Below are 57,671 nucleotides of genomic sequence, written 5' to 3'. Positions count from 1 at the left end.
TCCCTCCGGCTTCCCGAGCTCGCCTACCGCGGCGGCCACGGGCACAACGTCGTGAACGTCATGCTCGTCGACATCCGCGGTTGGGACACGATGGGGGAGCTCTCCGTGATCCTCGCCGCGGCGACCGGCGTCGCGTCACTCGTGTTCCTCAACACCCGCGCGGACCTGCGGCCCAAGCTCAGCCGCCGCGCTGCGCGCACGCAGGCGCGCGACCACCTCCTGCGCGTGGTCGACCCGAACGATCCGACGCGTCGCGTCACCTGGCTGCTCGCCGGCCGTCACCTGAACCCGTCGCGCCGGTCGATCCTGCTCGAGGTGGTCGTGCGCCTCATCTTCCACGCGCTCATCATCCTCTCCGTCTACCTGCTGCTCACGGGCCACAACACCCCGGGCGGAGGCTTCGCGGGCGGTCTTGTCGCGGGCCTCGCCCTTGTCGCCCGCTACCTGGCGGGCGGGCGGTACGAACTCGGCGCCACCGTTCCGCTCGATGCCGGACGCATCCTCGGCACGGGTCTGGCACTCGCGGTGCTGATGGCGCTCGTCCCGATGCTGTTCGGACAGTCGGCGCTCGCCTCGGCCTGGGTCGATGTCGACCTCGGGCCGTTCGGATCCCTTCCCCTCGTGACCTCGACGCTCTTCGACATCGGCGTCTACCTCGTCGTGTTCGGTCTCATTCTCGACGTGCTCCGCAGTCTCGGAGTGGAGATCGACGAGCACGAGGAGGCCGAGGTCGCGGCGTTCGAAGAGGAGGAGGTGCGCGCCCGATGACGACCATGCCCCTCATCCTCGTCGCCGTGATGGTGGTGCTCTACGCCTGCGGCGTGTACCTCATGCTCGACCGCACGCTGACCCGCGTGCTGCTCGGGTTCCTGCTCGTCGGCAACGCGACGAACCTGTTGATCTTCCTGATGTCGGGCGGCTTCGGAGCCGCGCCGATCTCGGGGGAGACCTCCGCCGAGCAGATGAGCGACCCGCTGCCGCAGGCGTTCATCCTGACGGCGATCGTGATCACCTTCGGCGTCAGCGCGTTCCTGCTCGCGCTCATCTACCGCTCCTGGAGGCTCGCCCACGACCGCGACGACACCGTGCGCGACGACGAGGCCGACGTCGAGCTCGCGACCACCGAGGCGCTCACCACGGTCGAGGTCACGGACGAGGACATCGAGGAGACGCCCGAGACCTCCTCCGACGACTCGGATGATCCAGACGACTCCGACGACCGGGATGACCCCGACGACTCCGACAGCTCCGAGCGGGCCGAAAACACCCGCGGCTCGGCCGCCCCCGACGCCGAGGAGACGACCCGATGACCGCGCTCGTCCCCCTCATCGTGCTGCTGCCGCTGGTCGGCGCGGCGCTGGCTCTCGCCGTGCCCGGGCATCGCTACGTGCAGCAGGGCATCACGCTCGTCGCGCTCAGCGGCGCCGTCGTGCTGAGCGGCGCACTCATGTGGCTCGTCGATGCGCACGGCACCCTCGTCATGGAGGTCGGCGGCTGGGCGGCGCCCTTCGGCATCGCGCTGGTCGTCGACAGGGTCTCGGCGCTCATGCTCACGGTCTCCTCGGTGGTGCTGCTCGGCGTCTTCCTGTTCTCGATCGGCCAGCGTCTCGCGGACGGAGACGAGGACACCCCGGTCTCGATCTACTACCCGACCTATCTCGTGCTGGGCGCGGGCGTCTTCAACGCGTTCATCGCCGGCGATCTGTTCAACCTCTACGTCGGCTTCGAGATCCTGCTCGTGGCGAGCTACGTGCTCATCACCCTCGGCGGCACCTCGCAGCGCATCCGCGCGGGCGTCACCTACGTCATCGTCTCGCTCGTGTCCTCGGTGCTCTTCCTCGCGGCCATCGCGCTCATCTACGGTGCGACGGGCACCGTGAACATGGCGCAGCTGACGGTCCGCATCGCCGAGCTGCCCTCCGAGGTGCAGCTGCTGCTGAACCTGGCGCTGCTCATCGCGTTCGGCATCAAGGCCGCGATCTTCCCGCTCTCGTTCTGGCTGCCCGACTCCTACCCGACAGCGCCCGCGCCCGTGACCGCGGTCTTCGCGGGTCTCCTCACGAAGGTCGGCGTCTACGCGATCATCCGCAGTCAGACCCAGCTCTTCCCGCACTCGAGCGTCGATTCGCTGCTGCTGGTCATCGCGGGGCTCACACTCGTCGTCGGCATCCTCGGCGCCGTGTCGCAGCTCGACATCAAGCGTCTGCTGTCGTTCACGCTCATCAGCCACATCGGCTACATGATCTTCGGCATCGGCATGGCCAACGCCGCGGGCTTCGCCGCGACCATCTACTACATCGCCCACCACATCATCGTGCAGACCACGCTGTTCCTCGCGGTCGGCCTGATCGAGCGCCAGGGCGGCACGACCTCCCTCTCCGATCTCGGCGGCATGCTGCGCACGGCCCCAGTGATCGCGGTGCTGTTCTTCATCCCGATGCTCAATCTGGGAGGGATCCCTCCGTTCTCGGGCTTCATCGGAAAGGTCGGCCTCTTCACGGTCGCGGCCGATCTCGCCACGCCGGGGGCCTACTGGCTCATCGGCATCGGCGCGCTCGTGTCGCTGCTCACCCTCTACGCGCTCGCACGGGCGTGGGTGCTCGCCTTCTGGCGCCCCCGCAAGCGCTCGGGGGAGGCGGCGAAGGGCGCGGCTCCGAGCGCCGAGGCCGTCATGCTGCGCGAGCGGGAGGAGGCGCTGTTCGAACATCTTCACGACGCGCCCGATGCGCCCCCGCAGCAGGAGCAGAAGTCGATCCCTCGCTTGATGGTGAGCGCGACGGCCGGCATGGTCGCGGTGAGCATCGCCCTCACCGTGTTCGCAGGTCCGCTCTTCGCGTACTCGACGCGCGCGGGCGAGGATCTCGCCGACCCCGGCCGCATCGTGGACGCCGTGCTGGGGGAGACGCCGGGCGATCTCGGCGGCGGCAGCGGCGACACGTCGACTGAACCGACGGGGGAGCGCTATGAGTGAGACCTCGCGCCAGGCACCGCGGACCGCGCGCCGCCTCGAGTGGGGCGTGCGGCTGCACGAGCTGCCGCTGCTCTTCGGTCTCGTGCTGCTGTGGACCATGCTGTGGCGGGAGATCTCGCCTCTCTCGGTGGTGAGCGGCTTCGTCGTCGCGATCGTCGCGATGCGCGTCTTCTACCTGCCGCCAGTCGAGCTCGCCGGGCGGTTCAACCCCTGGTACGCGCTGCGGTATCTCGGCTACTTCCTATGGAACCTCATGCTCGCCTCGTGGCAGGTGGCGTGGCTCGCCGTGCGTCCGGGGGAACCGCCGAAGACGTCGATCATCGCCGTACGCCTGCGCACGCGATCCGACTTCATCCTCACGATGGTGGGGCTGACGATCTCGCTGATCCCCGGATCCCTCGTCGCCGAGGTCGATCGCTTCGCTTCGACCCTGTACCTGCATGTGATCAATACGCCGACGCAACGGGAGATCCGCGCGATGCGCCGCAACGTGCGCCAGATCGAGCGGCTGCTCGTCCTGACGCTCGGCTCGAAGCAGGAAGTGAGGGGGTACGCATGAGCATGCTGATGACCTCGCTCGTCATCGCAGCCGGAGTCGGCCTCACGGCGACGGCTCTCGCGGCGATCGTGCGGGTGGTGCGCGGTCCGACGATCCTCGACCGCATGATCGCCTCCGACGTGCTGCTGACCACGCTGATGCTCGCGGTCGGCGCGGACATGGTGGTGCGGGGCCACACCGACAGCATCCCGCTCATGACCGTGATCGCGGCGACGGCGACGTTCGCGACGATCGTGGTGGCGCGCTTCGTCAAGCGTCGCGCCGGGCAGCCGGCGATCCCGGAGTCGGAGGAGGGAGCCGGGCATGTTTGAGCAGATCCTCGACCTCGCGGCTGTCGTCTGCGTGTTCCTCGCGGCCGTGCTGTCGGTCGCGGCCGGTGTCGGCCTGCTGCGCTTCCGCGATGCGCTCAGCCGCCTGCATGCGGCGACCAAGCCGCAGATCTTCGGTCTGCTGCTGATCATCGCGGCCATCGCCCTCGACCAGCGGTCCGTCTCGACACTGCTCGCGCTCGTGCCGGTCTTCGTCTTCCAGTCGCTCACGGCGCCGGTGGCGGCTCACATGGTCGGGCGGGCCGCGTACCGCACCGGGCAGCTCGACACCTCGACCCTCGTGGTCGACGAGCTGCGCCCCGCGATCGAGCGCAGCGACACCGGAATGCGCTGAGCGGATCCGCGAGGGATCCGCTCAGCGCGTCGAGATCCGATCCCGCGCCCGTCAGATCTCCGCGAGGAAGCGGCGATACGCGGGAACGGTGAGGAAATCGGGGAAGGCGTCGCCCGTCGCGACCTCGGAGAAGATCTCGGCCGCCTCGTCGAAGCGGTCGCCCTGCGTGCGCTCGACGCTCGCGAGCGTCTCCTCGACGAGCTCCGCCACGCGCTCCCGGGTGATCGGCTCGCCGTCCTCGGTCGTGCGGTCCTGGTGGATCCACTGCCAGATCTGCGAGCGGCTGATCTCCGCCGTCGCGGCGTCCTCCATCAGGCCGTCGATCGCCACGGCCCCGAGCCCCCGCAGCCAGGCCTCGATGTAGCGGATCGCGACCGAGACGTTGTCGCGCAGCCCTGCCGAGGTGATGCGTCCGTCGAAGCGCAGCTCGAGCAGTTCGGCGGCGATGACGTGCACGTCCTCGCGCAGGCGGTCGAGCTGGTGCGGCCGCTCGCCGAGCACGGCGTCGAACTCGGCGCGCGCCGTCGGGATGAGGTCGGGGTGGGCGACCCAGGTGCCGTCGAAGCCGTCGCCGGCCTCGCGGTGCTTGTCGGAGCGCACGCGCTCGACGGCGCGCTCGGTGGCCTCGGGATCGCGCCGGTTCGGGATGAAGGCGCTCATGCCGCCGATCGCGTAGGCGCCCCGCTTGTGGCAGGTGCGCACGAGCAGTTCGGTGTAGGCGCGCATGAAGGGCACCGTCATGCTCACCTGACCGCGGTCGGGGAGCACGTAGTCGGCGCCGCGGCTGCGGAGCGTCTTGATGATCGAGAAGATGTAGTCCCATCGCCCGGCGTTGAGGCCGGCGACGTGATCCCTCATCGCGTAGAGGATCTCCTCCATCTCGAAGGCGGCGGGCAGCGTCTCGATGAGCACCGTCGCGCGGATGGTGCCGCGGTCGAGGCCGAGTGCATCCTCGGTGAACGCGAACACGTCGTCCCAGAGCTTCGCCTCCTCGCTCGACTCGAGCTTCGCGATGTAGAAGTAGGGGCCGCGGCCGCGCTCGACGAGCTCGCGCGCGTTGTGGAAGGCGTAGAGCCCGAAGTCGACGAGGCTGCCCGATGCGGCCGTCTCGCGCCCCCGAGCGTCGACGAAGCGCAGGTGCAGCTCGGGGAGGTGCCAGCCGCGCGGTCGCATCACGATCGTGGGCGTGCGCTCCGCGGTGACCCGGTAGTGCTTACCCTCGGGGCTCGTGTACTCGAGACGCTCGCGGATGGCGTCGTAGAGCGACAGCTGACCGCCGATCACGTTCTCCCAGGTGGGACTCGTCGCGTCCTCCTGGTCGGCGAGCCAGACGCGCGCGCCCGAGTTCAGCGCATTGATCGTCATCTTCGGATCGGTGGGACCCGTGATCTCGACCCGGCGATCCTCGAGCCCGGGGCCCGCGCCCGCGACGCGCCAGTCGGGATCCTCGCGGATCGCGCGGGTATCGTCGCGGAAGCCGAGATCCCTCCCGTTCCCGATCTCGTACTGCCTGCGGTGACGCGCCGCGAGGCGCTCGTGGCGCTCTCCCGCGAAGCGGCGGTGCAGTTCGGCGAGGAAGGCGAGGGCCTCGGGCGTGAGGATCTCGTCGCCGCGCTCGAGCGGGCGGCCGAGCACCTCGATGCGAGCCTCTGCAGTGGGGGTGTCGGTCATGGTGCTCATCAGTGGAACTGCCCCTCCTCGGTCGAGCCCACGAGGGCGAGGGTGGAGGCGTCGGGGTTGAGCGCCGTCGAGATGGCGTCGAAGTAGCCGGTGCCGACCTCACGCTGGTGCTTGGTGGCCGTGTAGCCGCGGGCTTCGTCGGCGAACTCGCGCTCCTGCAGTTCGACGTAGGCCGACATGCCGTTGCGGGCATAGCCGTGGGCGAGGTCGAACATCGACGAGTTGAGGGCGTGGAAGCCGGCGAGGGTGATGAACTGGAAGGTGAAGCCCATGGCGCCGAGCTCGCGCTGGAACTTCGCGATCGTGTCGTCGTCGAGATGCTTCTTCCAGTTGAACGACGGCGAGCAGTTGTAGGCCAGCATCTGGTCGGGGAACTCGGCCTTCACGCCCTCGGCGAAGCGCTTCGCGAGCTCGAGATCGGGGGTGCCCGTCTCCATCCAGATGAGATCGGAGTAGGGGGCGTAGGCCTTCGCCCTGGCGATGCACGGGGCGAGACCGTTGGTGACCTTGTAGAAGCCCTCTGCGGTGCGCTCGCCGGTGACGAAGGGGCGGTCGCGCTCATCGACGTCGCTCGTGATGAGGGTCGCGGCCTCCGCGTCGGTGCGCGCCACGATGACGCTCGGCACGCCGGCCACGTCGGCCGCGAGGCGAGCCGCGTTCAGCGTGCGGACGTGCTGCTGCGTGGGGATGAGCACCTTGCCGCCGAGGTGGCCGCACTTCTTCTCGCTGGCGAGCTGATCCTCCCAGTGCACGCCGGCGGCGCCGGCGCCGATCATCGACTTCATGAGCTCGTAGGCGTTGAGGGGCCCGCCGAAGCCGGCCTCCGCGTCGGCGACGATCGGCACGAGCCAGTCCTCGACGGTCTGAATGCCCTCGGCGTGCTCGATCTGGTCGGCGCGCAGGAGCGCGTTGTTGATGCGCCGGACTACCTGGGGCACCGAGTTCGCGGGGTAGAGCGACTGGTCGGGATAGGTCTGGCCCGCGAGGTTCGCGTCGGCCGCGACCTGCCAGCCGGAGAGGTAGATGGCCCGGAGTCCGGCCTTGACCTGTTGCACGGCCTGGTTGCCTGTGAGGGCGCCGAGTGCGTTGGTGTAGCCGCCCTCGGGAGCCTCGGCGGTGAGTTGCGCCCAGAGCTTCTCGGCTCCCCGCCTGGCGAGCGTGTGCTCCTCCTGCACCCGCCCCCTGAGCCTGACGACGTCTTCGGCCGAGTAATCCCGGGTGATGCCCTCCCAGCGGGGGTCGTTCTCCCAGTCCCAGGAGAGCTGCTCTGCTGCGTCCGTTGCGTTCATCGTGACTCCAATGTCCTGCGCCGTTCGGCGTGTATGAGTGGGGTAGTTCCATCATGGGTGGCCTCGAGTGCCGCTCATCGTGGGTTTCGGGGGTGAAGTTCACGGAAATTTCTGCTTGTCGGAAGAACACCGTTCTGGCACGATATGGTCCATGACTTCGCAGCAGATCTCACCTGGGCGCGTCGATACGGCGGGGGAGGAGTCCGAGGTCGCGGGCGACGCCCTCACCCTCGGACGCCGCATCCGCGCGCGCCGCACCCGCCTCGGCATGACTCTCGAACAGCTCGCCGCGGCCGTCGACCGGGCGCCCTCGCAGCTCTCCGCGATCGAGAACGGGCGCCGCGAGCCGCGCCTGCCGCTGCTGCGATCCCTCGCGCAGGCGCTGGGGTCGACGGTGGACGAGCTGCTCCTCGACGAGGCCCCGGACGAGCGCGCCGCGCTCGAGATCGCGGTCGAGCGCGCGCAGCGAGGAGCCGTCTTCCGCACGCTCGGCATCCCTCCGATCCGGGTGTCGAAGGCGACGAGCGATGACACGCTGCGCACGGTGCTCGGGCTGCACCGCGAGGTGGAGCGGCTGCACGGCGAGCGCGCGGCGACGCCCGAGGAGGCCAGGCGCGCCAACACCGAGCTGCGCGCCCAGATGCGCGTTGCGGGCAACTACTTCGCCGATCTCGAGCGCGAGGCCGTCGCGCTGCTCGAGAGCGTGGGCTACGCCGGCGGGCCGGTCTCCCAGCAAGTGATCTCGAGCATCGCCGAACGGCTGGGGTTCAGCCTGCACTACGTCTCCGACCTGCCCCACTCCACGCGCTCGGTGATCGACCGCCGCAACGGCCGCGTCTACCTCGGCAGCGGGCTGCCGTCGCGCGACGCGCGGGCCCCGATCCTGCGGGCGCTCGCGAGCCTGGTCTGCGGCCACGAGGAGCCGCGCAGCTACGGCGACTTCCTGCGCCAGCGGGTCGAGGCGAACTACCTGGCCGGTGCTGTGCTGCTGCCCGAGGCCTCGGCGGTCGATCTGCTCTCGGAGGCGAAGCGGCAGCGGCAGATCTCGATGGAGGATCTGCGCGATGCCTTCGCGGTCTCGTACGAGATGGCGGCCCACCGCTTCACGAACCTCGCGACCGAGCGCCTCGGTCTGCAGGTGCACTTCATGAAGGCCCACGAGTCGGGCACTCTCATCAAGGCATACGAGAACGACGGCGTGCGCTTCCCGTCCGACGCGCTCGGCAATCTCGAGGGATCGACCGTCTGCCGCAACTGGACCGCGCGCACCGTGTTCGGGCAGCCCGATCGCTTCAACCCCTGGTACCAGTACACCGATATGGCATCGGGGGGCACCTACTGGTGCACCTCGCGCGTCGAGAAGGCGAAGGAGGGGCTCTACTCGGTGAGTGTGGGCGTGCGCTTCGAGGACGTGCGGTGGTTCCGCGGTCGCGAGACGCACCACCGCACGCGCTCCAACTGCCCGGACGAACGGTGCTGCAGGCGCGCATCGGACGACCTCGCGGGCAAGTGGCAGGGGGCCGCCTGGCCGGAGGCAGCGACGCCGACGAGTCTGCTCGCAGCGCTCCCGACGGGCACCTTTCCCGGCGTCGATGCGCACGAGGTGTACGAATTCCTGGAGGCGCACGAGCTGGGGCGCTGAGCGAGACCTGGATTTCGCCCGGCGGAGGTGCGAACGCCCGCTCGGCTGCGCTACCGTAGTGGGACCGGGGCTATGGTCCCCGCATACCCGAGAGCAGGGATGGGAGAGGAAGTGAACGCCGAGAACCGGGCCCGCCGCGCCGATAACACCGAGGTGCGCGCCACCCAGCAGTTCCGCGACGATCTGAACTCGATGATCCGCGCGAAGGCGACCGATCTGTCGGTCGACGAGCGCGAGGCCGTCGAGGCGCTGCCGTCGGGTGCCGCCCTCCTCGTCGTGCGCCGCGGTCCCGACCTGGGCGCGCGCTTCCTGCTCGATCAGGATGTCACGGTCGCGGGTCGTCACCCGGCCGTAGACATCTTCCTCGACGACGTGACCGTGTCGCGCCGTCACGCCGAGTTCCACCGCAGGGGCACGTCGTTCTCGGTGGTCGACCTCGGCTCGCTGAACGGCACGTACTGCGATGGAGAGCGCATCGACGGAGAGCTCGCGCTCGAAGACGGCATGGAGGTGCAGGTGGGCAAGTTCCGCTTCACCTTCTTCGGCTCGCGCTTCGACCTTCCCGCAGAGGGCTGACGTGGCGGCGGTCAACGCGCGCCAGTCTCCCTCGGGCCTGCTCAGCATCGGGCAGGTGCTCGCCAGGCTGCAGGACGACTTCGCCGATCTCACGCCGTCGAAGCTCCGCTTCCTCGAGGAGCAGGGACTCGTGACGCCGGAGCGGACGAAGTCGGGGTATCGCAAGTTCTCGCAGGAGCACATCGAGCGGTTGCGCCTGATCCTCACGCTGCAGCGGGACCACTATCTCCCGCTCAAGGTCATCGCCGAGGTCCTCGAGGAGCTCGATGCCGGTCGCGACCCCATCATCCCCGGCGCCGCCCCGCGCAGCGCCTCGAGCGTGCTGTCGCCCAAGCACGTGCTGAGCGGCGACGAGTTGCGCCGCGCGACCGGTGCGAGCCCCCGCTTCCTCGGCGAAGCGATCGCGGCCGGGCTCCTTCCGGCGGCCGAGGTGTTCCCGCACGACGCGGTCGCACAACTGACGGCGCTGCTGAAGCTGGCGGAGCGGGGCATCACCCCACGCCACCTGCGCGCGCTCCGCGTCGCGGCCGAGCGCGACGCGGATCTCGTCTCGCACGCGGTGTCGACGCGCGGTGTGAAGAGCAGCACCCCCGCGGGGGTCGAGGACTCGCTGGAGATCGCCGGATACCTCGAAACCGTGCGCTCCGGCGTGTTGCGGAGGCGCTTCAGCGCCCAGTGACGAGGCCGGAATCGGCGTGTTTTCAACCTTAAAGTTCAAGTTGAGGTCGACACGCGGAAAATGACCTTCCGCGGTCGTTGCACGGGTGCGACCGGCTCGGTACGGTTGTTGAAGTCCGGCGCGCTCCGCGCCGGCTGAGAAAGGACGCGCATGGAGACCCCCGAGCAGACCCCCGGCGGCGAGAAGATCTCCATCGACCCCGAGCTGCTGTTCGACGACGGTCTGCCGAAGCCGAACCAGAACGGCGGTTTCAAGGGCGCGACCGCGGCCCGCGCGGCCGGCATCAGCTACCGCCAGCTCGACTACTGGGCGCGTACCGGCCTCGTCGAGCCGACAGTGCGCGGCGCGGCCGGCTCGGGCTCGCAGCGCCTCTACGGCTTCCGCGACATCCTCGTACTGAAGCTCGTGAAGCGCCTCCTCGATACAGGCATCTCGCTGCAGCAGATCCGCACCGCCGTCGCGCAGCTCCACGAGGCGGGCGTGCACGATCTCTCCCAGACGACCCTCATGAGCGACGGCGCGAGCGTCTATCTCTGCACCACGGGCGACGAGGTCATCGACCTCGTGAGCCGGGGGCAGGGCGTCTTCGGCATCGCCGTCGGCAAGGTGCTGCGCGAGGTCGAGACCTCGCTCGTCGACATGGACGACCACCGGCAGGATGCATCGGGCGACGACGAGCTGGCCGCACGTCGCTCCGCGCGGAAGAAGATCTCCTGACCGGGCCATCCCGGACGGAACGGCCCCCGATCCCAAGCCTGCTGGCGAGGGATCGGGGGCCGTTCTCGTCGCATCGAGTGCGGAAGCGCGTTCAGTCCTCTGAGACCGCGGCGGTGCGTCCCGGCGCGGAAGCGGCGGGAGGCGCGTCGATCCCCGCCGAGCGCAGGATGCGATCGAGCACCAGGTCGAAGTTGGCCGCCATCTCCTGCGAGGCCTCTCCCGGCCACATGTGCACCGGCTTCGCCGCACCCTGCGCCTGCTGCAGCGACGGGCGCTCGGGCAGCTGCGGGTTGAGCACGAGCGGGCCGAACATCTCGCGCAGCTCGCGAATGCGGAACTGATGCTCCATCGAGTTCGGCTGGGTGCGGTTGATGAGCACGCCGAGCGGCTGCAGACGGGGGCTCACGCCACGGCGGATCTCCTCGATCGCGCGCAGCGCGCGATCGGTCGCCGCGACCGCGAAGAGGCTCGGCTCCGAGACCACGAGCACGCGGTCGCTCGCGGCCCAGGCCGTGCGGGTGAGCGCGTTGAGCGAGGGGGCGCAGTCGATGAGCACCAGATCGTACTCGGCCTCGACGACGGCCAGCGCCTCCTCGAGCTTCCAGATGTCGCGCGTCGACGGGTGCGGGCCATCGAAGTTGATCGCCGAGGGGCTGCCCACGAGCAGGTCGATGCGCCCGCCCTCGTGGTAGCGGTTCCAGCCGCTGTGGGCGATCGCCGCGCGCACGGTCTTCTCCTTGGGGCTCTCCAGCACCTCGGCGACGTTCGCGTGACCCTCCGGGTTCACGTCCAGGCCGGTCGACACGTCCGACTGCGGGTCGAAATCGACCACCAGCGTTCGCAGACCGCGGGAGAACGCCGCGGAGGCGAGGCCAAGCGTCACGGTCGTCTTGCCGACGCCGCCCTTCAGGGAGCTCACACTCAATACATGCACACCCCGAGTTTAGACGATGCGGGCTGGGGATCCGCGAGGGATCCCGAGAGAGATGCGGTTCGAACCCGCTCGGGCCTCGCTAGCATGTATCTTGATATCGAAAGATCTTCGGTCTGGGCAGCCGGCGATGTGGTTCAGATTACAGAGGGGTATTCCTGCATGTTCAAGAAGGTTCTCGTTGCCAATCGTGGTGAGATCGCGATTCGTGCGTTCCGCGCTGCTCATGAGCTGGGCGCGTCGACCGTCGCGGTGTTCCCGTATGAGGACCGGAATTCGCTGCATCGGCTGAAGGCCGACGAGGCGTATCTCATCGGCGAGGAGGGGCACCCGGTGCGCGCCTATCTCGACGTCGCGGAGATCGTGCGCGTGGCGAAGGAGTCCGGCGCGGACGCGATCTACCCGGGCTACGGCTTCCTCTCGGAGAACCCCGAGCTCGCGGCCGCGGCCGAGGCCGCCGGGATCCGTTTCATCGGTCCGGGCCGTCAGGCGCTGGAGATGGCGGGCAACAAGGTGGCCGCGAAGGAGCACGCGATCGCGGCCGGCGTTCCGGTGCTGCAGTCGACGCCTCCGTCGACCGATATCGAGGCCCTCATCGAGGGCGCCCGTGAGATCGGCTTCCCCGTGTTCGCGAAGGCGGTCGCGGGTGGCGGCGGCCGCGGCATGCGGCGCGTCGAGCGCGAGGAGGATCTGCGCGACGCCCTCGAATCGGCGATGCGCGAGGCGGAGTCGGCTTTCGGCGATCCGACCATGTTCATCGAGCAGGCCGTGCTGCGCCCCCGACACATCGAGGTGCAGGTGCTCGCGGACAAGACGGGCGCGACGGTGCACCTCTACGAGCGCGACTGCTCGGTGCAGCGCCGTCACCAGAAGGTCGTCGAGATCGCGCCCGCCCCGAACCTCGATCCCGCGATCCGCGACAGGCTGACGCGCGATGCGATCGCGTTCGCGAAGTCGATCGGCTACGAGAACGCCGGCACGGTGGAGTTCCTGCTCGACACCGAGGGCGAGCGCGCGGGCAAGCACGTGTTCATCGAGATGAACCCCCGCATCCAGGTCGAGCACACCGTCACCGAGGAGGTCACCGATGTCGACCTCGTGCGCGCGCAGATGCGCATCGCGTCCGGGGAGACGCTCGAGGAGCTCGAACTGCGCCAGGAGGACATCCAGCTGCGTGGAGCGGCGCTGCAGTGCCGCATCACGACCGAGGACCCCGCGAACGGGTTCCGCCCCGACCTGGGCCGTATCACGGCGTACCGCTCGCCGGGCGGCGGCGGGGTGCGCCTCGACGGCGGCACGATCAACGCGGGCGCGCAGATCAGTCCGCACTTCGACTCGATGCTCGCGAAGCTCACCTGCCGCGGCCGCACCTTCCAGGACGCCGTGATCCGCGCGCAGCGCGCTCTCGCCGAGTTCCGCATCCGCGGGGTCGCGACGAACATCCCGTTCCTGCAGGCCGTGCTGGCCGACGACGCGTTCCGCGCGGGCGACGTGTCGACGAAGTTCATCGAGGAGCGCCCCGAGCTGCTCGACATGAACAAGCCCAAGGACCGCGCCACGCGCCTGCTGCAGCATGTCGCCAACGTGACCGTGAACCAGCCCAACGGGGTGCGCGGCTCGCACGCCGAGCCTGCGTCGAAGCTGCCGGTCGTCGACCTGTCGCAGACCGCGCCGGTGGGCCACCGCGAGAAGCTCGTCGAGCTCGGTCCCGAGGGCTTCGCGAAGGCGCTGCGCGAGCAGAAGGCCCTCGCGGTCACCGAGACCACCTTCCGCGACGCGCACCAGTCGCTGCTCGCGACGCGCGTGCGCACGAGGGATCTCGTCAGGGTCGCACCGTACGTGGCGCGCCTCACGCCCCAGCTGCTCTCGGTCGAGGCATGGGGCGGCGCGACCTACGACGTCGCGCTCCGCTTCCTCGGCGAGGATCCCTGGGAACGACTCGCCGCGCTGCGCGAGGCGCTGCCGAACGTGCCGATCCAGATGCTGCTCCGCGGTCAGAACACCGTCGGCTACACGCCCTACCCCGCGAAGGTCGCCCGCGCCTTCGTGAAGGAGGCGGCCGAGACCGGCATCGACATCTTCCGCATCTTCGACGCGCTCAACGACGTGAACCAGATGCGTGTCGCGATCGAGGCCGTGCGAGAGACGGGTACGGCGGTCGCCGAGGTGGCGATGGCCTACACCGGCAACCTGCTCTCACCGTCCGAGGACAAGTACACCCTCGACTACTACCTGCAGCTCGCCGACCAGATCGTGGAGGCGGGTGCGCACGTGCTCGCGATCAAGGACATGGCGGGCCTCCTGCGCCCCGCCGCGGCGGCGAAGCTCGTCACGGCGCTGCGCGAGCGCTTCGATCTGCCGGTGCACCTGCACACCCACGACACCCCGGGCGGCCAGCTCGCGACTCTGCTCGCGGCCTCGCAGGCCGGCGTCGACGCCGTCGACGTCGCCTCGGCGCCGATGTCGGGCACCACGAGCCAGCCCTCGCTCTCGGCGCTCGTGGCGGCGCTCGCCGACACCGACCGCGACACCGGGCTCTCGCAGGAGGCCGTCTACGCGCTCGAGCCCTACTGGGACGCGGTGCGCACGCTGTACAAGCCGTTCGAGTCGGGGCTGCCGTCGCCGACCGGACGCGTGTACACGCACGAGATCCCCGGCGGCCAGCTCTCCAACCTGCGGCAGCAGGCGATCGCGCTGGGCCTCGCCGACAACTTCGAGAAGATCGAGGACATGTACGCGGCATCGGATCGCATCCTCGGTCGCATCCCGAAGGTGACGCCCTCATCGAAGGTCGTGGGTGATCTCGCCCTGCACCTCGCTGCGGTCGACGCCGATCCCGCCGACTTCGAGGCGAACCCCGGGAAGTACGACATCCCCGACTCGGTGGTGGGCTTCCTCGCGGGCGAGCTGGGCGAGATCCCCGGCGGCTGGCCCGAGCCCTTCCGTTCGAAGGTGCTCGACGGACGCAGCGTGAACATCGAGGTCGCTCCCATCAGTGACGAGGATGCCGCGCTGCTCGACGGGACGAGCCTGGAACGCCGCGCCACGCTGAACCGTCTGCTCTTCCCGCAGCCCACGCGCCAGTTCGAGGCCGCGCGCGAGCAGTTCGGCGACGTCTCGGTGCTCGAGACGGCCGACTACCTCTACGGTCTCGAGCCGGGCCAGGAGCACGTGCTCGATCTCGCGAAGGGCGTGCGCCTGTACATCGGGCTCGAAGCGATCGGCGAGGCCGACGACAAGGGCGTGCGCACCGTCATGCTGAAGGTGAACGGCCAGCTGCGGCAGGTGTTCGTGAAGGACGAGCGGGTGGCCGTCTCCGCGCCGGTGGCCGAGAAGGCCGATCGCACCCTCCCCGGCCACGTCGCCGCGCCCTTCTCGGGCACGGTCACCGTGAAGGTCCAGGTCGGAGACGCGGTCGAGGCAGGCCAGCCCGTCGCCACGATCGAGGCGATGAAGATGGAGGCCGCGATCACCGCTCCGGTCTCGGGCACGGTGCAGCGCGTCGTGTTCGACGGGGCCAGGTCGGTCGACGCCGGCGACCTGATCGTCGTCGTCGAGTAGGCGAGCGTCTCTCGGGCAGGAGGGCCGCATCCCGGACAGGGGTGCGGCCCTCCTCGTGCGCACGACGCCGGTGCCGGGCAGGATACACTCGGTTGTCATGGCGATTCGTGAAATCCGGCTGTTCGGCGATCCCGTCCTCCGCACGGTGTGCGAGCCGATCCTCAAGATCGACGACGGCGTGCGCGCGCTCGTCGCCGACCTGTGCGACACCGTCGCCTTCGACGGCAGGGCAGGGCTCGCGTCCACGCAGATCGGCTACACGCAGCGAGCGTTCAGCCTGCACATCGATGGCGAGGTCAGCTACGTGCTGAACCCCGAGATCGTCGCGCTCGAGGGCGACCCTGTACCGACGGGCGAGGGCTGCCTCTCAGTGCCGGAGCTGTGGTTCGAGGTCATGCGCCACCCGCGCGCGACCGTCCGCGGCATCGATCTCGACGGCGCCGAGGTCGTGATCTCGGGGGAGGGGCTGCTTGCGCAGGCTCTGCAGCACGAGTGCGACCACCTCGACGGCAAGCTCTACCTCAGCAGGCTCGACCGGGAGACGCGGGGCGAAGCGATGCGCCGCATCCGCACGGCCTCCTGGTTCTGAACCGGCCCATCGCCCTCCCCGGCTACTGCTGCACGGAGACGGCGATGGTTTGAGGGTTGTCGCCGTAGATCTTCGCGATCTCGCCCGAGAAGTCGCGCAGGATGTTGTCGCGCTTGATGCTCATCTTCGGAGTCAGGTGCCCGTTCGCCTCGATGAACTCGGTGGGCAGGATCACGAACTTGCGGATCGACTCCGCCCGCGAGACGTAGCTGTTGCCGTGGTCGATCGCTCGCTGCACCTCTTCGAGCACCTTGGGGTGGCGCGAGGCCTCCTCGAGCGTCATCTTCGGATCCTCACCGTGATTCGAGAGCCACGCGGGCAGCATCTCGGGGTCCAGGGTGACGAGCGCGGCGATGAAAGGCTTCTGGTCGCCCACCACCACGACCTGACCGATGATCGTGTTCGACCGGATCGGATCCTCGAGCACTGCGGGCGCCACGTTCTTGCCGCCCGCAGTGACGATGATCTCCTTCTTGCGGCCGGTGATCGAGAGGTATCCGTCGGAGTCGAGGGATCCGAGGTCGCCGGTGCGGAAGAAGCCGTCGTCGGTGAAGACGGACCGCGTCGCCTCGGGGTTCTTCCAGTACTCCCGGAAGACGTCGAGGCCCTTGACCTCGATCTCGCCGTCCTCCGCGATGCGCACGGTGTGACCGGGGAGGGCCGGGCCGACGGTGCCGATCTTGAACTTGTCGGGGAGGTTCACGGTGACCGGGGCCGTGGTCTCGGTGAGGCCGTAGCCCTCCAGGATCTTCACGCCGAGGCTGCGGTAGAAGTGCCCCAGGTAGTGGCTGAGCGGTGCCGAGCCCGAGACGGCGTAGCGCACGCGTCCGCCGAGCCTCTCGCGCAGCTTCCCGTAGACGAGCTTGTCGAACAGCTTGAACTTCAGGCCGAGCATGAACGGCACGCGGCCCGCGTCGAGCGCTTCGGAGTGCTCGACGGCGACCTTCGCGGCCGCACGGAAGATGTTGCCCTTGCCCTCCGCCTCGGTCTTCTGCTCGGCGGAGTTGTAGACCTTCTCGAAGACGCGCGGCACGGCGAGCAGGAAGGTCGGCTTGAACGAGCCGAGGGCCGGCAGCAGCTGGCTCGTATCGGCCTGGTGGCCCACCCGCACGCCCGCGTGCACGGCGAGCACCGAGATGAAGCGGGCGAAGACGTGCGCCAGCGTCACGAAGAGCAGCGTCGAGGAGCCGGGCTGCTCCACGACGTCGGTGAGGGCGGCGGCCGAGTTGCGGGAGAGGTCCACGAAGTTGGAGTGCGTGAGCACGCAGCCCTTCGGGCGGCCCGTCGAGCCGGAGGTGTAGATGAGCGTCGCGATGTCTCCGCCGACGGCGAGGTTGCGACGGCGTTCGATCTCCTCGTCGGTGACGCTCGCGCCGCGCTCCTGCAGCTGGGCGAGCGCGCCCTCGTCGAGACGCCAGGAGAGCTCGACCGCCGGGAGTTCGGTCGAGATCTCGTGGAAGCGCTCGGCGTGCTCGGCGGTCTCGGTGATGATGCCGCGCGCCTCGGAGTCCTCGAGGATCCAGTGGATCTGCAGCGATGACGAGGTCTCGTAGATCGGCACCATGACGGCGCCCGCGTAGTGCAGGGCGAAGTCGACGAGCGTCCACTCGTAGCTCGTCTTGCACATGAAGCCGATATGGTCTCCCGGGGCCACGCCGGCCGCGACGAACCCCCTGGCCGTCGCGACGACCTGCCTGCGGAACTCCGTCGCATCGATGTCGCGCCAGCCGCTGCCCTGCGGCACCGCGAAGAGCACGCGATCCGGGGTGGCCGCGACGCGCTGCTCGAGCAGGTCGGTGATGTTGTCCTCGGGAACCGGGGCGATGCGGATCGGGGTCTCTGACTGTTGCACGGGGCAGCTCCTTTGATACCTCTGTACCGGTCGTCGTCGGAGCGGGTCGCGGGGCGATCCGCTCTCTCGTTCTGCAATCAGCCTATACGCATTACCCTGCGGGGTCGGCGGCTCGGCTATTCTGTTCGGAGTCGAGAGGAAACCGCCGAGCGTGCTGTACTGGATCTTCAAACACCTGATCATCGGGCCGTTTCTGAAAACGGTGTATCGGCCGTGGGTGGAGGGTGCCGAGAATATTCCGGCCTCCGGCCCCGTGATCATTGTGGGGAATCACCTGTCGGTCATCGACTCGTTCTTCATGCCGCTCATGATCGACCGACGCGTCTACTTCCTCGCGAAGAGCGACTACTTCACCGGGCGGGGGATCAAGGGGCGGCTCGTGAAGTCGTTCATGCTCGCCGTCGGCCAGCTGCCCATCGACCGCTCGGGCGGCAAGGCCTCGGAGGCCTCGCTGAACACGGGTCTCGGCGTGCTCGATCGCGGTGACGTGCTCGGCATCTACCCCGAGGGCACCCGCAGCCCTGACGCGCAGCTCTACCGGGGACGCACCGGTGTCGCCCGGCTCGTGCTCGAGTCGGGCGCCCTCGTGGTGCCCGCCGTGATGATCGATACCGAGAAGGCGATGCCGATCGGCGCGAAGTTCCCGAAGGTGCGCCGCATCGGCACGGTCATCGGCAAGCCGCTCGACTTCTCGCGTTTCGCGGGCATGAGCGCCGACCGCTTCGTGCTCAGGAGCGTGACCGACGAGATCATGCTCGAGATCCAGCGTCTGAGCGGGCAGCAGTACGACGATGTCTACGCCTCGAGCGTACGATCCCGCGCCTGAGCGCTCGCGGGGGCTCCGGGTAGTAGGCTTGAGGGGTTGCGGTTCAGGCCGCGACGGTGCCGTTGTGCGCCATCCCATCCGCTTCGCACACATCTTTGAAGGATCCCGATGACGAGTCAGACTCACGACACCGCCTCCGCCAGCGCGTTCGCCGAGCTCGACGCCTATCGGGCGCTCGAGGCGAAGCAGCAGCCGAGCTGGCCCGATCCCGCGGCGGTCGCCGCGGCGTCCGCCGAGCTCGCCACCCAGCCGCCGCTCGTCTTCGCGGGCGAGGCCGATCAGCTGCGCGAGCGTCTCGCGGCCGCGGCCCGCGGCGAGGCCTTCCTGCTGCAGGGCGGCGACTGCGCCGAGACCTTCGAGGCGGCGACGGCCGACAAGATCCGCGACCGCGTGAAGACGCTGCTGCAGATGGCCGTCGTGCTCACCTACGGCGCTTCGATGCCGGTCATCAAGGTGGGGCGCATGGCCGGGCAGTTCGCGAAGCCGCGTTCGAGCGACACGGAGACCCGCGAGGGCGTGACCCTCCCCGCGTTCCGCGGCGATATCGTGAACGGCTACGACTTCACCCCGGAGTCGCGCACCGCGGATCCCTCGCGTCTGGTGCGGGGCTACCACGTCTCGGCCTCCACGCTCAACCTGATCCGCGCCTTCACGCAGGGCGGTTTCGCCGATCTGCGCCAGGTGCACGCCTGGAACCAGGGCTTCGTCTCGAACCCCGCGAACCAGCGCTACGAGTCGCTGGCCGCCGAGATCGACCGCGCGCTGAAGTTCATGGACGCCTGCGGCGTCGAGAGCGCCGCGCTCTCCCAGACCGAGTTCTACGTCAGCCACGAGGCCCTGCTGCTCGACTACGAGCGGCCGCTCGTGCGCGTCGACTCGCGCACCGGTGATCTCTACGACACCTCGGCCCACATGCTGTGGATCGGCGAGCGCACCCGTCAGCTCGACGGCGCGCACGTCGAGTTCCTGTCACACGTGCGCAATCCGATCGCGGTCAAGCTCGGTCCGACGAGCACCGTCGACGACGCCCTGCGCCTCATCGACAAGCTCGACCCCGAGCGCGAGCCCGGCCGCCTCACCTTCGTGACGCGCATGGGCGCGGGCAAGATCCGCGACGTGCTTCCCGGCCTCCTCGAGGGCGTGCGCGACGCGGGCGCGACCCCGCTCTGGGTCACCGACCCGATGCACGGCAACGGCCTCACCACCGCGACCGGCTACAAGACGCGCCGCTTCGACGATGTCATGGACGAGCTCCTGGGCTTCTTCGAGGCGCACCGCGAGGCGGGTACGATCCCCGGCGGCATCCACGTCGAGCTGACGGGCGACGATGTCACCGAGTGCCTCGGCGGATCCGAGAACATCGACGAGGAGGCGCTGGCCACTCGCTACGAGTCGCTCTGCGACCCGCGTCTCAACCACCGGCAGTCGCTGGAGCTCGCGTTCCTCGTCGCCGAGGAGCTCAAGCGCCTCGGGCGCTGATCCTCCCCTCCGGGCGAAGCTCCGGGTGAAGCGGGGCCGCGGGTTCATCCTGCGGCCCCGCTTCCGTCGTATCAGCGTGCGTGCGCGGCCGATCCCTCGCGGATGTTCCGACGGGGATCCCTCGCCGCGACGCGAAGGGGATCCCTCGCCGCGTCCGTCCCGATCGCCGAGCCGACAGCGGCACGGAGCCCGGGCGCATCAGAGCCGGCTCAGAGCCTGACGGTGCTCTTGACGCGGATCTCTGCGCCTGCCCGCACCTCGGTTCCCGCGGCCGGGTCGGTGCCGGTGGCCTCGGCGAAGCCGCGGAAGCTGTCGGGTACGAGCGTCGTGGGGGAGAAGCCCGCCTGGGAGAGGGTGTTCATCGCGTCCTGCAACGGCATGCCGGCGACGTCGGGGATCGCGAACAACTCGGGACCGAGCGAGACCCGCAGGCCTACGGCGTCGCCCGGCTTCACCGTGTCGGAGGCGAGCGCCACCCCGATGACCTGGCCCTCGGGTACGTCTTCGCTGTGCTCCTCCTGCGCGAGCGCCGCGTCGACGTGCAGATCGCTGGCCGCGAGCACCGAGGTCGCCCGCTCCTGCGTGAGGCCCGCGACATCGGGGATCGGGCCCGCTGACACGATGAGGTCGATGCTGCCCTGCTCGGCGTAGCTCTCGCCGAGACCGGTGCCCGACGCGTCGAGCGCAGCGAGCACGGTACCCTCGGGCTCCTCGCCGAAGCGCTCCTCGAGCACCTTGCCGAAGGTGAATCCCGCATCCTCGATGGCCCGCTCGGCCTCATCGACCTGGAGACCGACCAGGGTGGGCACCGGCAGCATCTCGGGCCCGGTCGACTGGCAGAGCCGCACCGTGCTGCCGCGATCCAGGCGGCTGCCGGCCTCCGGCTCCGTGCGCACGGCCTGGCCGGCCGGCACCTCGAGGCTCGAGCATTCGAACACCTCGGCGAGCAGATCGTTCTCGGCGAGCATGGCGTTGGCGGCCTCCATATCGGAGCCGGCGACATCGGGCACGGTCGCCTGCGCGCCCGGTCCCTGCCCGAACCACCAGCCTGCCCCGCCCGCGAGCGCGATCAGCACGGTGACGACGGTCGCGATGATGCGGCCCCTGGCCGCGCGCGTGCGCCCGGCGTCCGCAGCGCGGTCCGCCGGGGTGGCCGGGGCGACGCGCCCGGTCTCGTGATCGTCGGCGCCGCCCCCCGCGGCTGCGAGGCGTTCCTGCTGCGCCGGTTCGAGCACCGAGGTCGAGGGAGTCGCGAGCACGGAGGTCTCGTCGGCGGAGGGCAGCACCCTGGTGTGCGCGGGAACCGCGGCCCCCTGCCGCAGCGCCGAGAGGAACTCGAGCGCCTCCCCGGCGTCGATCGGACGCAACTCGGGCTCGCGCTGCGTGGTCCACCGCACCAGCTCGTCGAGCTCCGGGGTGGCCTCGTCGCTCTTCAGAGACGGCGCGGGAACCTCGGAATGCGCGTGCTGGTAGGCGATCTGCATGGGCTGCTCGCCTGTGAAGGGCTGCTCGCCCGTGAGCATCTCGTAGAGCATGATGCCGAATGCGTACAGGTCGCTGCGGGCGTCGGCGACGCCGCGCGTCACCAGCTCGGGGGAGAGGTAGGCGATCGTGCCGAGCAGCGCCTGCCCTGTGGTCGTGTTCGCGCTGACCGCGCGGGCGAGGCCGAAGTCGCCGAGCTTGATACGGCCGTCGTCTGCGAGCAGCACGTTCTCCGGCTTCAGGTCGCGGTGCACGATCCCCGCGCTGTGCGCCGCGGCGAGCCCCGAGAGCACGGCCTCGCCGATCTCCATCGCCTGATCGGCGGTGAGGCGCTTCTGCTGCTTGAGCAGATCGCGCAGCGTGATGCTCGGCAGGTACTCCATGACCAGATAGGTGCGGCCGGCGTCGTGGCCCTGATCGAACACGCCGACGAGATTCGGGTGCGAGAGCCCCGCTGCGCTGCGCGCCTCCTGCTCGAAGCGGCGCGTGAAGTTCTCGTCCTCTGCGAGGTGCGGATGCATGACCTTGACCGCGACGCGCCGCTCGAGGCGCAGATCGTTCGCGAGGTACACCATCGCCATCCCGCCCCGCGCGATGCGCGAACGGATCGCGTATCGCCCGTCGAGCGTCTGCCCGATGACGGGGTCGGTCGGCACGGAGTTCACGCCCAGATTCTACGGGCAGATCGTGGGAGGGCGCTCGCCGCGCGCCGGGTGCGCGCGAATCGGGCCGGCGCGTTGCGCGGCTCCGATTCCGCTGGCAGAGTTGAAGCGTGTCCGAGAATTCCACGACCGAGTATCTGACGATCCCCGAACTGGTCGAGCGCTTCGACCTGAGCCCAGGCAAGGTGCACCGGCTCATCGAGGACCACCACCTCGCGGCCGTGCGAGTCGACGGCGTGCTCAAGGTTCCCGCCGAGTTCGTGCAGGGCGATCAGCCCCTGCCCTCGCTGCGCGGCACGCTGCTGGTGCTGCTCGACGCGGGCTTCGCCGAGGATGAGGCGGTCGCATGGCTGCTCGAGGAGAATGAGGAGCTCGGGGAGCGCCCCGTGGCCGCCCTGAACGCCGGGCGGAAGAGCGCGGTGCGCCGAGCCACGCAGTCGCTCGCCTTCTGACGTCGGTCGGCGCTCGGCCCCGACATCGGAGGTCGTCGCCCCGCTGCGCCTCCGGGCGCCTCTCAGGCGCTTCGCCTCGCCGCGCGCTCCGCGAGCTGCACGAGCAGCCCGGCGGCATCGCCGCGGACCGGCGCGCCGCCGAGTGCCGAGGTCGCGCGATGCACGTTGCGCGAGATCATCTCCTCGACCTGTTCGACAGCTCCGCTCTCGCGGATGGTCCGCTGCAGGATGAAGATCTGCTCGGGGTCGAGGCCGCTGCCCAGCAGGTCGTCGAAGATGCGGCGCTGCGTGTTCGGCAGGTTCTCGCGGGCCAGGGTCACGAGAACGGTGCGCTTGCCCTCGACGAGATCGTCGCCGCTCGGCTTGCCGGTGAGCTCCTCGTCGCCGAACACCCCGAGCAGATCGTCGCGCAGCTGGAAGGCGACGCCGACGGGCAGCCCGAAATCGGCGAGCGCCGCCTCCTGCGCCTCATCGGCGCCCGCGAGAGCCGCACCGATGAGCAGCGGGGCCTCGACGCTGTACTTCGCCGACTTGTAGACGAGCACGCGAGTCGATCGGCTCAGCTGCTCCTCGTGGGGTGCGAAGAAGGGGCGCTGCTCCTCGAGCACGTCGAGGTACTGCCCGACGGCGACCTCGCTGCGCATGCGGTTGAAGTGCGCGCGGGCGCGCCGGGCCGCGCTCCGATCCTCGATCGCGTCGCACGCCGCCTGCATGAGCTCGTCGGCCCACGACTGCAGCAGGTCGCCGAGCAGGATCGCGCCGGCGAGACCGAAGTGATCCGAGTCGCCGCGCAGCGAGTGCTCACGATGCATGGCCGCGAAGATGCGGTGCACGGCGGGGCGGCCGCGACGGGTGTCGGAGCGGTCGATGACATCGTCGTGGATCAGCGCAGCGGCGTGGAAGAACTCGAGCGCGCACGCCGCGTCGAGCACGGCCTCCAGCTCTGCGTCGATATCGCCCGCGAGATCGAGGGGGCGTACCGCGCGGTAGCCGAGCGCCGCGAACTGGGCGCGGAAGCGCTTTCCGCCAGTCAGGAATCCGAGCGCCTCGTCGAGCAGCGGCCCGGCGTCGTCTCCGAGCGGCTCGAGCGCCTGCCGGTGAGCGGCGATCGTATCTCCGATGCGCTCCTGTACGAGCCCTGCGAGTCGGGTTGTTTCATGCACGCGACTAGCCTAGCCGCGGTTGCGAAGCGGTAGACTCGTAAGGAAACAACCACCCACTCGCCCGAGGAGGCGCCATGGCTCTTTCCGAGCACGAGCAGCGGCTGCTTGAAGAGATGGAGCGAGGCTTCTATCAGAGCGAGGCCGACGTGATGGAGGCGGGCGTCAGCGGCCGCCGTCGCATCAACTACCGATCGCTGGTCCTGGGCATCATCGTGGTGCTCGTCGGCATCGGCGTGCTCGTGGGCGGCGTGGCGGCGCAGCAGCTCTGGTTGGGGCTGATCGGCTTCGCGGTGATGGTGGGCGGCGTGCTCCTCATGACCGCGCGTGGTTCCGAGCCCGACGATGCGGAGGCGCGCCCCGACCGCCCGAGCGGCGAGTCGCCGAAGCGCGAGAGCCGCGAGACGTTCAGCGAGCGCATGGAGCGCCGCTGGGACGAGCGCATGGAGGGCGACCGCTAGTCGCATACGGGAATTGAGGGATCGCGGGTGACCGCGGTCCCTTTTTCTGTGCCCTGTGCCCTGCTGTACCGAATCGCTCAACGGCGCCCGCACAGACGATGCACCCCTTTCGCGTCGGGATCCCTGGTCTGCGCCGAGAACGACTGTTCCGGCGAGACCGACGGTTCCAGCGCCCCTGAAACAGTCGGTCCCGCTGAAACCGTCGGTCTCGATGAGAGATGAGCGCCGCCCGGGCGGCGCGGAGACCGACACCGTGACTCCACTTTCCTCCACCCGGGCCCCGAGCGACGCTCTCACGGGTCTTCGCACGCGCTTTTCTTGCGGTCATGGCCTCTCTCGGTGCTGCCCACGGGCGTTCGGTCCGGGCGCGGGTCGACCTGATCCCTCGCCCGCCGGGCCTTGTTCTGCCTGTGTTCTCAAGGATGTGCCGAGGCTCGACGCGCCCTGGGGGAGTGGCGGGGGGAGGAAAAATGCGTGAAGTGGAGGAAAGTGGAGTAGTCTGGGGCCTCAACGATCGTCGCGGGAGGGAGGCAGCCGGATGTTCCTCGGTACCTTCACGCCCAGACTGGACGACAAGGGCCGCGTCATCCTCCCCGCCAAGTTCCGCGACGAACTCGCGGACGGCCTCGTCATGACCCGCGGGCAGGAGCGCTGCCTCTACCTCTTCAGCGAGCGCGAGTTCGCCGAGATGCACGACCGCATCAGGCAGGCGCCCGTCACCTCGAAGCAGGCTCGCGACTACCTGCGCGTGTTCCTCTCGGGCGCGCACCCCGAGACCCCCGACAAGCAGCACCGCGTGACGATCCCCGTCTCCCTCCGCGAGTACGCGGGCCTCGACCGCGAGCTCGCCGTGATCGGCGCGGGCTCGCGCGCAGAGATCTGGGACGCGGATGCCTGGCAGAAGTACCTGAGCGAGCAGGAAGCGGCGTTCTCCGACATCGAGGAGGAGGTGATCCCGGGCATGTTCTAGCCCGGATCCATGATGCACACCACCCCACGCGACCCCAGCGCGCTGCACACCCCTGTGCTCCTCGCGCGCTGCCTCGAACTGCTCGCGCCCGCAGCCGCCTGCGAGGGCGCAGTCGTCGTCGACGCCACGCTCGGGATGGGCGGGCACAGCGAGCCGCTCCTCGAAGCGCACCCGGGGCTCACCCTCATCGGTCTCGACAGGGATCCCGAAGCCCTCGAACTCGCCGGGCGCAGGCTCGAGCGCTTCGGCGACCGCGCGATCCGCGTGCACGCCGTCTACGATGAGATCGTCGATGCGGTGCGCGGGGCCGGCTTCGACCGCATCGACGGCGCGCTCTTCGATCTCGGCGTCTCATCGCTGCAGCTCGACGAGGCCGAGCGAGGCTTCGCCTACGCGCAGGACGCTCCCCTGGACATGCGGATGGATCAGAGCCGCGGCGAGACCGCGGCCGAGGTGCTCGCGACCGCGCCCGAGGGGCGCCTGCGCGCCATCTTCGAACGCTACGGCGAGGAGCCCCTGGCCGGGCGCTACGCCAGGGCGATCGTCGCCGCGCGCGCGGAGGCGCCCATCGAGCGCAGCGGGCAGCTCGTCGACGTGCTGCAGCGGGCCACGCCCGCCGCTGTGCGCGATCAGCGGCACCCGGCCAAGCGAGTCTTCCAGGCGCTGCGCGTCGAGGTGAACGGCGAGCTCGCAGTGCTCGAACGCGCGATCCCTGCCGCAGTCGATCTGCTGAACCTCGGAGGCCGCATCGTCGTGATGTCGTACCAGTCGCTCGAGGACCGCCTCGTGAAGCGCGAGCTGACGGGCCGCTCCAAGTCGACGGCTCCGCCCGGGCTGCCGATGGAGCTGCCCGAGCACAGGCCCGAGCTGCGACTGCTCACCCGGGGTGCGGAACTCGCGCCCGACGATGAGCGGGAGCGCAATCCCCGCGCCATCCCGGTGCGCCTGCGCGCAGCCGAGCGCGTGCGGGAGGCCGTCCGATGAGCGGCATCGCCCCGGCGCGCATCGACCTGCGCCGTCTGATCGCGGACGGCCGGCAGCCTGCCCCCGAGCGCGGCGGCGAGCCCGAGCGGCACCTCCGCCCGGCTCCGCTGCCGGCCAAGCGCCGTGCGCGCAGCCCGCTCGCCGCGGCGCTCGTCGCGGTCGGCATCGTGCTCGCGATCCTCGCGGCGCAGCTGGGGCTCAGCATCACGGTCTCCCAGGGCGCCTACGAGATGCGCGCGCTCGAGATCGAGCAGCGCGACCTCGGACGCGTGCAGCGCGTGCTCTCGCAGAACGTCGACAAGCTCTCCTCGCCGCAGAACCTCGCCGATAACGCGGCGAAGCTCGGCATGGTGCAGAACGCCAGCCCGGCGGCGCTGCGCCTGAGCGACGGCGCGATCATGGGCTCCTTCGAGACGAAGGCCTCGGAGGTCGAGCCGAACCTCGTGCCCAACTCGACCCTCGCGTCGATGCCTGTGGTGGACACGGAGGGCCTGCTCGTGCCGCGCGCGGCCACAGCCACCGTCGACCAGACCCCGGTACGTTGGAAGGGCGCGCTTCCGGCCCCGGATACGCACTGAGCCGGGGCCGGCGTGCAGCACGGAACGACGCGCATCCCGCGACCGGGGCGCAGTGAGGAGCGGAGCAGGTGAACGAACGGCGCGCAGCGCGGGCGAGGCGCGTCCTGGCGCTCGGTCTGATCGTCATCGCTTCGCTCGCCTTCCTCGTGCGGCTCGTGGACGTGCAGATCGTCTCGGCGTCGGCACTCAACGCCGACGCCAAGGACAAGCGCGCCGTGCCCGTGACGATCCCGAGCGTGCGCGGCGACATCGTCGACCGGAACGGCGAGGTGCTCGCCACGACCGACGAGCGCTACGATGTGCAGCTGTCGCCCAAGAACACCCAGCTGAACGGCGGCAGGTTCTACCGCGCCGATCCGAACGGCATCGGCACGGTGGAGGTCGAGGCGAAGGACGCCTTCGCGGAGATCGGGGCGATCACGGGCCAGACGGCCGACGAGATCGAGAAGATCGTCGACGACGCGCTCGCCGAGAACCCGAAGTCCGACTTCGCCTACGTCAAGCGCTCGGTCGATCTCACGCAGCTGACGGCGCTCAAGGAGCTGCAGATCCCCTGGCTCACCTTCGAGGGCCAGCACAAGCGCACCTACCCGAACGGCGCGATCGCGGGCAACATCCTCGGCTTCTCGGGCGCCGACGGCGAGCCCCAGGCCGGCGTGGAGGTCTCGCAGGACGCCTGCCTCACGGGAACCGACGGCACGGAGGAGTACGAGCGGAGCGCGGACGGCGTGCCGCTGCCCGGCAGCGTCGTCGTCACGAAGAAGGCCGTGAACGGCGGCACCGTCGAGTTGGTCATCGACCGCGACCTGCAGTGGGAGGCCCAGCAGGCCATCAACAAGCAGGTGCAGAAGGTGGACGCCGAGTGGGGCCTGCTCGTGGTCATGAACGCGAAGACCGGCGAGCTCGTCGCCGTCGCCGAGGACGGCTCGGTCGACCCGAACGACGTCGACGCCTCCGACGGCAACAAGCGCGAAGCACGATCCTTCACCTCGCCGTACGAACCGGGATCGACCTTCAAGACGATCACCGCAGCCGCCCTCATCGACCAGGGGGTCGCGACGCCGACCACGCCGAACCTCACGCCCGATCACCTCCAACCCGAACCGGGCGTGCGCTTCGGAGACTCCTTCTCGCACCCGCCGATGCAATGGACGCTCACCGGCATCCTCACGCAGTCATCCAACGTCGGCACCTCGATGCTGGGCGCCCAGCTGAGCCCCGAGGTGCGCTACGACTACCTGAAGCGCTTCGGCATCGGCACCTCGACCGAGGCGGGAATGCCGCTCGAGGATTCGGGCATGCTCGCGCCGGTCGAGGACTGGGACCGGCAGACCGCCTACAACACGATGTTCGGGCAGGGCCTCTCCTCGACCATCGTGCAGACCGCGGGCGTCTATCAGGCGATCGCGAACGGAGGGGAGCGGGTGCCGCCGAGCATCGTGCGCAGCTGCACCGATGTCGATGGCAAGAGGAGCGTGCTCGATCACGGCGATCCCGTGCAGGCGGTGACGCCCGAGACCTCGAAGCAGGTGATGAACATGCTCGAGGTGGTCGCGAACGAGGCCTGGTTCAAGGACATCGTCGCGATTCCCGGCTACCGCGTCGCGGGGAAGACGGGCACGGCCGAGCAGGTCGACCCGGCGACGGGGGCCTACCGCACCGACTACGTCAACTCCTTCGCGGGCGTCTTCCCCGCCGACGACCCCCAGTACGTCGCGGTAGCATCGGTGGCGTTCGCGCACGGGGGCGACGGGGCCACCGCGGCCATCACCGCGTTCCATGACGCGGCCGAGGCCACGATCCGCACCTTCCACATCCCGCCGTCGAACGGCGCCTACGAACCCATCCCGACCGAGTACTGACCCGTCAGCAGGAGGCAACTTGACCACCGGAGATGCGCTGAGCATTCGCCCCAGGAACCCGCGCCAGGCGCCGCTCGCGCCGCTCGCGGAGCGCTTCGGCCTGCGCGCGGAGGCCGCGCTCGACGGGCTCGACGCGACCGGGGTGACGATCGACTCGCGCGATGTGCGGCCGGGCGATCTGTACATCGGCGTGCCGGGTGCGCGCCGCCACGGCGCCGAGTTCGCGGCTCAGGCCGCCGAGCGCGGCGCCGTCGCCGTGCTCACGGACGCCGAGGGCGCGGAGCTGGCCGGGGCGGCCGGGGCGGGCATCCCGGTGCTCGTCACCGATGAGCATCCGCGAGGGATCGCGGGCGCCGTGGCCGCCGCCGTCTACGGCAGCGAGCACCTGTCGGCCAAGACTTTCGGGATCACCGGCACCAACGGCAAGACGAGCGTCGTCTACCTGCTCGCCGAGCTGCTGCGGGCCGCCGGGTTCACCCCGGGCCTCAGCTCCACGGCGGAGCGACGCATCGGTGACGAGGTCATCGTCTCCGACCTCACGAGCCCCGAGGCGCCCGTGCTGCACGGTCTGCTCGCGCGCATGGCGGAGAAGCGGGTCGACGGCATCGCGCTCGAGGTCTCCGCGCACGCGGTCGAGCGCCACCGCATCGACGGCGTGCGCTTCGACGTCGTGGCCTTCAACAACTTCTCCCAGGATCACCTCGACGACTTCGGCGACATGGAGAGCTACTTCGCCGCGAAGCTGGCGCTGTTCTCGCCCGAGCACGCCGAGCGGGGCGTCGTCGTGGTCGACGGCCCCTACGGGCAGCGGATCGCCCGCGAATCGCGGATCCCGGTCACGCGCCTCGCCACCGAGTACGGGCAGGACGCCGACTGGCACCTCGCGGTCACGCGGCAGAGCATCGACGGCGTGTCATTCGTGCTGCAGGGACCGGAAGGCGCCCACTTCCGCGGCAGCGTGCCGCTGTTCGGGCGCTTCATGGCGGAGAACGCCGCCCTCGCGCTGATCATGCTGCACGAGGCGGGGATCCAACTGGATCGCGTCGCGGCAGGTCTCGAGAACGGCCGCATCCCCGTGTACATCCCGGGGCGCCTCGAGCTCGTCTCCGAGCCGGGAGTCGGGCCGCGCTTCTACGTCGACTACGGGCACACGCCCGGCGCGTTCGAGGCCATGCTCGACGCGCTCGGCGAGGTCGCGCCCGGGCGCATCATCTTCCTCTTCGGTGCCGACGGCGACCGCGACACCACGAAGCGCGAGGAGATGGGACGCGTCGCGGCCGCGGGCTCCGACGTGCTGATCGTGTGCGATTACCACCCGCGCTCGGAACCGCCGGAGAAGATCCGCGCGCAGCTCATCGCAGGCGCGCGCACCGCCGGGCGCGCCGAAATCATCGAGGAGGGGGATCCGCGCGCCGCCGTGCGGCTCGCTGTTTCGCTCGCCGGCCCCGATGACGTTATCCTGTATGCCGGTCCCGGACACGAGGACTACCAGGAAGTCGCCGGGCAGCACATCCCCTATTCGGCGCGAGACGAAGTACGCGGCGCGCTCCGCGAGGCAGGACTGCTCAAGTGATCGAACTCACACTCGCGGAGATCGCCGAGGCCGTCGGAGGCCGTCTGGTCGCGGGGAGCGGCGGAGCCGGCCCCGACACCGTCATCTCGGGGGAGGCGCAGACCGATTCGCGCGAGGTGCGCCCCGGTCAGATCTTCTTCGCCAGGCGCGGCGAGGAGACCGACGGCCACCTGTTCGCCGGTAAAGCCGTCGAGGCGGGGGCCGCGCTGCTCGTCGTCGAGCGCGAGCTCGACGAGCATGAACTCAGTGTCGAGCGCGAGCTCGAAGCTGCGGGCGACGTGCCGCAGATCGTCGTGCCCGAGGCCACCGAGGCGCTCGGTGCGCTCGCGACCGAGGTCGTGCGCCGCGTGCGCGCGCGCGGCGGGCTCACGATCGTCGGCATCACCGGTTCGAACGGCAAGACCACGACGAAGAACCTCGTCGCCGGGATGGCGGAGCGCCTCGGCGAGACGGTCGCCTCCGAGAAGTCGTTCAACAACGAGGTCGGCGGGCCGCTCACGATGCTGCGGGTGCGCGACACGACCGAGACGCTCGTCGCCGAGATGGGGGCGAGCGCCGAGGGCGAGATCGCGAGGCTCACCGCTATGGCTCCGCCGCACATCGGCGTCGTGCTCACCGTGGGCCTCGCCCACGCGGGCGAATTCGGGGGCATCGAGACGACCTTCCGCACCAAGAGCGAGATGGTGAGGGATCTCCCCGAGACCGCCCTCGCAGTGCTCAATCGCGACGATCCCTACGTCTCGCGCATGGCGGAGATGACCCGGGCGCGGGTGCGATGGTTCGGTCTCCATCCCGAGGCCGAGGTGCGCGCGAGCGACATCGACGCCGGCGCCGACGGCACCCGCTTCACGATCCACGCCGGCGGCGAGTCGCTGCCCGTGCACTTCCCGGTGCTCGGCGAGCACCACGTCATGAACGCCCTCGCCGCGACGTCCGTCGCGCTCGAGCTGGGACTCCCGCTCGCAGAGGTCGTCGACGTGCTGCAACGGCAGACGCGCGCCGCGCGCTGGCGCATGGAGGTCATGGGCGGCCGCGACGGCGTGACGATCGTGAACGACGCCTACAACGCGAGCCCCGACTCGATGAGCGCCGGTCTGCGCACGCTCGCGCAGATCCGGAAACCTCAGGGCCGCTCGGTCGCGGTGCTGGGGGCGATGAGCGAGCTCGGGGAGTACTCGGTCGAGGAGCACATCCGCATCGGCCTGCAGGCCGTGCGTCTGCGCATCTCTGAGCTGGTCGTGGTCGGCAAGGAGGCCAGGCAGCTGCACATCAGCGCGATCAACGAGGGATCCTGGGACGGCGAGAGCGTCTTCTTCGAGACGCAGGACGAGGCCTACGACTACCTGATGCGCACCCTGCGACCCGATGACACGGTGCTCGTGAAGTCCTCGAACTCCGCGGGGCTCCGCTTCCTCGGGGACCGACTGGGGGAGGCCTTCGCGTGATCGCCCTTCTCATCGCGGGCGGTCTCTCGCTGCTCTACTCGCTGCTGCTGACCCCCGTCTTCGTGCGCGTGTTCAACCGGCTCCGCTGGGGGCAGCCGATCCGCGTCGACGGTCCGAAGGAGCACGAGGTCAAGCGCGGCACGCCGACGATGGGCGGGCTGATCTTCCTGTCGGGGTCGATCCTCGCCTATTTCGCGGGCAAGTTCGTGATGGGCGAGACGCCGAGCCCCTCGGCCCTGCTCGTGATCCTGATGGCGCTCGGGGCGGGCCTCGTCGGCTTCGTCGACGACTTCATGAAGGCGCGGCTGCAGAACTCCGCGGGTCTCAACGGCTGGGCCAAGATCGTCGGTCAGGTGGCCATCGCGGTCGCCTTCGCGCTGCTCGGTCTCCGCTTCGCGAACGACGCCGGCGTCACGCCGGTCTCGACCCGCATCTCTGTCTTCCGCGACCTGCCCTTCGACTTCATGGCGGCCGGCGCCGTCGTCGGCACTGCCCTCATCGTGCTCTGGGTCGTGCTGATCGTCACGTCCACGACCAACGCGGTGAACGTGACCGACGGTCTCGACGGCCTCGCGGCGGGCGCGGCGATCTTCGCGTTCGGCGCCTACCTGGTGATGGGCTTCTGGCAGTCGGCGCAGAGCTGCGCCACGACCGCGGGTGAGCCCGGATGCTACGTGGTGCGGGATCCGATGGACCTCGCCGTGGTCTCGGCCGCGTTCCTCGGCGGTCTCGCGGGCTTCCTGTGGTGGAACACGAATCCGGCCCAGGTCTTCATGGGCGACACCGGGTCGATGGCGATCGGCGGTGCGATCGCGGCGCTCGCGATCCTCACCCGCACGGAGCTGCTGCTCCTGCTGATCGGCGGCCTCTTCATCATCGAGACCGGGTCGGTGATCCTGCAGCGCCTCTACTTCAAGGTGACGAAGGGAAAGCGGATCTTCCTGATGAGCCCGATCCACCACCACTTCGAGTTGAAGGGGTGGCACGAGGTCACGGTCGTGGTGCGGTTCTGGCTGGTCGCCGGCTTCTTCGTGATCGTGGGCGTCGGCGCCTTCTACGGCGAATGGCTGCTGCAGCAGTGACGGGGGACGGCATGAACGGAACGAGGGATCGGGTGCTCGCGCTCGGCAGCTGGCACGACGACTGGAGCGGGCTGCGCGTCGCGGTGCTCGGCCTCGGGGTGACCGGTTTCTCGGTGGCCGACACGCTCGTGGAGCTCGGTTCGCGGGTGCGCGTCATCTACGGCTCCCCCGACGTCGATCGCGAGCGCCTGCTCGACGTCATCGGCGCCGAGCGCTTCTGCGCGCCGTCGAATCCGGAGCAGCTCGGCGATCTCGCGGCCTTCGGCCCGGATCTCGTCGTCGTCTCTCCCGGTTACCGGCCGGATCACCCGCTCACCTCGTGGGCAGCGGAGCGCGGGATCCCCGTGTGGGGCGACATCGAGCTCGGCTGGCGGCTGCGCGACAAGACGGAGCGCATCGCCGACTGGATCTGCATCACCGGCACCAACGGCAAGACGACGACCACGCAGCTGACCGCGCACATGCTCCTCGCAGGAGGGCTCCGTGCGGTGCCCGCGGGCAACATCGGCGTACCCATCCTCGACGCCCTGCGCGACCCGCAGGGCTACGACGTGATCGTGGTCGAGCTGTCGAGCTTCCAGCTCGAGCGGCTCGGCACGGGCGTCGGCGCCGTCTCGCCGTACGCGAGCGCCTGCCTGAACTTCGCCGACGACCACCTCGACTGGCACGGGGGCGCCGAGGCGTACTGGGCCGCGAAGGCGAAGGTGTACGAGCACACCCAGGTGGCGTGCGTCTACAACCGCGCCGACCTCGAGACCGAGCGCATGGTCGAGGAGGCCGACGTGATCGAGGGGGCGAGGGCCGTCAGCTTCGGCCTCGACTCGCCACCGCCGAGCGGCTTCGGCGTGGTCGAGGGCATCCTGGTCGACCGGGGCTTCCACGCCGAGCGGCACACGGAGGCATACGAGCTGGTCACCGTGGCCGAGCTCGCGGATCGCGGCATCGCGGCGCCGCACATGGTGCAGAACGTGCTCGCGGCGAGTGCGCTGGCTCGATCGCGGGGCGTCGAGCCCGGCGAGATCGCGCAGGCGGTGCTGAGCTTCCAGCCCGACCGGCACCGTGCCCAGCGGCTCGGCGCGGTCGGCGGGGTCGAGTACATCGACGATTCGAAGGCGACCAACGCGCACGCGGCCGATGCGTCGCTCCGCGCGATGCAGAACGTCGTCTGGATCGTCGGGGGCCTGCTGAAGGGCGTCGACATCGGCGAGCTCGTGCGCGAGCACGCGCGCCGCCTGCGCGGTGTCGTCGTGATCGGCGCCGAGCGGGCGGAGGTGCTCGCGGCGCTCGAGCGCGAAGCAACCGATGTTCCGCGCGTCGAGGTCGTGCCGCGGTCGGAGGAGCGTGAGGACGTGCCCGAGGGGGCGGCGGGCCTCGTGATGACCGAGGCCGTGCGCGCCGCGGCATCGCTCGCGCAGCCGGGCGACACCGTGCTGCTCGCGCCTGCGGCCGCCTCCATGGACCAGTTCAGGGACTATCCGGATCGAGGCCGCCAGTTCCAGGCGGCCGTGCGCGAACTGGGGTGAGCGGTGTGGCGCCCGATTCGAACGAGCCCTCGGGGCGCGCTCCGGGCCAGGCCAGGATCCGTCTCGGCGGTCTGCCCGGGGCCTCCTCCGACCGCACGGTCGTGGGCCTCTACGCGATCACGCTGCTGCTGGTGGGCTTCGGCCTGATCATGGTGCTCTCGTCGTCGTCGATCACCTCGTACCTCGACGATCAGGGCTTCTTCGGCGGCTTCTGGCGCCAGGCCACGTTCGCGGTCATCGGCATCCCTCTCATGCTCATCGCGGCCGCCATGCCCATCTCCTTCTGGAAGAGATGGGCCTGGGTGCTGCTCGCGATCGGCATCTTCCTGCAGCTGCTCGTGTTCACCCCGCTCGGCGTCGAGGTGTACGGCAACCGCAACTGGATCCAGATCGGCGGCATCGGCGCCCAGCCGTCCGAGGCGTTGAAGCTCGCGCTCGTCGTGTGGATCGGCGCGGTGCTGTGGAAGAAGGAGTCGCTGCTCGGACAGATGCGCCACGAGATCGTTCCGGTGATCGTGCCCGGGGCCGTGGTGGTGCTCGGCCTCGTGCTGCTCGGTCGCGACCTCGGCACGACCATGATCATGGCCGCCCTGGTCATCGGGGCCATGTACTTCGGCGGGATCAGCTGGAAGACGCTCGGCGTGGTCGCGCTCGGCGGTCTGCTCGCCGTGTTCTTCTTCGTCGTCACGAGCCAGAACCGCCTGAACCGGCTCTTCGGCCACGCGGGCGGCAACGAGGACTACAGCGGACTCGGCTGGCAGCCGCTCCACGGCCTCTGGGCGCTCGCGGGCGGCGGTCTCTTCGGCGTCGGCCTCGGCGGGTCGAAGGCGAAGTGGTCGTGGCTGCCCGCCGCCGACAACGACTACATCTTCGCGATCATCGGCGAGGAGCTCGGCCTCATCGGCGCGCTGCTCGTGATCGTGCTGTTCGTGGTGCTGGCGGTGCTGATGCTGCGGGTGATCTCGCGGGCGAGGGATCGCTTCGGCAGGGCCGTGGTCGGCGGTGTGCTCGTCTGGATCATCGGCCAGGCGTTCGTGAACATCGGCGTCGTCATCGGCATCCTGCCGGTGCTGGGCGTGCCGCTGCCGCTCATCAGCGCTGGCGGCACCGCGCTCATCGCGTGCCTCGTCGCGATCGGGGTCGTCATCTCGATCGCGCGCGACGCGACGCGGTACCAGGAGGAGATCGGCGCCGCGGGCGCCTGAAGGGACCCGACATGACCACCTACCTGCTCGCCGGCGGCGGAACCGCCGGCCACGTGAACCCGCTCCTGGCGCTCGCAGACCTGATCCGGGAGCAGGAGCCCGAAGCCGGCATCGTCGTGCTCGGTACGCGCGAGGGGCTCGAGGCGAGGCTCGTGCCCGAGCGCGGCTACGAACTCGTGACCATCGAGCGCCTGCCCTTCCCGCGCCGCCCGAACCTCGCAGCGCTGCGCTTCCCGGCCCGCTTCGCCCGCGCGGTGCGGCAGACGCGATCCCTCATCCGCGAGCGCGGCGTCGACGTCGTGGTCGGCTTCGGCGGCTACGCCTCGGCGCCGGCCTACCGCGCAGGAGCGAAGGAGGGTGTGCCCGTCGTCATCCACGAGGCCAACGCGAAGCCCGGCATGGCGAACAAGCTGGGCGCACGGTCGACCCCGTACGTCGCGGTGACCTTCCCCGGTACCCCGATTCGCGGCGCCCGGGTCACCGGTATGCCGCTGCGACCCGAGATCACGGGGCTCGACCGCGAGGCTCTGCGCGCGGAGTCCCGCGAGCACTTCGGGCTGGACCCCGAGCGGCGCACGCTGCTCGTGACCGGGGGATCCCTCGGGGCGCGCGCGATCAACCGCGGCATCTCCGGCTCCGCAGCCGAGATCGTCGCCTCGGGCGCGCAGGTGCTGCACGTGTGGGGCGGTCTCACCGAGGTCGAGGATCCCGGTGTCGACGGCTACACGGTGATCCCGTACTGCGACCGCATGGACCTCGCCTTCGCCGCCTGCGACCTGGTCGTCTCGCGCGCGGGCTCGACGACGGTGAGCGAGATCGCGGGTCTCGGCATCCCGGCCGTCTTCGTGCCCTACAGCCACGGCAACGGCGAGCAGCGCTTCAACGCGGCCGCCGATGTGCAGGCGGGAGGCGCGCTGCTCGTCGAGGACGGCGAGCTCACCCCCGAGTGGGTGCACGGCACGCTGCTGCCGCTGCTGGGCGATGACGCCCGGCTCGCCGACATGAGCGCGCGGGCACGCTCGGCCGGATCCCTCGACGGCACCGAACGGCTGCTCGATCTGGTGCGCGAGGCCCTCGACGCCTGATCCGTGCGCCGTCGCAGCGAACGCGGGTCGGCGACTGCGATGGTCCGCGTGCGGTAGCATCGTCTCTATGCCACGGAACCTCCTGCTTCGGAGCCGCGGCAGGGTGTGAGCCGACCGGCGCCCTGTCAGCGGCGCCGTCGCCATGCCGGTCATCGAACCCGTAGACCGGAGACCACCCTCATGTCCGTTCCCATCCGCCTGTGGCTGATGCTGGCCGCGATGGTCGCGGCCCAGGCCGCGACGACCGTCGTCGCCGCGACGCCGGCCTTCTTGATCCCTCACCTGCACGAGCAGGAGGGACTGAGCCTCGCCGCCGCCGGCCTGCTCGCCGGAGCCCCGAACCTGGGTCTCGTGCTCTCCCTCGTGGTGTGGGGCGCGGCCACCGACCGCTTCGGCGAACGGCGCGTGATCCTGGTCGGCCTCGCACTCACCGTGCTCGCCGTCGCCGCGTCGACCGCGGTGCACGGCTTCGCGGCGCTCGGCCTCGCGCTCGTCGCGAGCGGCGCGCTGTCGGCCTGCACGAACAGTGCGAGCGGGCGCCTCATCACGGGCTGGTTCCCGGCGGAGCGGCGCGGTCTCGCGATGGGCATCAGGCAGACCTGCCAGCCCCTCGGCATGGCGGTCGCCGCGCTCGCGGTGCCGCCGCTCGCAGCCGCGGGAGGGATCGGGGCCGCGCTCTGGCTGGGCGGCGCGCTCGCCGCCGCGAGCCTCGCGGTCTGTGCGATCGTCGTGCGCGACCCGGCCAGGCCCTCGCGGGCGGCCGTCGCAGCTACGGGCAACCCGTACCGCGCCTCGAGCACGCTCGTCCGCATCCACGCGGTGTCGGTGCTGCTCGTCGTGCCGCAGTTCGCACTGTCGACCTTCGGGCTCGTCTGGTTCACGGTCGGTTTCGGATGGAGCGCGCTGGCGGCCGGATCCCTCGTCGCGGCCTCCCAGTTCGCGGGGGCGGCAGGGCGCATCGCCGTCGGCGTGTGGAGCGACCGCGAGGGATCCCGGCTGCGCCCGCTGCGGCGGATCGCGGTGGCCGGTGTGGCGGTGCTCGCGCTCGCCGCCGCGTTCGGCTGGGCCGGTTGGGGCGTGCCCGCCGCAGCGGCCTATCTCGTCGCGAGCTGCGTGAGCGTCGCCGACAACGGGCTCGCCTTCACCGCGGTCGCCGAGATCGCGGGCCCCGGGTGGGCCGGGCGGGCCCTCGGCATCCAGAACACCGGGCAGTTCCTCGCGGCGGCGGCCGTCGGGCCGGTGGTCGGAGCGCTGATCGGTGCGCTCGGCGTGCCGGCGGCTCTCGCGATCGCGGCCGCCGCGCCGCTCGCGGCGGTGCCGCTCGTGCCCCGGCCGGAGCGGGAGCGGGTGCGCGAGGCTCCGTGATCCCTCGCCCGTGCGGCGCACGGCGAGCCCCGAGCCGAGAGCGGTACCCTGGAGTGTCTATCGCGGCGCAAGGAGGACGAATGATCTACCCCGATCTGGAGCTCGAGATCCCCGACGAGCTCGGGCGCGTGCACTTCGTAGGGATCGGCGGCTCCGGCATGAGCGGCATCGCCCGCATGCTGCACGGCGCAGGGGTGACGGTCACGGGGTCCGATCGCGGTTCGAACTACTCGACGAAGGCGCTCGAGGAGCTCGGAATCCCCGTGGCGGTGGGTCACGACGCCGCGAACGTCGGCGACGCCGACACGCTCGTCGTGACCGGTGCGCTGTGGCAGGACAATCCCGAGTACCAGTACGCACTCGCCCACGGCATCCCCGTGCTGCACCGATCGCAGGCCCTCGCCTGGCTGACGCGGGGCCGGCGCCTCGTCTCGGTCGCGGGCGCCCACGGCAAGACGACGTCGACGGGCATGATCGTGACGGGCCTCACGGGGCTCGGCGCCGATCCCTCGTTCGTGAACGGCGGCATCATCGAATCGCTCGGCACCTCCTCGGGCGCGGGCGATGATGAGCTGTTCGTGATCGAGGCCGATGAGAGCGACAAGTCGTTCCTCATCTACGACACGGCGGTCGCGCTCATCACGAACGTCGACCCCGAGCACCTCGACTTCTACGGTTCGCGCGAGAACTTCATGCGGGCCTTCGTCGATTTCGCGCTCGCCGCGAGCGAGCAGATCGTGATCTCCGCGGACGACCCGGGAGCGCGGGAGGTGCTCACCGACCTGCGCATCGCCGAGACGATCGGCGGCGTACCGGCGACGATCCGCACCTTCGGAGAGGCGGAGGACGCCGACGTGCGCATCGTCTCGGTCGACGACTCCGGGCCGGTGCGGTTCGAGGTCGAGGTCGACGGGAAGCGCTTCGCGGCGCAGCTCGGCGTGTTCGGGCGCCACAACGCGGTCAACGCGGTGGGAGCCTTCGCCGTGCTCACCGGACTCGGCTTCGACCCCGAGCGCTCGCTCGCCGCGATCGCGGAGTTCGGCGGCACCAAGCGCCGCTTCGAGTTCCACGCGGAGGTCGGGGGAGTGCGCGTCTACGACGATTACGCGCACCACCCGACTGAGGTCGCCGCCCTCCTCGCATCCGCGCGCGCTGCGGCGGGAGAGGGGCGGGTCATCGCGATCCACCAGCCCCACCTCTTCAGCCGCACGCGCCTGTTCCACCGCGAGTTCGCCGATGCGCTCGAGGCGGGCGCCGACCACACGGTCGTGCTCGCGGTCGATGGCGCGCGGGAGGACCCCGTGGAGGGGGTCACCGGCGCGCTCGTCGCCGACGACTTCTCCGATCCCTCGCGGGTCGCCTACCGCCCCGAGTGGCAGGATGCGGCCGACTACCTGGCCGAGATCGCGCGCCCGGGCGACCTCTTCGTGACGATGAGCTGCGGAACGGTCTACCAGATCATCCCGCAGCTCGTATCGGCGCTGCGCGCACGCTTCGAGCCGCAGGCCTCGTGAGGCGACGGGCTCGATGAAGCGACCCAGCGGATTCGACGGGCGACCGGAGCGGCCGGAACCCCAGCGGCCCGAGCCTGCGCGGGCGGCGCAATCGGGCCGGTCGGCATCGGAGACACCCGACGCCCCCGGTGCACGCGCCGCGGAGGGATCGGGCGCGCGCGATGAGGGATCTGGGGCCGAGGTCTCGAGCCCCCTCGCTCCGACGGTCGACCTGAGCGAGGTGCGCGAGCGCCGCGCGGGTCTGCTCGCGGTTTCGCGTGCGGTCGACCCCGTGCGCGCGGCGGAGAAGCGCGTGCGAGAGGCCGAGAAGCGGCTCAGGCAGCGGGAGCGCAGGGAGAGCCGCCGGTTCTCCTTCGCCGGGAGGCGGCGCAGGCGGATCTGGATCGTGGCCGGAAGCGCCGTGCTCGCGCTGGCGCTCTTCGTGGTGGTGGGTGTGTTCACCCCGGTCATGGCGGTGCGGAAGATCGAGATCTCGGGCGCTACGACGGTCGCGACGGCCGACGTGGAACGCGCGCTCGCCCGATTCGAGGGCACGCCCCTCGCGCTCGTCGACGAGGGGCAGGTGCGCGCCGCCCTCGAACCGTTCCCGCTGATCCAGCGCTACGGCGTCGAGCGGATCCCGCCGGACACCCTGCTCGTGCGGATCGTGGAGCGGGTACCCGTGCTGTCGATCGAGTCCGGCGGGGCGTTCAAGCAGTACGACGCCGCCGGCGTGCTCGTCGGCAGCGCTGCCGAGCCTCCCGCCGGCGCGCCGCTCGCGAGCGGGCGCATCACCGACCTCGACTCCGAGGCCTTCCATTCGGCCGCGCTCGCCCTGCGCGACATGCCGGCCGAACTCCGTGCGCAGGTCGTGTCGGTGACGGCGAACGGCGGCGAAGACGTGACGCTCACCCTGGCGAACGGCGTCGAGGTGATGTGGGGAGGCTCCGAGAACACCGCTCGCAAGGCGCTGGTGCTGAACTCCATGTCGGCGTCGCTCGCCGCCATCGGCACGCCCGTGAGCTACATCGACGTCTCGTCGACGGAGGCGCCCGTCTTCCGGTGATCCCGCCGTGCGAGAAAAGTTCGCCGCGGGTTTCGGCGTGTCTGCGGCACGGCCCGCGCCTTGCCCCATAGTTTGGTCGGCAGGAAGAAACGTATACGGCGATACTAACTTTTAACTTCAAGTAGAAGTTGAGAGTTTAGGGGTGGAGGAACCACGTGTCAGCGAACCAGAACTACCTCGCGGTCATCAAGGTGGTGGGCGTGGGCGGCGGCGGCGTCAACGCCGTCAACCGCATGATCGAGCTCGGACTGCGCGGCGTCGAGTTCATCGCCGTCAATACCGATGCGCAGGCACTGCTGCTCAGCGACGCCGATGTCAAGCTCGACGTCGGCCGCGAGCTCACCCGCGGCCTCGGTGCCGGCGCCGATCCCGAGGTCGGCCGCCGCGCCGCCGAGGATCACGCTGAGGAGATCGAGGAGGCGCTCGCGGGCGCCGACATGGTCTTCGTGACCGCGGGCGAGGGCGGCGGCACCGGCACGGGCGCCGCTCCCGTCGTCGCACGCATCGCGAAGTCGATCGGCGCGCTGACCATCGGCGTCGTCACCCGTCCCTTCAGTTTCGAGGGCAAGCGCCGCGCGGCCCAGGCCGACACCGGCGTGAACACGCTGCGCGAGGCCGTCGACACCCTCATCGTCGTGCCCAACGACCGCCTCCTCGACATCAGCGAGCCCGGCATCAGCATGATCGAGGCCTTCGCCGCCGCCGATCAGGTGCTGCTCGCGGGCGTCTCGGGCATCACCGACCTCATCACGACCCCGGGCCTCATCAACCTCGACTTCGCCGATGTGAAGTCGGTCATGCAGGGCGCGGGCGCCGCGCTCATGGGCATCGGCTCCGCGCGAGGCGCGGACCGCGCGATCAAGGCCGCCGAGCTCGCGGTCGCCTCCCCGCTGCTCGAGGCCTCGGTCGAGGGCGCTCACGGCGTGCTGCTGTCCATCCAGGGATCCTCGAACCTCGCGCTCAGCGAGATCTACGAGGCCTCGACGCTCGTGCAGGACGTCGTGCACCCCGAGGCCAACATCATCTTCGGAACCGTCATCGACGACACGCTCGGCGACGAGGTGCGCGTCACGGTCATCGCGGCCGGCTTCGACTCGGATCCCTCGCCCCAGGTCAGCGCACCCGAGCGCGGGCGCCGCGGCAGCCACGTCGAGGGCATCGACGACGTGCCCGCGCAGGCCACCGCCACCGCGACCGCCGTCGCGAGCGGTGAGGCCACGGGGCTCGGCTTCAAGGGCTTCAACGCCAACCGCGGCGACACCGACGCGAACGCCTCGGGCCAGTTCGGCGAGGTGCTCTCGAACCCGCCCGTCGAGGCGCAGCTCAACGATCCCGCCTTCGACGGAGACGACGACGAGGATCTCGACATCCCCGACTTCCTGAAGTAGGCCGCGCCGATGCCCGAGCAGCACCCCGGCCTCGCCGAGCGTCTCGCGACGGTCCGCGAGGGCGTCTCGGCAGCATGTCTGGACGTCTCCCGCGATCCCGAGGAGGTGACCCTCATCGTCGTCACCAAGTTCCACCCGGCGAGCCTCGTCGCCGAACTCGCGGAGCTCGGCGTGCGCGACGTGGGGGAGAACCGCCACCAGGAGGCGCAGGCGAAGGCCGCCGAACTCGCGGCCCTCGATCTGCACTGGCACTTCATCGGCCAGCTGCAGACGAAGAAGGCGCGTCAGGCCGCGCAGTACGCGCGCTCCATCCACTCGATCGACCGGGAGCGCCTCGTCGACGCCCTCGCCACTGCCGAGGTCGAGCGGCCCATCGATGCGTTCGTGCAGGTGAACCTCACGGAGGATCCGGGCCGAGGGGGCGCGGCGCCGGAAGACCTCGAACGGCTGGCCGAGCGGGTGCTCGAGACCCAGACGCTGCGGCTGCGAGGGATCATGGCCGTGGCGCCCCTGCCGGAGGAGGAGCACGCGGCGAGCGCCTTCGCCAGGCTCGCGGGCTACTCCGAGCGTCTGCGATCCCTCGCCCCCGACGCCGCGGCGATCTCGGCCGGAATGACCCACGACTACGCCGAGGCGATCGCCGCGGGCGCGACACACCTGCGCATCGGCAGTGCAATCACGGGCAAACGCCCCGACCCCCGATAGTCTCGGAACAACTCACCGTTGGGAGAGAAGATGAGCAACCCGCTGAAGAAGACCATGGTGTTCCTGGGCCTCGCCGAGGAAGAGCTCGAGGAGCAGGCCGCTCAGGCGCCCGCTGCGAAGGAGAGCGCTGCGCCCAAGGAAGCCGCTGCTGCCAAGCCGGCTCCCGCCACCCGCCCCGCCCCGCAGCGCGCGGCCGTCACCCCGCTGCGCCGCGTCACGCCCACGAAGCCGGTAGCCGCGCCGCAGGCGATGAACGAGATCCTGACGGTGCACCCCGCCGAGTACAGGGACGCCAAGGTGATCGCCGAGAGCTTCCGCGAGGGCGTGCCCGTCATCATCAACCTCTCGCGCATGGGGGAGGCCGATGCGAAGCGACTGATCGACTTCGCGAGCGGACTGACGATGGGGCTCAACGGCCGCATCGAGCGGGTGACGAGCAAGGTCTTCCTGCTCTCGCCCGAGCACATCGAGGCGAGCAGCGAGGACGACCGCAGGCACGACAGCGGTTCCTTCTTCGTCGCCCCCTCCGCGTAAGCCGTGGAGATCGTCCTCGCCGTCGGAACCGTCGTCCGGGTGCTCCTCCGCATCTACACGCTGGTGCTCTGGGGGCGCCTGGTCCTCGACTGGATCGTGGTGCTCAACCGGCGATTCCGGCCCCGCGGCCCGCTCGCGGTGCTCGTCGAGGTGGTCTACACCGTGACCGATCCGCCCATCCGCATGTTCCGACGGGTCCTCCCTCCCATCAGGCTCGGAACCATCGCGATCGACCTCGGCTGGATGCTCACGATGCTCGCCTGCTGGCTGCTGCTCGCCTTCATCCCCGGCTGGTGGTGAGGGATCGACCGCGGGGCGCAACAGGCGCACTGCGCGTATCCGATCTTTTTTGCTAGCGTTGTTCATGACCACGGCAGTGGTCTTCCGAAACCGAAAGAGACTGAACGATGGCACTGACCCCCGAAGACGTCGTGAATCAGAAGTTCACGATCACGAAGTTCCGTGACGGTTACGACCTCGACCAGGTCGACGATTTTCTCGACACGATCGTGGAGGAGCTGCGCCAGCACGAGCAGGAGAAGGACGAGCTGCGGGCCCAGATCCAGGATCTGACCGCTAAGCTCGAAGCCTGCGAATCCCGCTCCGAGCAGTCCGACACCGCCGCCTCCGAGCAGACCATCGTCGTCGATGCGCCCGCTCCGGCCCCGGTCCCCGTAGCGGCGGCCCCCGCGCAGGTTCCCGCAGCCGCGGGTGCCCAGCCCGACGCCGTCAAGTCGAGCGCCATGCTGCAGCTCGCGCTCGAGCTGCACGACAAGCACGTTCAGGAGGGCGAGACCACCCGCGACCGGCTGATCAGCGAGGCCGAGGCGAAGCGCGACGAGATGATCTCCGACGCCGAGCGCACCGCGAAGCAGATGGTGGAGGAAGCGCAGAAGCAGCGCGCCGACGAGCTCCGCATTCTCGGCGACGAGCGCAGCGACCTCCAGGGCAAGATCAAGGAGCTCCGCTCCTTCGAGAGCGAGTACCGCTCGACGCTCCGCTCGTACATCCAGTCCCAGCTTCGCGGCCTCGACGGCTCGCCCGAGCCCTCGGGCGCGCCCGAGGGCCTGCAGTAACCCGGAGCGTGAACGACGCTTCCGAGGTGACGAACGACGTCGCCGTCCCGGCATCGGGGCGGCGACGTCTCGTTCCGCTCCTCCTCCTCGCGGTCGCGGTCGTCGTGTACGCGGCCGATCAGCTCACGAAGAACTGGGTCGTCTCGCATCTCACCGAGGGCGAGAGCGTGCCGGTGATCGGCGATTTCCTGCAGTGGCACTTCGTGCGCAACCCCGGTGCGGCCTTCTCCTTCGCGAGCGGCTCGACCTGGATCTTCACGGTGCTCGCCGCCCTGGTGGTCGTCGTGATCCTGTGGCAGATCCGCAGGCTCCGTTCGATCCCGTGGGCGCTGTTCCTCGGCATGCTGCTCGGCGGCGTGCTCGGCAACCTGACCGATCGCCTGACCAGGCCGCCCGGCTTCCCGGAGGGGCACGTCGTCGACTTCATCCTCACGCCCTGGATGTGGCTCGGCTTCAACCCCGCCATCTACAACGTCGCCGACATCGGCATCGTCACCGGCATGGGGCTGTTCGTCATCGTCTCGCTGCTCGGGCTGCCCATCGACGGCTCGCCCCGCATCAGAGGCGGTGAGGCGGCAGAGGACGGGTCGGTCGGAGACGAGTCGGCCTCGGATGAGCCGACCGCGGGAGAGCGTGCAGCGGAGGGGGAAACCGATGGAACGCCGTAGCCTGCCGGTGCCCGACGGTCTCGTCGGCGAGCGTGTGGACGCGGCTCTCGCGAAGCTGCTCGGCTTCTCGCGGAGCTTCGCCGCGGAGATCGCGCAGGCGGGCGGCGTGGAGCTCGACGGCCGCGAGCTCGGCAAGTCCGATCGCCTCACGGCCGGCGGCTGGCTCGAGGTGTCGTGGGAGGAGAAGCGCGGGCCCGAGGTCGTCCCCGTGCACCTGCCCGAGCTCGGCATCGTGCACGACGACGACGACATCGTCGTGGTCGACAAGCCGGCCGGCGTCGCGGCGCACCCCTCGCTCGGTTGGGAGGGTCCTACGGTGCTCGGGGCGCTGGCAGGAGCCGGGTACCGCATCGCCACCTCGGGGCCGCCCGAACGCCAGGGCGTCGTGCACCGTCTCGATGCGGGTACGAGCGGACTGATGGTTGTCGCGAAGAGCGAGCGGGCTTACAGCGAGCTGAAGCGCGCCTTCAAGGAGCGCGAGGTCGACAAGATCTACCACGCGGTCGTGCAGGGGCACCCGGATCCCTTCTCGGGAACGATCGAGGGCCCGATCGGCCGCCATCCCGGCCACGAGTGGAAGTTCGCCGTCACGCGCGACGGCAAGCCGTCGGTGACGCACTACGAGACGATCGAGGCGTTTCCCTACGCCTCGCTGCTCGAGATCGAGCTCGAGACTGGGCGCACGCACCAGATCCGCGTGCACATGGCCGCGCAGCGGCACCCGTGCGTGGGCGACGGCATGTACGGGGCCGATCCGACGCTCTCCGCGCGGCTGGGGCTGACGCGGCAGTGGCTGCACGCGATGCGACTCGGCTTCAGACACCCGGGCAGCGGCGAGGCCGTCGAGTTCTCGTCCGTGTATCCGGCGGACCTGCAGCACGCACTCGACGTGCTGGCGGGGTAGTGGACGCCGCTCAGGAGGTGGATTCCTCCTCCTGAGCGGTGCGGCAGGTGCCGCCCTGCTCCGCATCCGTGTTGGGGTAGTTCTCGATCTTCTCGGCGATCCCGGTGGCGACCGTATAGCGCTGCACCTCCGTCGCGCAGCTCTTCGGGCTGGGGGCGAGGTAGAACCGCGCCGTGCCGTCTCCGTAGACCGGGTAGCCGTGCTCCTTCACCCAGACCTCGGTGCCGCGCACCGCATCGACGCCGACGACGCGGCTGTCGGGGGTCGAGTCGGTGTTGAGCTCCCCGTCGAGCAGCACCGCGACGACGCCCAGGTCGGAGCGTCCGGCGAACGACGCGGAGTGCTTGCCACCGCGCAGAATGCGGGTTCTCGTGAGCTCCCTGGGCGAGGGATCGGCGCTGACGCCGAGAACGAAGGTGACGTACTCGTAGTCGCTGTAGCCGCGGTAGTGCATCTCGCGCCGCGTCTGCACCAGGCCGACGATCACGGGCTCCTCACCGTCGAGGGTGTGGCTGTACTGCTGCGAGAGCACGGTGTAGTCGTCTCTCGCGGGGAGACCAGGGCCCGTGCCGAGCAGTTCTTCGGCGTCGAGGTCGACGATGACGCCCCCTGGCAGGCGCATCTGGATCGGGCCGGGCTGCCCGCTCTCCGCGGCCTTCGCCTCGAACCTCTCGAAGGGACCGAACTCGGACCAGGTGCCTTGGCGGTCCTGCCCGGCGGATGCGGTGCACCCGGCGAGCAGCATCGCCCACAGAGCGGCGACCCCCGCGGCGCGGAGGCGGCGTCTCCCGCCGACCGGACTCATACGCACAGCTTCGGCCCGAGGTCTTCGGTACGACCGTCGACGGTAACGGTAGCCTGCCCGCAGATGCGAGCCGAGACGTCCGGCTCGATGATCATCGGTGTGTAGAGCGACTGCAGGTTGATATCGGTGCGCGATTGATTGCGCTCGCTGTCCGGATCGTCCATCGGCCAGATGCGCATGGTCATGGTGTTGCCGTCGGTCTTGCCGTCGTAGCGCGTGACGCGCCCCCAGACGGCGAGGCAGTCGTTGGAGTACAGCAGTTGCACGTGCACCTGGTTGTCGAGCCGGGCCTCGGACGCTGCGATCACCGCGTCATCCTTGCACTTCGTCCGCATCGGGTCGACGCCGTTCGCGGCCGCCAGATACGGCCCCTCGGCGTTCTCCGGGGGCCCGGCGCTCCGGCTCGCCCCGCCACCGAGTACGCCCCAGACGAGGCTGGTCGCCACCGCGGAGACGAGCGCGGCGGTGATGGCGATGACGGCGGTCTGCGTGGGGGAGAAGCGCCGACGCCGGACCTCTTCGAGATCGGCGACGGACGAGGTGCTGCGCGGGTCGAGCGCGTTGCGGCGCAACCGCCACTCGAGCTGATTCCCGCCGAGCTCCGTGACGAGCTTCAGCACCGTGTTCTCCGTGGGCAGCGCGTTGCCCGAGAACGCCACGGAGATGACGCTCTTCGAGATGCCCGTGCGCGTGCTGAGTGCGGCGAGCGTGGGGTTGCCCGCGGTGCGCCTGAGGTCGCGAAGCGCACTCGCGAACTCCTGCACGGAATCCGGGCCGGATTCCCGAACTCCGCCCTCGTCCTTGACGGCCGTGTCTGACATGGTTCCTCCGCTGGTCGACTGTTCCGATGCTCCGAACGCGCGTGTTCGGGGCTCCCGGAAACGACGAAGTCTGTCTGCACAACAGGATAGGGGCGGCTCGCGACCAGCTTCGCCAGATCCCGCCGGAGGCAAGGGAGAACGGCGTATTCTCAAGGGTTCGAATTTTCCGTTCGACATCCGAACAGCGCCTGAAACCCGCGGAACGATTACTCGAGCACGAGTGAGAGGCGTTTCGATTTTCCGGAAGTTTCGATTCGGTACCGGAATGGCGTCGCATGCTCCCGGCGAAGAGCAGACTGAGGAAAAGTGAAGCAGCGGGGCTCGGCGCTGACGCCCCGCGGAGTGGAGGAGACAGTGCAGGGGATGCTGGATCAGACTCGGGAAGTGCGGCGAGCAACCCTCGACGGGGCAGTCGCCGCAGACGCCCAACACGGTGCGGCGGAGAGATCCTTTGCGCACCTCGACGGGGCAGACGGAGCAGAGACGGTGAGTGCTCACGTGCTGTTCGCCCACGCCTATGCGCTCGAACTCGCGCGTGCAGTGCGAGGAGCCGAACGCTTCAGCCCGTCTCAGGGGCGTGCGGCACGCAGCGCGGCGTTGCCGCCGTCGGTCCGGTAGAAGCGATCGGAGACGCCGGCCTCGATCGCCGAGTCGTCCGCACCCAGGCGCACCCGCGCCCCGGTGAGGCCGTCGGCCGTGCCGGCCACCGTCCACATGTCTACCCGGTCCTTTCCGAAACTCTTCAGAAGTTTCGGCGAGAGCACGAAGGCGTACTCGAGCGCGCCCGTCCGCGGGTCGTGATCCACGAGGCGGCCGGAGAGCGCGACGGTGCGGTAGCCGCGGCGCCCGCTCAGCAGCAGGCCGAGGGTGGGCGCTCCCCGTGTCAGCACGGCCGCGATGCGGCGGTCGAGCCCACGGGCGTAGCGATTGCCTCCGAACGCCGACAGCGCGCGGTCGACGCGGCGCACCGTGCGAAGGCGCCCAGCAGACGGGACGGCGTCTCGGAGCGGCGAGTCGTCAGCGGTCGGCGCGATCGAGACGCCCACCTCGATCCCTCGCGGAGTCGCCCGCACCGAGGCCGCGCGCGAGAGATGCTCGAGTATCGGCTCTGCCGCGATCAGGGAGGCGAGGCCCGCGACGTCGCCTGCGCGGATGAGGGAGAGCTTGCACCGGTCGGTGGGGTGCGAGACCGAGTCCTCGAGCTCCTCCGGCACGAGGTCTGCGAGGAACGCGCGGTGCAGCTCGACCCAGCGGACTCTCGTCTCGGGCGTCATGCGATCCCAGCGCTTGGGAACGTAGAAGCGCAGCCCCTTGCGCTGGAAGAACTGGAGCACGAGCCGCTCGGCCGCGGTGCGATCGGCCACCCCCTCGAGGAGGATCTGCGCGATGCGGCGGCAGGAACCCACGTAGTTGTCGGGGTCGATGGTGCGGGAGGAGATGTTCTGGCCGTCGTCGCGCAGCGCGATGAAGTAGAGCGGCCCCCGCCCGCAGAAGAGGATGCGCCTGGCGAGCGTGTAGGCGCGGGTCACGAAGATGCCGTCTTCCAGCCGAACCTTCTCCTCGGGAAAACGCAGGCCGGCGCGCTCGATCAGCTCGCGGCGGAACAGCTTCTGCGGTGAGAGCGTCTCCATCGCGCGAGCGATCGAGATGTCGCCGTGCGGGTGCCGCGCGAAGAGCGCCTGCACGCGCCTGCCGCCCGATCCCTCGAAGCGGGGGATGACCACGTCGGCCGGTCGGCCGGATCCCTCGCCCTCGGCCATCCGTACCATATCGCCCAGGGCGTTCGGGGCCATCGTGTCATCGGCGTCCATGAAGAACAGGAAGTCGCCGCGCGCCAGCTCGATGCCGCGGTTGCGCGGCATACCGGGCCAGCCGCTGTTCGGCTGGTGCACGACGGTAACGCGCTCGTCGGCCGCGGCGAAGCGATCGAGCTCGTCGCCCGAGCCGTCGGTGGAGCCGTCGTCGATCGCGATGATCTCGAACTCCCGCAGATCCTGTGCGAGCAGCGATTCCAGGGCGCCCGTGAGGTAGGGCATCGCGTTGTAGACCGGGATGACGATGCTGACGCGAGGGGCGTACGTTCCGACCATCGAGTGCTCCCTTCTCGTGCGTGCACGCGGAAGAACCCGTCCCAAGCTCAGGCTCCCCGCGCGAGCCACCATAGCGACGCAGCCTCCGAAGACCCTGCCACCTCAGTGCGGCTTGTTAGCCTGTCGGCATGGGAGAGGCGACGGCATCCGTCTCCGCCCCGGTCCGGCAGCGGGTGGAGTACCTCGAGGTTCTGCGAGCCGTCGCGATCATCGCGGTGGTGGTGATCCACGCCTCCATCACTGAGTGGCACCAGCTTCCCCCGGGCGGTTCGCGCGCCGATCAGCTGACCTGGATCGGCTCAGCGCTGCGTTTCTGCGTGCCCGTCTTCTTCATGGTGTCGGGCGCGCTGTTCCTCGCGCCCGAGCGCGAGGTGGCGATGGGATCCCTCTTCCGCAAAAGCATCCCGCGGCTGCTGATCCCGTTCGCCTGCTGGTCGCTGTGCTATGCCCTGGTCGGCGTCTACGGGCCGGGCGGCAGCCGCGACCCGGCGGAGTTCGCGAGGGACGCGTTGACCGGGCATTTCCACCTCTGGTTCCTGCTGGCGCTCACGGGGCTCTATCTCGCGGTTCCGATTCTGAGACCCGTGGTGAGGGATCGGCGCGTCGCCTGGTACTTCGTCGCTCTCGCGCTGCCGTTCGCCTCCGTGCTCCCGCTGCTCGAGCACCTGCCGGTCGCGGGGGAGGTGATCTCCGAGGTGCTCGGGGACATGCGGTTCGATCTCGTGCTCGGCTACTCGGCGTTCTTCATCCTCGGGCTGCTGCTGGATCGCGCGGATCTCTCGCCCGCGGTGCTCGCGTGGCTCGCGGCGGGCGGTATCGCCGGAGTCGTCGCCACAGGGATCGGGACGCTGCTCGTCTCGGCCCACAGCGGCGAGCCCGACGAGCTGTTCTTCGACTTCGTCACGCCGAACGTCGCGGTGGTCGCGATCGCCCTGTTCGCGCTCGCGCGGGCCTGGGGTCGGCGCTTCTCGCTCTCGCCGGGGTGGCGCCGCGCGGTCGCGCTGCTGGGAGGTTACTCGTTCGGGATCTACCTTATCCATCCGCTCGTGCAGTGGGCGTATCGGCAGTTCGGGATCACGACGGAGTTCGCGCAGCCCTGGCTGTCGGTGCCGGTCCTGACCGTGCTCGTGCTGGTGCCGAGCCTCGCCGCCGCGATGCTGATCCGGCGGATCCCCGGCGTCGGGAGGCTCTTGGCGTAGGGCTGCGTGTCGGGTTCGGGCGGATTCGCGTTGGCATCGGGGCGGGTCCGGGGCGCGCGAACGAGCCACCGAGGCCGTTCGGATTTTCCGGAAAGTTCGGAACCGGCCCGAACCGGCTGCGTGCGTTGAGCCGGTGCGCTTGATTGGGGGGAGGGGGTACAAGGACTCATGACATGGCTATGTACACAGGAACCGTCAGCCCGTCCGGTGGCACAACCAGAGCAGGGTGACCTGTCGTCATTGCGGCGGCGCCTTCTACATCGACCCGGGCTTCGGCAGCGCGGCCGGACGCTGGAACTGCCCGCACTGCAACCGCGAGAACTGATCGTTCAAAACGAACTCAAGCTGTTGCAAAGGCCGGACATACGGAAAAGGAAATCATGAAGCAAGAGGAAAATATCTATCGTTCCAGTCTGGACGTTGGATCGTTGAGGCAGATCGTGCGCGCAGCCTGCGGGAACGCGACTATCAGTCCTGTGCAGTTCGACGCGCTCGATGATCCCTCGGATCTCGCAGTTCTCGTGGAGAAGAACGGCCTCATCGGGGGATCTTCTGCCATTCAGGTTCACGTCAATGATGAAGGGGACCACAGGCTGCTCGCGATCATCGCGCTCGGCGACTCGGGCTTCGCCCGTGCATGGGGTGGGGCTCGAAACACCGTAAGTTTCGGTGGCTCCAAGAAGCTTGCGGCAACGTTGGCGGATGCTGTGCGGCAACACGACGCGGCACTTCTACAGATCGGCTGATCACTTCACCCTCTGGCCTGGGTTCGCGCTTGTCAGAAGCGTGCGCCCAGGAGCCTGCCCGACTCGGTGAGTCTGCCGCTTCGTGTACCGAATCAGCCGACGCCGACCGTGGAACCGCTCACCGCCGAGACGAAATGTACTGGTGGAGTGCGCCGATCGGGCTCGGGCCGGGTGCTCGTCGACGGGCAACTCATAACGGTCAGCGGATCAGCTCCAGGTCATCTATCGAGGTCGTGTGCATCTACTGCCCGTCGCGAGTCGCGGCCTTATGCACGAGCTGACCTCTCATGCACGTGGTTAACGGGGCAGCTCGTGCATAAGCACGCATGTCGCCGCGATGCACGGGTGTACCGACGTTCGGTTTGACGTGTCCGATCGCGGGGCTTGATCCCTGCCGGTCTATCGGAGCGCAGGGTTTGCGCGGCTTTCCGGGATTTCCGGAAAGTTCGGAAGCGACCCGAACTCGACGTCGGAGCGCGCCGCCTCTGCTTGTGTTGGTTGCAACGCTCGGCTCTCCGCCCTACCGCTGTGCTACCGATCCGCCTGCGGACGGAGTCGAACCGGGCCTCGCGCGACCTATGTAAGGAGCACCTTTGGATCCCGTTACCATTCTGCTGATTCTTCTGATCCTCGTCGGCATCGGGTGCGTGATAGCCGCGGGGGTGAGGCGGAACGCGAAGGTGCAGAGAGGGGAGCTGGTGCTCGTCGAGAAGACGAACACGCTTGCCGTTCTCTCGTTCGTGCTCTCCTTCTTCCTCTCGGTCGCGGCGATCGTGCTCGGCCATATCGCCGTCTCTCAGATCAACCGGACGCACGAACGCGGGTGGGGCCTGGCCGCCGCCGGGCTGACCCTCGGGTACATCGGAGTCGTCGTCGGCGCCCTGGCAGCCCTGATCTTCTACCAGACGGCCACCGCCTACGGCTTCTGAGTGGCGCACCGCCAAACCTTCCGTTCTTATCGGCTGGGATCAACATCCGTCCGTATCCCTCCGGGCGCACCGACCTGACCCCATCTGCACGAGATGACCCCTTGATCTACGTGCATACCGGGTCATCTCGTGCAAAAGGGCGCGTCTCGGTGTGAGGCGGGCGCACTTCCTCGGCCTCGGCGTCGACGCCATCGTCCCCTGGGAGTCCGCATCCGAGCGGTGACCGAATGGGCCGTGTCGGGCTTCTTCGTCGGAGGCCGCGCTACCCTGGAGGGGTCGGCGAAAGGGGCTCAATCGGTGTCTGAGAAAGACGGGTTCGTACACCTGCACGTGCACAGCGAGTACTCGATGCTCGACGGGGCGGCCCGCGTCGGCCCGCTCATGGATGCGGCCGTGGCTCAGGGCATGCCGGCGATCGCCGTCACCGATCACGGCAACACCTTCGGCGCCTTCGATTTCTGGAAGCAGGCGAGGGATCGCGGCCTCAACCCGATCATCGGCATCGAGGCCTATCTGACGCCGGGCACGCACCGCAGCGACAAGACCCGCGTGCGTTGGGGGAGCGGCGGCGGAGACGACGTCTCGGGCGCCGGCGCCTACACCCACATGACGATGCTCTCCGAGACCACGGAGGGCATGCACAACCTCTTCCGTCTCTCGAGCTACTCGTCGATGGAGGGGTACTACTTCAAACCGCGCATGGACCGCGAGCTGCTCCAGACCTACGCCAAGGGGATCATCGCGACGACGGGCTGCCCGTCGGGCGAGATCCAGACCCGCCTGCGACTCGGGCAATACGACGAGGCGCGCAAGGCCGCAGCCGAGTTCCAGGACATCTTCGGCAGGGAGAACTTCTTCTGCGAGCTCATGGATCACGGGCTCGAGATCGAGCGGCGCGTGCAGACGGACCTCATCAAGATCGCACGCGACCTCTCGATCCCTCTCGTCGCCACCAACGACCTCCACTACGTGCACGAGGCCGACGCCGAGGCGCACTCCGCGCTGCTGTGCGTGCAGTCGGGATCCCGCCTCGACGACCCCAACCGGTTCAAGTTCGACGGCTCGGGCTACTACCTGAAGACCGCGGCCGAGATGCGGCACATCTTCCGCGACCACCCCGACGCGTGCGACAACACGCTGGAGATCGGCGAGCGTTGCAAGGTGGAGTTCAACACCTCCGCCAACTACATGCCGCGCTACCCGGTGCCCGCCGGCGAGACCGAGGACAGCTGGTTCGTGAAAGAGGTCGAGAAGGGCCTCCACTACCGCTACCCGAACGGCATCCCCGACGAGGTGCGCAAGCAGGCCGAGTACGAGATCGGCGTCATCACCCAGATGGGGTTCCCCGGCTACTTCCTCGTCGTCGCCGACTTCATCAACTGGTCGAAGGACAACGGGATCCGCGTCGGACCCGGCCGCGGTTCGGGCGCCGGCTCGATGGTCGCCTATGCGATGAGGATCACCGACCTCGACCCGCTGCAGCACGGCCTGATCTTCGAGCGCTTCCTGAACCCCGACCGCGTCTCGATGCCCGACTTCGACGTCGACTTCGATGATCGTCGCCGCGGCGAGGTCATCAAGTACGTGACCGAGAAGTACGGCGACGAGCGCGTCGCGCAGATCGTCACCTACGGCACCATCAAGTCGAAGCAGGCGCTCAAGGACGCATCGCGCGTCCTCGGCTTCCCCTTCGGCATGGGAGAGAAGCTGACGAAGGCGATGCCGCCCGCGGTGATGGCGAAGGACATCCCGCTCTCGGGCATCACCGACCCGGAGCACCCCCGCTACAAGGAGGCGGCCGAGTTCCGCGCCGTGCTGCAAGAGGATCCCGACGCGAAGAAGGTCTACGACACAGCGCGCGGCCTCGAAGGGCTGAAGCGTCAGTGGGGCGTGCACGCCGCGGGCGTGATCATGTCGAGCGACCCGCTCATCGACATCATCCCGTTGCAGAAGCGCGAGCAGGACGGCCAGATCGTCACCCAGTTCGACTACCCGACCTGCGAGGGCCTCGGCCTCATCAAGATGGACTTCCTCGGGCTGCGCAACCTCACGATCATCTCCGACGCGCTCGAGAACATCCGCCTCAACCGCGGAGAAGAACTCGACCTCGAACGCCTCGAACTCGACGACGCCCCCTCCTACGAACTGCTCGCCCGCGGCGACACCCTCGGGGTGTTCCAGCTCGACGGCGGTCCCATGCGCGGTCTGCTGCGCCTCATGAAGCCCGACAACTTCGAAGACATCTCGGCCGTCCTCGCGCTCTACCGCCCGGGCCCGATGGGCGCCGACTCGCACACCAACTACGCGCTGCGCAAGAACGGGCTGCAGGAGATCACGCCCATCCACCCCGAGCTCGAGGAACCGCTGAAGGACATCCTCGACACCACCTACGGCCTCATCATCTACCAGGAGCAGGTGATGTCGATCGCCCAGCGGGTGGCGGGCTTCTCGCTCGGCCAAGCGGACATCCTGCGCCGCGCCATGGGCAAGAAGAAGAAGTCGGAGCTCGACAAGCAGTACGAGGGCTTCTCCGGGGGCATGAAGGAGCGAGGCTTCTCCGAGGCCGCCATCAAGGCGCTCTGGGACATCCTGCTCCCCTTCTCCGACTACGCCTTCAACAAAGCGCACTCCGCAGCCTACGGCGTGGTCAGCTACTGGACCGCCTACCTCAAGGCCCACTACCCGGCCGAGTACATGGCCGCGCTGCTCACGAGCGTCGGCGACTCCAAGGACAAGCTGGCCATCTACCTCAACGAGTGCCGCCGCATGGGCATCAAGGTGCTGCCGCCCGCGGTCAACGACTCCTTCGCCAACTTCTCCGCCGTCGGCGACGACATCCGCTTCGGCCTCGGTGCGATCCGCAACGTCGGCACCAACGTGGTCGAGGCGATCCGCGAGGCGCGCGAGTCGCAGGGCAGCTTCGAGAGCTTCCACGACTTCCTGAAGAAGGCCCCGCTCACCGCCCTGAACAAGCGAACCGTCGAATCGCTCATCAAGGCCGGCGCGTTCGACGGACTGGGCGGCACGCGTCGCGCGCTCGTCGAGATCCACGAGCAGGCCATCGAGAGCGCCGTGAAGGAGAAGCGCGCCGAGGAGAAGGGAGACGTCGGCTTCGACTTCGACAGCCTCTTCGCCGAAGCGGCCGAGGCCGCGGGTGAGACCGTGGAAACCGTCTCGCAGGTGCCCGACCGTCCCGAGTGGACGAAGAAGGACAAGCTCGCCTTCGAACGCGAGATGCTGGGGCTCTACGTCTCGGACCACCCCCTGCGCGGGCTCGACAGCGCGCTCGCCAAGGAGGCGTCCGTGACGGTCGAACAGGCGACCAACACCGAGGCGAGCCCCGGCTACGACGGGGAGATCGTCACACTCGCCGGGCTGCTGACGAGCGTGCAGCACCGCACCGCGAAGTCGGGCAACCTCTACGGCATGGTGACGCTCGAGGACTTCACCGGCGAGGTGCAGGCGCTCTTCATGGGCAAGTCGTACCAGGAGTTCGGCAGCCTGCTGCAGCCCGACTCGATCGTGGCGCTGCGGGGCAAGATGAACTCGCGCGACGACGGCATGTCCATGCATGCGTACGGTGTGAAACCGATCGACGCCGGCGTTCAAGAGGACGCGACGACGCTCGAACTCACCCTCACCGAAGCCAGGGCGACCGAACCTCTCATGGAGGAGCTGCGCTCCACCCTCCGCCGTCACCGCGGAGAGAGCGAAGTGCACCTGAACCTCATCACGCCGAACTCGGTGCGCATCTTCGAACTGCGCGAGCAGGTGCGCATCACCGCCGACCTGTTCGGCGAGCTCAAGGGCATGCTCGGACCGAAGTGCCTGCTGCCGGTGGAAGAGGTGCTCGTCTGAATCAGCCGAGGGCGTAACCCGCACGAAAAGTCACCGGAGTAGGGTGGAAGACGTGAGCGAGAAGCAGCAACGGATCATCGAGGCGCTCGGCGCCGTACCCGACATCGACCCCGCGGCCGAGGTCGACCGGCGAGTCGGCTTCCTCGCCGACTACGCGCGCTCCATCCCCGGCTGCCGAGGCTTTGTGCTCGGCATCTCCGGCGGACAGGACTCGACGCTCGCGGGCAAGCTCGCGCAACTCGCGGTCGAGCGACTGCGCGGGGAAGGCCGAGAGGCCGAGTTCATCGCGGTGCGCCTGCCCTACGGCGTGCAGCACGACGAGGCCGACGCGCAGCTCGCGCTCTCCTTCATCGAGCCGGACCGCTCGGTCGCCGTCGACATCGCCCCCGGCGTCGACGGGCTCGTCGCCGAGGTCTCGGCGGCGACGGGCGAACCCGTCAGCGACTTCAACAAGGGCAACGTCAAAGCCCGCATGCGCATGGTCGCGCAGTACGCGATCGCGGGTGACCGGCGCCTCCTCGTGATCGGCACCGACCACGCGGCCGAAGCGATCACCGGCTTCTTCACGAAGTTCGGCGACGGCGCGGCCGACGTCACACCGCTCGCCGGGCTCACGAAGGGCCAGGGCGCCGACATGCTGCGTGTGCTCGAAGCCCCCGACCGGCTCTGGGAGAAGGTTCCCACCGCAGACCTGCTCGACGGCGAGCCCGGACAGAGCGATGAGTCGAGCCTCGGAGTCTCCTACGCCGAGATCGACGCCTACCTGCGCGGCGAGCCCGTATCCGACGCCGCCGCCGAGAACCTCGAGCGGCGCTACACCGGAACCGAGCATAAACGCCGCCTGCCCGTCGCGCCTTTCGACACCTGGTGGCGGGCCGAAGCGGACGCGCAGCCCTCGGCGGGCGATGCGACGCGGCAGGTGCGGGACGGGGAGCAGCCCGGCGAGGGGCACGAGCAGAACGGGGAGCAGCGATCATGACCACGAGCTTCGTGCTCGCCGGCGGGTGCTTCTGGTGCCTCGACGCCGCATACCGGCAACTCCGAGGTGTGGAACAGGTGATCTCCTGCTACACCGGGGGCACGACCCCGAACCCGAACTACGAGCAGGTCTGCACCGGGGCGACGGGCCACGCGGAAGCCGTCGAGGTCGTCTTCGACGAGACCGTGATCCCGGCCGAGGTGATCCTCGACGCGTTCTTCACGATGCACGACCCCACGCAGCTGAACCGACAGGGCGCCGACGTGGGCACGCAGTACCGCTCCGCGATGTTCCCCCACGACGATGCCCAGCGAGAGGTCTTCGAAGCGGCGATCGAGCGCGCCTCCCAGTGGTACGACGCTCCCATCGTGACGACGATCGAGCCCCTCGGCGAGGTCACCCCCGCCGAGGAGTACCACCAGGACTTCTTCGCCAAGAACCCGACTCAGGGCTACTGCCTCGCCGTCGCGGTGCCGAAGGCGAACAAGGTGCGCGCCAGGTTCGCCG

The 57,671-nt window shown here is 69.5% G+C and carries 51 protein-coding genes (2 of these 51 only partly in view); 42 read left to right on the top strand and 9 right to left on the bottom strand.

Annotation, left to right across the window (positions count from 1 at the left end):
- The 6 genes in view from J4H91_RS08025 to mnhG are tightly spaced (each overlapping or abutting the next) and all read left to right on the top strand, a layout consistent with a single transcriptional unit that may run on beyond the window.
- Nucleotides 1-768 carry the final stretch of a Na+/H+ antiporter subunit A gene (locus J4H91_RS08025; RefSeq protein ID WP_341783481.1) on the top strand. Its footprint begins 2,109 nt before the window's first position, so the window shows 768 of its 2,877 coding nt (coding positions 2,110-2,877); the start codon falls outside the window, past its left edge; the stop codon is at nt 766-768.
- A complete protein-coding gene (locus J4H91_RS08020; protein ID WP_208045740.1) occupies nt 765-1,310 on the top strand; it encodes a Na(+)/H(+) antiporter subunit C in 546 nt (181 codons plus the stop codon). Before J4H91_RS08025 ends, J4H91_RS08020 begins: the two co-directional genes overlap by 4 nt.
- Entirely contained in the window at nt 1,307-2,971 is a 1,665-nt protein-coding gene (locus J4H91_RS08015; protein ID WP_208045739.1) for a Na+/H+ antiporter subunit D, read from the top strand. The genes J4H91_RS08020 and J4H91_RS08015 overlap by 4 nt, the downstream gene beginning before the upstream one ends.
- The gene (locus tag J4H91_RS08010; RefSeq protein WP_208045738.1) at nt 2,964-3,530 is read left to right on the top strand and encodes a Na+/H+ antiporter subunit E; all 567 of its coding nucleotides are present in this window, start codon (nt 2,964-2,966) and stop codon (nt 3,528-3,530) included. The genes J4H91_RS08015 and J4H91_RS08010 overlap by 8 nt, the downstream gene beginning before the upstream one ends.
- Nucleotides 3,527-3,841, top strand: coding sequence for an MrpF/PhaF family protein (locus J4H91_RS08005; RefSeq protein ID WP_208045737.1), 315 nt, complete (start codon nt 3,527-3,529; stop codon nt 3,839-3,841). The genes J4H91_RS08010 and J4H91_RS08005 overlap by 4 nt, the downstream gene beginning before the upstream one ends.
- The gene (gene mnhG / locus J4H91_RS08000) at nt 3,834-4,193 is read left to right on the top strand and encodes a monovalent cation/H(+) antiporter subunit G (RefSeq protein ID WP_208045736.1); all 360 of its coding nucleotides are present in this window, start codon (nt 3,834-3,836) and stop codon (nt 4,191-4,193) included. The genes J4H91_RS08005 and mnhG overlap by 8 nt, the downstream gene beginning before the upstream one ends.
- Before the next feature lie 51 nt (nt 4,194-4,244).
- Here the strand turns inward: mnhG and aceB are convergent, their stop codons facing one another.
- Both aceB and aceA read right to left on the bottom strand, forming a co-directional pair.
- Nucleotides 4,245-5,873 carry a malate synthase A gene (gene aceB, locus J4H91_RS07995; RefSeq protein ID WP_208045735.1) on the bottom strand — a complete coding sequence of 543 codons (1,629 nt, stop codon included), beginning with the start codon at nt 5,871-5,873 and terminating at the stop codon, nt 4,245-4,247.
- The gene (gene aceA, locus J4H91_RS07990; protein WP_208045734.1) at nt 5,873-7,162 is read right to left on the bottom strand and encodes an isocitrate lyase; all 1,290 of its coding nucleotides are present in this window, start codon (nt 7,160-7,162) and stop codon (nt 5,873-5,875) included. The genes aceB and aceA overlap by 1 nt, the downstream gene beginning before the upstream one ends.
- A 151-nt stretch (nt 7,163-7,313) precedes the next feature.
- Between aceA and J4H91_RS07985 the strand changes: the two genes are divergently transcribed.
- The 4 genes from J4H91_RS07985 to J4H91_RS07970 all read left to right on the top strand — a co-directional run bounded on the left by J4H91_RS07985 (nt 7,314) and on the right by J4H91_RS07970 (nt 10,776).
- Nucleotides 7,314-8,804, top strand: coding sequence for an XRE family transcriptional regulator (locus J4H91_RS07985; protein ID WP_208045733.1), 1,491 nt, complete (start codon nt 7,314-7,316; stop codon nt 8,802-8,804).
- A 111-nt stretch (nt 8,805-8,915) separates the two neighbouring features.
- A complete protein-coding gene (locus J4H91_RS07980) occupies nt 8,916-9,380 on the top strand; it encodes an FHA domain-containing protein (RefSeq protein WP_341783480.1) in 465 nt (154 codons plus the stop codon).
- A gap of 1 nt (nt 9,381) precedes the next feature.
- Nucleotides 9,382-10,059 (top strand): transcriptional regulator FtsR, encoded by a 678-nt coding sequence (ftsR, locus tag J4H91_RS07975; protein WP_341783479.1) that lies wholly within the window; start codon nt 9,382-9,384, stop codon nt 10,057-10,059.
- A gap of 150 nt (nt 10,060-10,209) precedes the next feature.
- Nucleotides 10,210-10,776 carry a MerR family transcriptional regulator gene (locus tag J4H91_RS07970; RefSeq protein WP_208045730.1) on the top strand — a complete coding sequence of 189 codons (567 nt, stop codon included), beginning with the start codon at nt 10,210-10,212 and terminating at the stop codon, nt 10,774-10,776.
- 91 nt (nt 10,777-10,867) lie between these two features.
- Here the strand turns inward: J4H91_RS07970 and J4H91_RS07965 are convergent, their stop codons facing one another.
- Nucleotides 10,868-11,710 (bottom strand): ParA family protein, encoded by an 843-nt coding sequence (locus J4H91_RS07965; protein WP_341783478.1) that lies wholly within the window; start codon nt 11,708-11,710, stop codon nt 10,868-10,870.
- A gap of 159 nt (nt 11,711-11,869) precedes the next feature.
- On the opposite strand from J4H91_RS07965, the gene J4H91_RS07960 reads away from it, so the two are divergent.
- Nucleotides 11,870-15,268 (top strand): pyruvate carboxylase, encoded by a 3,399-nt coding sequence (locus J4H91_RS07960; RefSeq protein WP_208045729.1) that lies wholly within the window; start codon nt 11,870-11,872, stop codon nt 15,266-15,268.
- A 97-nt stretch (nt 15,269-15,365) separates the two neighbouring features.
- On the top strand, nt 15,366-15,857 hold the full coding sequence (gene def, locus J4H91_RS07955; RefSeq protein ID WP_208045728.1) for a peptide deformylase: 492 nt from the start codon (nt 15,366-15,368) through the stop codon (nt 15,855-15,857).
- 22 nt (nt 15,858-15,879) lie between these two features.
- Here the strand turns inward: def and J4H91_RS07950 are convergent, their stop codons facing one another.
- Nucleotides 15,880-17,709, bottom strand: a complete 1,830-nt coding sequence (locus J4H91_RS07950) for an AMP-binding protein (protein ID WP_208045727.1) — start codon at nt 17,707-17,709, stop codon at nt 15,880-15,882.
- 151 nt (nt 17,710-17,860) lie between these two features.
- Between J4H91_RS07950 and J4H91_RS07945 the strand changes: the two genes are divergently transcribed.
- Nucleotides 17,861-18,535, top strand: a complete 675-nt coding sequence (locus J4H91_RS07945) for a 1-acyl-sn-glycerol-3-phosphate acyltransferase (protein WP_208045726.1) — start codon at nt 17,861-17,863, stop codon at nt 18,533-18,535.
- 108 nt (nt 18,536-18,643) lie between these two features.
- Entirely contained in the window at nt 18,644-20,014 is a 1,371-nt protein-coding gene (locus tag J4H91_RS07940; RefSeq protein WP_208045725.1) for a class II 3-deoxy-7-phosphoheptulonate synthase, read from the top strand.
- Nucleotides 20,015-20,223: 209 nt separating this feature from the next.
- On the opposite strand, the gene pknB is transcribed toward J4H91_RS07940, so the two are convergent.
- A complete protein-coding gene (gene pknB / locus J4H91_RS07935; protein WP_208045724.1) occupies nt 20,224-22,161 on the bottom strand; it encodes a Stk1 family PASTA domain-containing Ser/Thr kinase in 1,938 nt (645 codons plus the stop codon).
- A gap of 107 nt (nt 22,162-22,268) precedes the next feature.
- Between pknB and J4H91_RS07930 the strand changes: the two genes are divergently transcribed.
- Nucleotides 22,269-22,610: an Rv2175c family DNA-binding protein gene (locus J4H91_RS07930; protein WP_208045723.1), complete on the top strand. Its 342-nt coding sequence runs from the start codon at nt 22,269-22,271 to the stop codon at nt 22,608-22,610.
- A 62-nt stretch (nt 22,611-22,672) separates the two neighbouring features.
- On the opposite strand, the gene J4H91_RS07925 is transcribed toward J4H91_RS07930, so the two are convergent.
- Nucleotides 22,673-23,773, bottom strand: coding sequence for a polyprenyl synthetase family protein (locus tag J4H91_RS07925; protein ID WP_208045722.1), 1,101 nt, complete (start codon nt 23,771-23,773; stop codon nt 22,673-22,675).
- 74 nt (nt 23,774-23,847) lie between these two features.
- On the opposite strand from J4H91_RS07925, the gene J4H91_RS07920 reads away from it, so the two are divergent.
- The 21 genes from J4H91_RS07920 to J4H91_RS07820 all read left to right on the top strand — a co-directional run bounded on the left by J4H91_RS07920 (nt 23,848) and on the right by J4H91_RS07820 (nt 45,737).
- A complete protein-coding gene (locus tag J4H91_RS07920) occupies nt 23,848-24,231 on the top strand; it encodes a DUF3040 domain-containing protein (protein ID WP_208045721.1) in 384 nt (127 codons plus the stop codon).
- Between the two features lie 538 nt (nt 24,232-24,769).
- Complete coding sequence (mraZ, locus tag J4H91_RS07915; protein ID WP_208045720.1) at nt 24,770-25,201, top strand: division/cell wall cluster transcriptional repressor MraZ; 432 nt, start codon at nt 24,770-24,772, stop codon at nt 25,199-25,201.
- Nucleotides 25,202-25,210: 9 nt separating this feature from the next.
- Nucleotides 25,211-26,185, top strand: coding sequence for a 16S rRNA (cytosine(1402)-N(4))-methyltransferase RsmH (rsmH, locus tag J4H91_RS07910; RefSeq protein WP_208045719.1), 975 nt, complete (start codon nt 25,211-25,213; stop codon nt 26,183-26,185).
- Nucleotides 26,182-26,763: a cell division protein FtsL gene (gene ftsL, locus J4H91_RS07905; protein ID WP_243752764.1), complete on the top strand. Its 582-nt coding sequence runs from the start codon at nt 26,182-26,184 to the stop codon at nt 26,761-26,763. Before rsmH ends, ftsL begins: the two co-directional genes overlap by 4 nt.
- 68 nt (nt 26,764-26,831) lie before the next feature.
- Nucleotides 26,832-28,625 carry a penicillin-binding transpeptidase domain-containing protein gene (locus J4H91_RS07900; RefSeq protein WP_208045718.1) on the top strand — a complete coding sequence of 598 codons (1,794 nt, stop codon included), beginning with the start codon at nt 26,832-26,834 and terminating at the stop codon, nt 28,623-28,625.
- A gap of 19 nt (nt 28,626-28,644) precedes the next feature.
- The gene (locus tag J4H91_RS07895; RefSeq protein WP_243752763.1) at nt 28,645-30,198 is read left to right on the top strand and encodes a Mur ligase family protein; all 1,554 of its coding nucleotides are present in this window, start codon (nt 28,645-28,647) and stop codon (nt 30,196-30,198) included.
- On the top strand, nt 30,195-31,643 hold the full coding sequence (locus J4H91_RS07890; protein WP_208045716.1) for a UDP-N-acetylmuramoyl-tripeptide--D-alanyl-D-alanine ligase: 1,449 nt from the start codon (nt 30,195-30,197) through the stop codon (nt 31,641-31,643). Before J4H91_RS07895 ends, J4H91_RS07890 begins: the two co-directional genes overlap by 4 nt.
- Nucleotides 31,640-32,725 (top strand): phospho-N-acetylmuramoyl-pentapeptide-transferase, encoded by a 1,086-nt coding sequence (gene mraY, locus J4H91_RS07885; protein WP_208045715.1) that lies wholly within the window; start codon nt 31,640-31,642, stop codon nt 32,723-32,725. Before J4H91_RS07890 ends, mraY begins: the two co-directional genes overlap by 4 nt.
- Nucleotides 32,707-34,248 carry a UDP-N-acetylmuramoyl-L-alanine--D-glutamate ligase gene (gene murD, locus J4H91_RS07880; RefSeq protein ID WP_243752762.1) on the top strand — a complete coding sequence of 514 codons (1,542 nt, stop codon included), beginning with the start codon at nt 32,707-32,709 and terminating at the stop codon, nt 34,246-34,248. The genes mraY and murD overlap by 19 nt, the downstream gene beginning before the upstream one ends.
- Nucleotides 34,245-35,453 (top strand): putative lipid II flippase FtsW, encoded by a 1,209-nt coding sequence (gene ftsW, locus J4H91_RS07875; protein ID WP_208045714.1) that lies wholly within the window; start codon nt 34,245-34,247, stop codon nt 35,451-35,453. Before murD ends, ftsW begins: the two co-directional genes overlap by 4 nt.
- A gap of 11 nt (nt 35,454-35,464) precedes the next feature.
- On the top strand, nt 35,465-36,538 hold the full coding sequence (locus tag J4H91_RS07870) for a UDP-N-acetylglucosamine--N-acetylmuramyl-(pentapeptide) pyrophosphoryl-undecaprenol N-acetylglucosamine transferase (protein WP_208045713.1): 1,074 nt from the start codon (nt 35,465-35,467) through the stop codon (nt 36,536-36,538).
- A gap of 180 nt (nt 36,539-36,718) precedes the next feature.
- On the top strand, nt 36,719-37,903 hold the full coding sequence (locus J4H91_RS07865) for an MFS transporter (protein WP_208045712.1): 1,185 nt from the start codon (nt 36,719-36,721) through the stop codon (nt 37,901-37,903).
- An 80-nt stretch (nt 37,904-37,983) separates the two neighbouring features.
- Complete coding sequence (gene murC / locus J4H91_RS07860) at nt 37,984-39,417, top strand: UDP-N-acetylmuramate--L-alanine ligase (protein WP_208045711.1); 1,434 nt, start codon at nt 37,984-37,986, stop codon at nt 39,415-39,417.
- 13 nt (nt 39,418-39,430) lie between these two features.
- Nucleotides 39,431-40,462, top strand: a complete 1,032-nt coding sequence (locus J4H91_RS07855; protein ID WP_208045710.1) for a cell division protein FtsQ/DivIB — start codon at nt 39,431-39,433, stop codon at nt 40,460-40,462.
- Between the two features lie 155 nt (nt 40,463-40,617).
- Entirely contained in the window at nt 40,618-41,850 is a 1,233-nt protein-coding gene (gene ftsZ, locus J4H91_RS07850; protein ID WP_208045709.1) for a cell division protein FtsZ, read from the top strand.
- 9 nt (nt 41,851-41,859) lie between these two features.
- Entirely contained in the window at nt 41,860-42,555 is a 696-nt protein-coding gene (locus tag J4H91_RS07845) for a YggS family pyridoxal phosphate-dependent enzyme (RefSeq protein ID WP_208045708.1), read from the top strand.
- 30 nt (nt 42,556-42,585) lie between these two features.
- Nucleotides 42,586-43,089, top strand: a complete 504-nt coding sequence (locus J4H91_RS07840; protein WP_208045707.1) for a cell division protein SepF — start codon at nt 42,586-42,588, stop codon at nt 43,087-43,089.
- Nucleotides 43,090-43,092: 3 nt separating this feature from the next.
- The gene (locus tag J4H91_RS07835; protein WP_208045706.1) at nt 43,093-43,389 is read left to right on the top strand and encodes a YggT family protein; all 297 of its coding nucleotides are present in this window, start codon (nt 43,093-43,095) and stop codon (nt 43,387-43,389) included.
- Nucleotides 43,390-43,496: 107 nt separating this feature from the next.
- Nucleotides 43,497-44,165, top strand: a complete 669-nt coding sequence (locus J4H91_RS07830; protein ID WP_208045705.1) for a DivIVA domain-containing protein — start codon at nt 43,497-43,499, stop codon at nt 44,163-44,165.
- Nucleotides 44,166-44,191: 26 nt separating this feature from the next.
- Entirely contained in the window at nt 44,192-44,833 is a 642-nt protein-coding gene (gene lspA / locus J4H91_RS07825; RefSeq protein ID WP_208045704.1) for a signal peptidase II, read from the top strand.
- The gene (locus J4H91_RS07820; protein WP_208045703.1) at nt 44,820-45,737 is read left to right on the top strand and encodes an RluA family pseudouridine synthase; all 918 of its coding nucleotides are present in this window, start codon (nt 44,820-44,822) and stop codon (nt 45,735-45,737) included. Before lspA ends, J4H91_RS07820 begins: the two co-directional genes overlap by 14 nt.
- 10 nt (nt 45,738-45,747) lie before the next feature.
- Here the strand turns inward: J4H91_RS07820 and J4H91_RS07815 are convergent, their stop codons facing one another.
- From J4H91_RS07815 to J4H91_RS07805, 3 genes are all read right to left on the bottom strand, one after another.
- Complete coding sequence (locus J4H91_RS07815; protein ID WP_208045702.1) at nt 45,748-46,542, bottom strand: hypothetical protein; 795 nt, start codon at nt 46,540-46,542, stop codon at nt 45,748-45,750.
- Nucleotides 46,539-47,363: a DUF2690 domain-containing protein gene (locus tag J4H91_RS07810; protein ID WP_208045701.1), complete on the bottom strand. Its 825-nt coding sequence runs from the start codon at nt 47,361-47,363 to the stop codon at nt 46,539-46,541. The genes J4H91_RS07815 and J4H91_RS07810 overlap by 4 nt, the downstream gene beginning before the upstream one ends.
- Nucleotides 47,364-47,932: 569 nt before the next feature.
- On the bottom strand, nt 47,933-49,453 hold the full coding sequence (locus J4H91_RS07805) for a glycosyltransferase family 2 protein (RefSeq protein WP_208045700.1): 1,521 nt from the start codon (nt 49,451-49,453) through the stop codon (nt 47,933-47,935).
- A 128-nt stretch (nt 49,454-49,581) separates the two neighbouring features.
- On the opposite strand from J4H91_RS07805, the gene J4H91_RS07800 reads away from it, so the two are divergent.
- The 6 genes from J4H91_RS07800 to msrA form a co-directional block, all read left to right on the top strand.
- A complete protein-coding gene (locus J4H91_RS07800) occupies nt 49,582-50,652 on the top strand; it encodes an acyltransferase (RefSeq protein WP_208045699.1) in 1,071 nt (356 codons plus the stop codon).
- A 380-nt stretch (nt 50,653-51,032) separates the two neighbouring features.
- Nucleotides 51,033-51,398: a hypothetical protein gene (locus J4H91_RS07795; protein WP_208045698.1), complete on the top strand. Its 366-nt coding sequence runs from the start codon at nt 51,033-51,035 to the stop codon at nt 51,396-51,398.
- 593 nt (nt 51,399-51,991) lie between these two features.
- Complete coding sequence (locus J4H91_RS07790; RefSeq protein WP_208045697.1) at nt 51,992-52,327, top strand: DUF4190 domain-containing protein; 336 nt, start codon at nt 51,992-51,994, stop codon at nt 52,325-52,327.
- A 348-nt stretch (nt 52,328-52,675) separates the two neighbouring features.
- Nucleotides 52,676-56,185 (top strand): DNA polymerase III subunit alpha, encoded by a 3,510-nt coding sequence (gene dnaE, locus J4H91_RS07785; RefSeq protein ID WP_243752775.1) that lies wholly within the window; start codon nt 52,676-52,678, stop codon nt 56,183-56,185.
- A gap of 52 nt (nt 56,186-56,237) precedes the next feature.
- Complete coding sequence (gene nadE, locus J4H91_RS07780; protein WP_208045695.1) at nt 56,238-57,164, top strand: ammonia-dependent NAD(+) synthetase; 927 nt, start codon at nt 56,238-56,240, stop codon at nt 57,162-57,164.
- Nucleotides 57,161-57,671, top strand: partial view of a peptide-methionine (S)-S-oxide reductase MsrA gene (gene msrA / locus J4H91_RS07775; RefSeq protein WP_208045694.1) — the 5' portion only. It continues 14 nt past the right edge of the window; the window shows 511 of its 525 coding nt (coding positions 1-511); the start codon lies at nt 57,161-57,163; its stop codon lies beyond the right edge, outside the window. The genes nadE and msrA overlap by 4 nt, the downstream gene beginning before the upstream one ends.

The sequence above is a fragment of the Leucobacter ruminantium genome (genome assembly GCF_017565705.1).
Taxonomy (GTDB): Bacteria; Actinomycetota; Actinomycetes; order Actinomycetales; family Microbacteriaceae; genus Leucobacter; species Leucobacter ruminantium.
The sequence above is the reverse complement of the archived record's forward strand: the minus strand, read 5'-3'. Positions and strand labels throughout refer to the sequence as shown.

Excerpts from the sequence above, each read along its gene's own strand:
- J4H91_RS08020 (WP_208045740.1), top strand. The coding sequence starts at position 765 with ATGACGACCATGCCCCTCATCCTCGTCGCCGTGATGGTGGTGCTCTAC.
- J4H91_RS08015 (WP_208045739.1), top strand. The coding sequence starts at position 1,307 with ATGACCGCGCTCGTCCCCCTCATCGTGCTGCTGCCGCTGGTCGGCGCG.
- J4H91_RS08010 (WP_208045738.1), top strand. The coding sequence starts at position 2,964 with ATGAGTGAGACCTCGCGCCAGGCACCGCGGACCGCGCGCCGCCTCGAG.
- J4H91_RS08005 (WP_208045737.1), top strand. The coding sequence starts at position 3,527 with ATGAGCATGCTGATGACCTCGCTCGTCATCGCAGCCGGAGTCGGCCTC.
- mnhG (WP_208045736.1), top strand. The coding sequence starts at position 3,834 with ATGTTTGAGCAGATCCTCGACCTCGCGGCTGTCGTCTGCGTGTTCCTC.
- aceB (WP_208045735.1), bottom strand. The coding sequence starts at position 5,873 with ATGAGCACCATGACCGACACCCCCACTGCAGAGGCTCGCATCGAGGTG.
- aceA (WP_208045734.1), bottom strand. The coding sequence starts at position 7,162 with ATGAACGCAACGGACGCAGCAGAGCAGCTCTCCTGGGACTGGGAGAAC.
- J4H91_RS07985 (WP_208045733.1), top strand. The coding sequence starts at position 7,314 with ATGACTTCGCAGCAGATCTCACCTGGGCGCGTCGATACGGCGGGGGAG.
- J4H91_RS07970 (WP_208045730.1), top strand. The coding sequence starts at position 10,210 with ATGGAGACCCCCGAGCAGACCCCCGGCGGCGAGAAGATCTCCATCGAC.
- J4H91_RS07960 (WP_208045729.1), top strand. The coding sequence starts at position 11,870 with ATGTTCAAGAAGGTTCTCGTTGCCAATCGTGGTGAGATCGCGATTCGT.
- def (WP_208045728.1), top strand. The coding sequence starts at position 15,366 with ATGGCGATTCGTGAAATCCGGCTGTTCGGCGATCCCGTCCTCCGCACG.
- J4H91_RS07940 (WP_208045725.1), top strand. The coding sequence starts at position 18,644 with ATGACGAGTCAGACTCACGACACCGCCTCCGCCAGCGCGTTCGCCGAG.
- J4H91_RS07920 (WP_208045721.1), top strand. The coding sequence starts at position 23,848 with ATGGCTCTTTCCGAGCACGAGCAGCGGCTGCTTGAAGAGATGGAGCGA.
- mraZ (WP_208045720.1), top strand. The coding sequence starts at position 24,770 with ATGTTCCTCGGTACCTTCACGCCCAGACTGGACGACAAGGGCCGCGTC.
- rsmH (WP_208045719.1), top strand. The coding sequence starts at position 25,211 with ATGATGCACACCACCCCACGCGACCCCAGCGCGCTGCACACCCCTGTG.
- ftsL (WP_243752764.1), top strand. The coding sequence starts at position 26,182 with ATGAGCGGCATCGCCCCGGCGCGCATCGACCTGCGCCGTCTGATCGCG.
- murD (WP_243752762.1), top strand. The coding sequence starts at position 32,707 with ATGGCTGCTGCAGCAGTGACGGGGGACGGCATGAACGGAACGAGGGAT.
- J4H91_RS07870 (WP_208045713.1), top strand. The coding sequence starts at position 35,465 with ATGACCACCTACCTGCTCGCCGGCGGCGGAACCGCCGGCCACGTGAAC.
- J4H91_RS07865 (WP_208045712.1), top strand. The coding sequence starts at position 36,719 with ATGTCCGTTCCCATCCGCCTGTGGCTGATGCTGGCCGCGATGGTCGCG.
- murC (WP_208045711.1), top strand. The coding sequence starts at position 37,984 with ATGATCTACCCCGATCTGGAGCTCGAGATCCCCGACGAGCTCGGGCGC.
- J4H91_RS07855 (WP_208045710.1), top strand. The coding sequence starts at position 39,431 with ATGAAGCGACCCAGCGGATTCGACGGGCGACCGGAGCGGCCGGAACCC.
- J4H91_RS07845 (WP_208045708.1), top strand. The coding sequence starts at position 41,860 with ATGCCCGAGCAGCACCCCGGCCTCGCCGAGCGTCTCGCGACGGTCCGC.
- J4H91_RS07840 (WP_208045707.1), top strand. The coding sequence starts at position 42,586 with ATGAGCAACCCGCTGAAGAAGACCATGGTGTTCCTGGGCCTCGCCGAG.
- J4H91_RS07830 (WP_208045705.1), top strand. The coding sequence starts at position 43,497 with ATGGCACTGACCCCCGAAGACGTCGTGAATCAGAAGTTCACGATCACG.
- J4H91_RS07820 (WP_208045703.1), top strand. The coding sequence starts at position 44,820 with ATGGAACGCCGTAGCCTGCCGGTGCCCGACGGTCTCGTCGGCGAGCGT.
- J4H91_RS07815 (WP_208045702.1), bottom strand. The coding sequence starts at position 46,542 with ATGAGTCCGGTCGGCGGGAGACGCCGCCTCCGCGCCGCGGGGGTCGCC.
- J4H91_RS07810 (WP_208045701.1), bottom strand. The coding sequence starts at position 47,363 with ATGTCAGACACGGCCGTCAAGGACGAGGGCGGAGTTCGGGAATCCGGC.
- J4H91_RS07805 (WP_208045700.1), bottom strand. The coding sequence starts at position 49,453 with ATGGTCGGAACGTACGCCCCTCGCGTCAGCATCGTCATCCCGGTCTAC.
- J4H91_RS07800 (WP_208045699.1), top strand. The coding sequence starts at position 49,582 with ATGGGAGAGGCGACGGCATCCGTCTCCGCCCCGGTCCGGCAGCGGGTG.
- J4H91_RS07795 (WP_208045698.1), top strand. The coding sequence starts at position 51,033 with ATGAAGCAAGAGGAAAATATCTATCGTTCCAGTCTGGACGTTGGATCG.
- dnaE (WP_243752775.1), top strand. The coding sequence starts at position 52,676 with ATGCTCGACGGGGCGGCCCGCGTCGGCCCGCTCATGGATGCGGCCGTG.